Source organism: Mycobacterium sp. NPDC051804 (assembly GCF_044452905.1).
GTDB lineage: Bacteria > Actinomycetota > Actinomycetes > Mycobacteriales > Mycobacteriaceae > Mycobacterium.
The window spans coordinates 111,114-168,784 of sequence record NZ_JBITCD010000007.1 but is presented as its reverse complement, the minus strand read 5'-3'; the positions used below and the strand labels follow the sequence as shown (position 1 = coordinate 168,784).

Sequence of the window (57,671 nt, the reverse complement as noted above, 5' to 3'; positions counted from 1 at the left end):
GGGGCCGTACTCGGTTTGAATGCCTTCGAGACGGGTAAAGGCGCTGAGCGTCTGGTAGAGATCGGTGAGCAGCGGATCAAGAGCGTTGGCGTTTTCCAGCGAGTAGGCGTGGATGTCGTCCTGGAACGGCGATCCGTCGGCGTTGAGTAGATAGAGCTCGAACTCGACGCCGATCTTCGCGGTGTAGCCCAGCGATGCGAGCCGCGCCAACACTTTCCGAAGGACCGCACGCGGGTCGAGGAGCGACGGACTGCGGTCGTGGGCGACGATGTCGGAGATCACGTGACCCACCCGCGGCCGCCACGGCAATGGTCGGTAGGTCGTCAGATCGGGCACCGCGAACACATCGGGGTACCCACCGACCCAGTTCGTGAGATCGAGCGACTCGACGACCGTGCCCTCGGTGTTCCAACCCAAAGACGCTTCGCAGAAGGCAAACCCACTGCCGAGCGCGCGATTCAGGAATTGTGACGCAGGGATCCGCTTGCCCTGCGCATGGCCGAACGGATCAGCCCATGCCACCTCGATCTCGGCGAGCGAGCCATCACCGATGGCGTGGCGCAGTTCCCGCTCCCTCGCCGTGGTGGTGGCCTGCGGCGCCGGCGCGTCCACGGTGTATGTCATGACGTCACGGCGGTGTTGTCACGCACCCTCGTCCCGACGACGACGCCAACTACGAACGCCGCGACGAGAAGTCCGATGATGACCCAGGCCAGAATGCTGGAGCCGCCGACCAAGGTGCTGAGATTGGTGAGGATGAGCACCAGCGAGCCCAGCAGCCCGATCAGCCCGAGCGCGGGGGCGATGCGGACCCGCCACAGCGAATGACCGCGCCGGTCCTTGCCGAAGTACACGAGGACCGCGACGCTGGTCGCGATGAGCAGCACGATCACTCCGACGGTGGTGGCGCCCGCGAACCAGGTATAGAACTGCGCGGCCGGGTCGAGCTGGAAGACCACGGCGAGGATGACACTGATCGCGACGACACCCGAGATCCACAGCGACGCCTTGTGTGGCGAGCCGTGTTTGACATGTGGGTGGCTCAACGAGGCCGGCAGGACGTCGCGCTGCGACAGGGCGAAGAGGTAGCGCGAGGCGATCGTGTGGAAGGCGAGGATGCAGGCAAACAGGCTGGTGAAGTAGAGCACGGTGATGATGTCGGCGCCGACGATGCCGATGTAGCGCGACGCGGTGTCGCCGAGGAATGTGCCGCCGGAGTCGGTGGCGTGAGCCACCGCCGCGTCGTCTCCCCAACCGGAGATCAGCGCCCAGCTGGTCACCGCATAGAACACGCCGATCAGGATCAATGCGACGTAGGTGGCGCGCGGAATGGTCCGCTCGGGTGTGCGGGCCTCGTCGCGATAGATGGCTGTCGCTTCGAAGCCGACGTAACTGATGATCGCGAAAAGCAGTCCGATGCCCAGCGACCCGGACACGATGGCGCTGGGGTTGATGATCCCCGTCGACAGTCCGTGGTCGCCGCCGCGGGCGACGATGACGAGATCGAGGACGACGACGATCGCGATCTCAGCGCTCAGCAGTACCCCGAGCACCTTGCTCGACAGTTCGATGTTGCGGTAACCGAGGAACGTCACGACGGCGAAGGCGAGCGCCGCGAACAGCCACCACGGCAACGCCGGTCCGCCGAACAGTTCGACCACCGCGGTCCCCGCGGGTCCCAGCAGGCCGTAGACACCGGCTTCCAGCGCCACATAGCTGACTATCGCGACGAAGGCGATGCCGATACCCGCGGGGAGCCCCAGCGACTTTCGGACGTAAGAGAAGAACGCGCCGGCCTCCTCCACGAACGGGGTCATCGCCGTGAATCCGACCGCGAACAGCAGCAGAATGATGGTCGAGATGATGAATGTCGCCGGGAAGCCGGCTCCGTTGCCCGAGGCCAGGCCCAGCGGAACGACGCCACCGATCACACCAAGCGGTGCGGCGGCGGCCACCACCAGGAAGACGATGGATGCCACCCCGAGATTGCCGCGCAGCTGGCGTGCTGGTGCGGGTGGATCATCTCTCAGCGAATCGGGCGCGTCGATGATTTCGGACATGAGAAGGCCATCCTTCGATGGAAAGAGTCGATAGGTTGACTGGACGCTAGGGCGAGGCGGGTCGATTGACCACATCTGGAGTCATCGTGAGTCTTATAGACGGGGACGCGGGTACACGGCGCGACAGTTCGCACAAGGCTTGTCATCGGCGATGTAGGAAGGCTTGCGCGGGGCGCGCAAAGGAGACCATCGTCGTCCGCTATGACGACAACAACTACGACAACAACTAACGGCACTGAATCGATATCGCCCCAACGCATTTCGCGTCTACGCGTGCCGGAACTGGACGAGCTGCGGGAGGCGGAAGTCCGTAACTTCTTCGAAGGCCAGCAGCGCGACGAGGGACTCACCTCCAACTGGTTTCGTGCGCTGTCACTCAACGAGCAGGACTTGGCGCGGCTGAACGGCTACCTGCTGCCGTTGTTGGGTGTCGGTGGACGGGGCGGTCTGACGATCAGGGAGCGGGAAGTGATCGCCACGGTCGTGTCAGGCGAAAATCGCTGCGCCTATTGCCATACCAACCACGCCAACAAGCTGGGTAAGGTCGCTCGGGACTGGTCGTTCGGACAACGGGTGGCGATCGACCACCATCAGGTAGCCGAGCTCACCGACCGCGAACGTGCCCTAGCCGATCTCGCTGTCGCCGTGAACGGAGATCCGCAGTCCATTCGCGACGACGACATCCAACGGCTGCGGGAACTCGGCCTCGACGACCACGAGATTTTGGAGGGGATCTCGATCGCGGCCTTTATCGGGGCCACCAACCGCATCGGGATCGCGTTGTCGGTCCCGCCCAATCCCGAATACACGGGCGTGCCAAAGCGTCCGGAGGCGTCGGGGAGTGCCTTCTGAAGTACGCTCTAATTCTCCCGACATGTACACCAGGGTCGTGCAGCGGCCGCCGACCACAACCCTGGTGTACATGTCGCGAACGCTTTTGGTGGAGCGCGACTAGGCCGCCGCGGCCTTGACCGCGCGGCCCACCTCGGTGCGAATCGCCGTGTACTCGGGCGAGCGGCGTAGTTCGTCGGCGTCGATGCCCGTGCGGGGGAGGTCGACCGGAAGATCCAGCGCCACTTGCCCGGGTCGGCGCGTGAGCACCACGATCCGCGATCCCAAGAACGCGGCTTCGTCGGCGCTGTGGGTGACGAACACGGTGGTGCGGCCCGATTCGGCGCTGACCTGGCGGACGTCCTCCTGTAGCCGCTCCCGTGTGAGCGCGTCGAGCGCGGCGAACGGCTCGTCGAGCAGGAACAGCGGTGTCTCAGCGGCCAGCGCGCGGGCGATCGCGACGCGCTGTTGCTGGCCGCCGCTTATTTCCCAGATCTTGCGGTCGGCGGTACCTTCCAGGCCAACCCGGGAGAGCAGCTGGTCACGTCGATCGGATCGGCGTTCCCGTGGCACCTTCGCGTACTTGAGTGCGAGGTCTATGTTTCCGCCTACCGTGCGCCACGGGAACAGCCGCGGCTGCTGGAACACCACACCCGCCGTCACCCCGGGCGTCGGCGCAGTACCCGACACCTGCACCCGGCCTTCGCTGGGTGATTCGAAGCCGGCGAGTAGACGCAGCAGCGTGCTCTTGCCGCAGCCGGACGCACCGACCAAGACGAGGAACGACCCGGGATCGATGCTGAGATCGACGGGACCAAGCGCGGTGACCTCGCTGTTCCCCCTGCCGTAGCGATGGGACACCCCGGCGATCCGGATCGCCGCGTTGTTGTCCTGCTCGGCAATGCTTTTCAGCTCACTGACTGAGGACACCGGGCAGCCCCTTGGTGTAGATCGCATCCTGGAACGTCTGCAGTGGTGCCGCCGACGGAATCTGCTTCTGATCAGCCAGGAATTGCGACGCGCTCTGCAGGTTCACCGCGATGTTGCCCGGAGCGCCCTCGGCGCCAAGCCATTCCGGAGAGGCGACCTGTTCAGGCGTCAGGAACACACCCTGCTTGATCTGACCCTCGGTTGCTTCTGGTGACAGGCCGATCTCGGCGGCGACAGCCTTGGCGGCAGCGGCCGGATCGTCGCGGATCAACGTCAGGGCACGTGCTTCCTGCTGGCGCCAGGTGTCGACGACCTCCGGATGAGCCGTGGCGAACTCGTCGGAAACCACACCCAGATCCAATGTCGGCTTACCGTCCTTGGCCAGTTGACGGCTGGTGATGAGGTCCTTACCGCTCTTGCGCAGATCGTCCAGGGTCGGCAACCAGGTGTACGCCGCATCGATGTCGCCGCGATCCCATGCCGCCAGGATCGCCTGCGGCTGCAGGTCGACCAAACGAACATCGCTGGGGGACAGCCCATTCTGAGCCAGGGCGGCCAGCAGGCTGTAGTGGGCCGTCGAGGCGAATGGCGTGGCGACCCGCTTGCCCTTCAGCTGCGCGATCGTGTCGATACCCGTGCCGTTACGTGCAACCAGTGCCTCGTTGTCGCCGGCCACGTCGAGGACGAACGCGACCTTGTACGGAATGTTCAGCGGTGCCGACAACCCGCGGGCGACCGGGCTGGAGCCCAGCGCTCCGAAATCGAGTTCCTTCGCGATGAAAGCGGTGTTCACGTCGGCGCCGGAGTCGAACTTGATCCACTTGATGTTGTAGTCGGGCAGGGCTTCTTCCAGCCAACGGTTGTTCTTCACGACGAGATCGCCGCTGGGAAAAGTCTGGTATCCGATCCGAATGGTCGGCTTGCCGGCTTCCTGTCCAGGCTGGTCGACCGAGCAGCCGGCCAGTGCCATGGTGGCGACGGCCAGCGCGGCGATTACGGCCTTGAATTTCATATCTTTCCTCTCCAGGGGACAGCGCGCCGTTCGATGGCGCGAAGCAGACCGTCGATGACAAGTCCGGAGATGCCGATGGCGAAGATGCCGACGAGCACGACCGGCGTGTTGTTGTAATTGCTTGCGTCCTTGACCAATCCGCCGATACCGGGGATGCCGTTGAACAGTTCGGCCGCGACGACAGACGAGTACGCCATGCCGACCGCCAACCGGATGCCGGTGAACGTCTCCGGCAGTGCCGAGGGGACGACGACGTCGCGGATGACCTCGGTGCGCGACGCGCCCAGAGCTCGGGCGGCCTCCTGCAGACCCACCGGCGCCGCGACGACGGCGGCGGTGGTCGCGACGGCAGCGGGCGGCAACGCCGCCAGGGCGAGCAGCGTGATTTTCGGTGCTTCGTCGATGCCGAGCCAGATGACCAGAAGGAAGAAGTAGGCCAGCGGAGGAAGGGCACGCAGGAACGTCAGCCACGGTTCGAGCACGCTGCGCACCCAGCTGACGGACCCCATGACGAGGCCGAGGAGTACACCAAGCGACACGCCGATGACGACACCGACGAGCACCCGGCGCAGGGTCATGTAGAGGTGCTCCCACAGCAGGTAGCCCGCATATCCACGAACTCCGTCGTGCGTGGTGGAGACGTCGATGAAGGCCCGCCACACCGTGCTGGGGTACGGCACGAACGTCTGGTTCCATATTCCACTGGCGGCGACCAGCTGCCACACGATGAAGAAGACGACCACCGACAGCAGCGGGAGTGCCGCGCGGGTGAGCCTGCCGCGCCACTTACCCGCGGACGCGGCGGCGGCCGGCGAGTCGACCTTCGGCTCGTCGGGAGCGATATCTACAAACACCGACACTGTGAACGACTTTCTGTTGCTGAGACGAAACGGGATTGGATCAGCGACAGCAGGAGTCGTCAGACAGCGGCGCGGACATTGGAGTATTAGTACCGGCTCGAAAGCGGCCGAGGGATATCTACGCTCAGCGAGAGTTTATTGCCGCGTGGCGGCGGAAGCTGAGCCCAGATTCAACACGAGTGACTCGGCGGGTTCGCCGGCGCCGCGGTTGTAGGGGAGCTTCGACAGGACGGTGGCCATTGCGCAGGTATTGCTCAGGGCCGCATAGGTCAAGCCTCCGCCGATCGCGGCGGCGATCCACTTGGCCTTCGGCACAGCGACGCTGCCCACGACAGAGGTCAGCACGATCGATCCGGCGACCAGCCGTACCTGACGCTCGAGGTCCCAGCGTTGCTTGCCGCGATTTACGGTGTATCCGCGTTGTTCCCAGTCGAGAATCCCGTCCTGCAGCACGCGGGTGATGGTGCCCGCCGAACTCAGGATCTGCTGGGCCTGGGCAGAGCGTTGACCCGAGCGGCACACCAGGACGACGACATCACCATTCAGTTTTTCCACCACATCGGCTTGGTGCGAGCGCAGCACGTCCAACGGAAGATTGAATGAACCCGGTATGTGCGCGGATTCGAACTCGGCGGGAGTCCGAACGTCGACGATCCGCGCGGGTTCGGCGGAGTCGAGGAGATCGCGCAGGTCAGTCGAGCTGACGGTGTCGGTGTGCGCTGCAGTCATGGCGGTCGGCTACCCGGTGCAATGTCGTGACAGTGCATTTCGCTCGCCCTGAACCTAAATCTCTCGGGACCTCAGGCGAGCCCGAGTGCGATGGCCCCGAGGCTCTCCAACACCGCATCCGAGTTCGGCGGATGCAGAGTACCGGTCCGCACATCCCGGTAAAGACGTTCGAGCTCATGACGTTTCGACACCGACGACGCCCCGACGACCTGGACCGCTATGTCGACGATCTCGCGAGCCGTCGCGGTCGCGAACTCCTTCGCTGCCAGCGCCCGCCACGGTGGCAGGCCGCCCACTCCCTTGACGGTCGCGGATTCGATCAGCGCGACCGCCGCCTCGATTTTGATCTCGGCCTGCGCGATCTGCCGTTGCACGGCCGGCTTCTCGGCGTGGCTGACGACGTCCTGACGCAACGACGACCGCGTTTGGGCGCCCAGGATCGCGGTATCGAGCGCCCTGCGGGCGATTCCGACGTACACACTCGACAGCAACGGCAGGTACCAGCCCAGCAGGAGGCCGATGTAATCGGGATAGTTCGGGCCCACTGGATGAATCGCAACGGTCTTGTGAGGGTCTGCGCGTGCGTCGTCGAATACGGTGTCGTGACTGGCTGTTGCGCGCACACCGAGCGCATTCCAGGTTTCTTCGATACTGACACCGGCCGTCTCGCGATCGACGAAGGTGTGCACGATCAACGGGTTGTCCGGATCAGAATCGTCGCGGGCGTGGATCCCGATCTGATCCCACACCGGCGACAACGACGTGAAGGTTTTGCGACCGGTGATGCGGTACGACCCGTCGGACTGCGGAATCGCGTGAACCAGCGCGTCATCAAGGCCCACGTCGTTGCCCTGCTCGCCGTGTCCGGCGGCGAACACGTCGCCCGAGGCGATGTCCCGTATCAGCCACTCGAGATCACCGATACCGCGTGCCACGGCGTCTGCCGCCGACCCGGCCCAATAGAGATGCATGTTGAGGGCGAGGGCGCTCGCTGGCGCCCAGTAGGCGAGGTGACGTTGTTCGCGGGCCAGATCGGTGAGTGACAGCCCGACGCCGCCGAGCCGCTCCGGCAGTGGAGACTTGAGATATCCAGCGCCTAGGATTTCGGCGAAATCCTCAGCAAAGAAGGAATTCTCGGTGTCATACCGTGCGGCCCGGCTGTGGAATCGCTGGTAGTCCTCCGTGGTGAAGTAGCGACTCTGGAAGCCGTCCGCCAACGGGCTGGTGGGGCTGACCACGGTCGGCCGCGCGCTGGGTACATGTGTGACTACAGCCAAACCGGGCCCATGGTCGTTGGTGACGGTCATAGCTCCGATGATGCCGTCTTCTCGGCGGCACACCATGATTCGAGTCGCGCAGATTCTGAGTGCGATTTCGGTCGCGCCTGTCGGCGTCGCCCGCAACCAGTGCCGGCCCCCGGCGCGCCCGCGACTCCTGTGCGAAGGCAATGCATCGGTTTGGCGGCCGAGTCGAAGGTCGACCGCGATGAGTTCGGGTCCGCGCGCAACGTGCTGCTAGTCAGGCGCCGCCGCCTGGTAGACACCGACTGGCCAGATAAACTAGCTTGGTTATGCGCTTAATCAGACGGATCCGCGTAGCGGCGCATCGGAGCGCTCAGCGAAAGGATGAAGGACCTTGACTATCACGATTCCGGTCTACAACCCCTCGACCGAAGAGCAGATCGCGGAGGTCCCCGACGCCGACCAGGCGGTCGTCGACGCGGCGGTGGCCCGGGCGCGCGACACATTCGAATCCGGGGTGTGGCGCAAGCTGCCCGCGGCACAACGCGCGGACGTACTCTTCAAGGCCGCAGCCATCATCCGAGACCGCCTCGACGAGCTTGCCGCGATCGAGGCGCAAGACAACGGCATGAATCTGAACGGCGCCCGCCACATCATCGGCGTGGCGCTCGACGTATTGATGTACTACGCAGGCTGGGTCGGCAAGATCCACGGCGAGTCGAGCAATGTCGTATCCGAAGTTGTTGCCGGAAGCGGTGTTTACGACAATTACCACAACTTCACCCAGTTGGAGCCGGTCGGTGTGGTCGGTCTCATCATCCCGTGGAACGGCCCGTTCTTCGTGGCAATGCTGAAGACGGCTCCGGCGCTCGCGGCGGGTTGCAGCGCCGTTCTCAAGCCGGCTGAGGAGACACCGCTCACCGCGCTGAAGCTCGAGGAGATCTTCCGTGAAGCGGGTCTGCCCGACGGGGTTCTGAACGTCATCACCGGGTACGGCGAGACGGCCGGTGCAGCGCTCACCGCGCACCCAGATGTCGACAAGATCGCATTCACCGGGTCGACAGAGGTCGGCCGTCTGATCGTCAAGGCGGCCGCGGGCAACCTGAAGCGCGTGACGCTCGAGCTGGGTGGCAAATCGCCGCTCATCATGTTCGACGACGCCAACCTCGACAGGGCGATCGCGAGCGCTGGATTCGGCTTTCTCGCCGGCTCTGGACAGAACTGTTCCTGCACGTCCCGCATGTACGTCCAGCGTGGCATCTACGACCAGGTGGTCGACGGCCTCGCCGCGTTCGCCAAGATGCTGCCGATGGGCGGTAGCGATGAACCCACGTCGGTGATCGGGCCGCTGATCAGCGAGAAGCAGCGTCAGCGTGTGCACGGCATCGTGAGCGACGGCGTGGCCGCCGGCGCCGAGGTGATCACCGGCGGCAGGGTGCTGGACCGCAAGGGCTACTTCTACGAGGCGACCGTCGTCACCAACACCACGCCCGACATGCGGCTTATCAAAGAGGAAATCTTTGGACCGGTCGGCTGTGTGATTCCGTTCGATGAGGAAGAAGAGGCGCTGGCGGCCGCGAACGACACCGACTACGGCCTGGCCGCCACCGTCTGGACGGAGAACCTCGGTCGTGCCCACCGCGTCGCGAACGAACTACGGGCGGGGCAGGTTTGGGTGAACAGTGTGCTCGCAATGGATTCCGCGATGCCGATCTGTGGTCACAAGCAGTCGGGTTGGGGCGGCGAGCGTGGCCGCAAGGGCATTGAGGCCTACTTCAATACCAAGGCGGTGTACGTCAACCTCGGATGAGGTGGCCGGCCTCTGCTCAGGTCGAGGCGCGCACGATCAGCCGAGTGATGTCGGCCGGCTGCGGTGGTGGCAGCGACGGATAGTTCAGCTCGGCGAGCAGCGCCGCGGTTGCGACGTCGGCGACCGCGGTCGGGTTGAACTCGACCGTCGTCAGCGGCGGTGAGCTCAACGCACCGATGGGCGCCGCGTCGACCCCGATGACCGCCAGATCCGCGGGGCACGTCAGCCCGGCCTCGCGCACGCCGAACAGGATCAGGCACGCGACCTCGTCGCTCTGCGCGCAGACCGCGGTGACACCGTCGCGTACCCAGGAGGTGACCACCTCCGCGACGTTCTCGTGGGTGACATCGCCGACGCGGACGGGTGGCAACCCTCTCGCATCGGCCGCTGAGAGGACCCCGCCCAGCCAGTAGTCACCCAGGGCGCGCCAACGCTTGGCCCCCGCCCGGGCGAAGGCGATCGCTCGGTGGCCGCGCGCGACGAGATGGTCAATTCGCATCTCGCCCACCGATTCTGGGGGATTGTCCAGTGCGGGCAGCGTCCCGATCTCGATATGCGGTATGTTCGCCGACTTCATCGCCTTCACGACGCGGTCGGGTAGCGGGAACAGGCTCGTGACGGCGACGGGATCGATGTTTTCGATCGCGTCGACGATGTTGCTGTCGTCCTCGGTCTCGAAGATTTGGATCTGGAGCAGCCCCGCGCGTGCCAGATCGGCCGTCATCCGACTGCCCGCCTGCAACGGCATGTCACCTACGGCGATCCGCGGCACCACGTAGAGCACCGCACCGCTCCTGCCGCGCGCCAGGTTGCGCGCGGCCAGGTTGGGTCGGTAACCCAACTGCTGGGCGGCGCGGATCACGGCGTCGCGGGTCCGCTCGGAGATCCGGTGCCCCTCGACGTCGTTGAGGACGTAGCTCACGGTGGCCGTCGACACGCTCGCCAGACGCGCCACATCAGCGGTGGTGGGTCTGGGCACGCGCGCATCACCGCTTGCGTCACCCCGGGGACCGGCCATGCCACATCGTGGCACGTTCAGTCGCGGCCCACGCGCATAGCTGGTGTCAGAGCTGAGCCCAGACCGACTTCGTCTTCAGGTACGCGTCGATACCTTCTTGGCCGAATTCGTGACCCCAGCCCGACTGCCGGTAACCGCCGAACGGCACCGCGTGGTCGAACACCAACTGACAGTTGATCGTTACGGTGCCTGCCTGCAGACGCTTACCCAGCCGATGCGCGCGGCTGAGGTTGTTGGTCCACGCCGTGGCGGCCAGACCGTAGGTCGTGTCGTTGGCCATCGCGACGGCTTCGTCGTCGTCGTCGAACGGCAGGACGGTGACCACGGGCCCGAAGATCTCCTCCTGGTACAGGCGCATGTCCCGGTTGACGTTGGTCAGCACCGTCGGGTGCACGAAGTAGCCCTTGCGGTCGAGCCGGTGGCCGCCGGTGACCACCTCGGCGCCGTCGGACTTGCCCTCGTCGATGTAGCCCATGACCCGGGTCAGCTGCTTGGCGCTGATCAGCGGACCGCTCATGCAACCCTCTTCGTCGGGTCCGCCGAGCTTGACGAAGTTCGCCATGTTGGAGATGCCTTCGAGCACCTGGTCGTAGACCCCGCGCTGGACGAACACGCGCGAACCGCACACGCACCCCTGTCCGGAGTGCACGAAGATCCCCATCGACGCCATGAAGATGGCCTTCTCCAGGTCCGCATCGTCGTAGATCAGCACCGGCGACTTACCGCCGAGCTCGAGCATGACCTTCTTGAGGTTGCCCGCCGATGCCCGCACGATCTCCTTGCCAATCTCGGTCGAGCCGGTGAAAGCGACCTTCTCTACGTCGGGATGTGCGGTGATCGCCGCGCCCGCGGTGTGGCCGTACCCGGTCAGCAGGTTGACGACACCCTCGGGCACGCCGGCCTCGTGGATGAGCCGGTTGAGCAGGATCGCCGAAAGCGGCGTCTCCTCGGCCGGTTTGACGACCATGCTGCACCCCGCGGCCAGCGCAGGGGCGAGCTTCGCGCAGGCGTTGAAGATGGGTCCGTTCCACGGGAAGATCAGGCCCACAACGCCATACGGCTCCTTGAGCGTGTAGGTGTGCATGTCGACCCACGTGTCGGTGGCGATGCCCGCGGTCTTCACGTCGTACGCGTTGCCGCTGATCTTGGAACACCAGCCGGCGTAGTAGCGGAAGAACTCGGCGCAGTTGGGCAGGCCCAGCGTCGCCTGCATCAGCGGCATACCGGTGTTCAGCGAATCGAGCTGCGCGATCTCGTCGGCGTGCTCGTCGATGAGGTCGGCGATCTTCCACATGATCTTCGCCCGCGCGCGCCCGGGCAGTTCCGACCACACGCCCGCCTCGAAGGACGCTTTCGCGCGCGCGACGGCCTCGTTGACGGCCTCGGCGCCGCAGTCGGTGAACTCGACGATCGGCTCTTCGGTCACCGGGTTGATGACCGAGATCGTTTCTCCCGTTCCCGGCCGAGCGGTGAGTTCGTCCAGAACCGTCTGCAGCGTCATCGTTGACCTTTCTCGTCGCCCATGAGGAGCGTTTTCGCCCACCATGCTGAGCAACTGCTTAGCACGGTGGCGACGCGAGGGTCAAGGTAGGCACAAGCGGATTGGTTAAGCGTTTACCGTCAGGCGGCAGCGGAGACGACGTTCACCGCGTCGAAACGGTCCAGAACCGTCGCGGCGACCAGGTTGTGTGAGCCCAACGGCTCGGCCATCGGAATGGAGTGAGCTGCGGCGTAGGACGCCACTCGGTCGGTGATGACGCCGTGCGCCAGGAACCACGGGGCGATCACCAAATTCCGGGCGCCCTTGGCGCGCAGCCGGTCCGCGGCCTCGGCGACGTTCGGTCGTGGGCCCGCCGCGGACGCGACTTCGGCGCCCGCCCATCGGGTTCCGGCGCTCAGGACGCGCGCCACGTCCGCCGTCCGCGCGTTGGCCGCCTCGTTCGACGAGCCGACGGCCACCACGAGCACGCCGAGCCCGTCCTCTTCAGGGGACACCCCGATTTCCGACAGCCGCTGCCGCAGCACGGACAGCAGGGCGGGATCTTCGCCGAGCACTTCCGCCTGATCGACCCGCGCACCCGACTGCTCGATCATCTCGGGGATGTCGACCCGGGCGTGATAGGCGTCGGCCAGCAGGAACGGCACCACGACGCCGTCAGGAAGGCCGGTCAGCACGTCGCGCAGATTCGGGTCCGATTTGTCCAGGAACGCCGCACGGACGTCGAGCCACGGCCGCAACCGCCGGATGCGACCGGCCACGGCATGAGTCACCGCGGCCGAGCGCGGATCGACGCTGCCGTGGGCCGCCAATACAAGCGTCACGACGCGTGCAGCCCGCATTCCGTCTTGGTCTGGCCCGCCCAGCGGCCGCTGCGCGGATCCGCACCCTCGACGGGCTTTGCGGTGCACGGTGCGCAGCCGATCGAGGGATACCCCTCGAAGACCAGGGGATTGACGAGCACATCGTTGGCGTCGATGTAAGCCTGCATCTCGTCGTCGGACCACGCCGCGATCGGGTTGATCTTCACCAGTCCGAAAGCCTTGTCCCAGCTGATGAGTGGCGCGTTGGCGCGCGTCGGCGCCTCGACACGACGGATGCCGGTCACCCACGCTGAGTAACCGCGCAGCGCCTTGGACAGCGGCTCGACCTTGCGCATCCGGCAGCACTCGCTGGCCTCGCGGGCGAACAGGTCCTTGCCGAACAATTCGTCCTGCTTGGCGACGCTGTTCTCCGGCGTGACGTTCACCACGTTGATGTCGTAGACCGCCTCGACGGCGTCACGTGTGCCGATGGTCTCGACGAAGTGGTACCCGGTGTCGAGGAACAACACGTCGACGCCGGGGCGCATCTTCGCCGCCAGGTCGACCAGAACGGCGTCCTGCATGTTCGACGCGACGACATAATTGCCGCCGAAGTTCTCGTCGGTCCAGCGCAGCAGCTCGTTGGCGTTGGCACCCTCGAGTTCCGCGGCGCCACGCTCCGCCAACGCAATCAGGTCAACCTCGTTCAGAACGTCTGTCATCGCAAATCCGCCTCGTCTGCTCGTACGGCCCACGTAGCGAAACGCTCGCCGTCCTCGCGATGTTTCACGAAGTTGCGAACGACCCGTTCGATGTAGTCACCCAGCTCGCTGGACAGCACCTTGTGCTGACGCAACTTACGGCCGAAACCGCTGTCCAAGCCCAGACTTCCCCCTAGGTGGACCTGGAAACCCTCCTCGGGGCCGTCGCCGTCGTCGACCATCTGGCCCTTGAACCCGATATCGGCCACCTGGATCCGCGCGCACGAGTTCGGGCACCCGTTGATGTTGACGGTGATCGGCACGTCGAGCTGAGCGTTGATGTCTTCGAGCCGCTTCTCCAGCTCCGGAACCAGCACCTGTGAACGGCTGCGGGTCTCGGCGAAGCTCAACTTGCAGAACTCGATGCCGGTGCAGGCCATGAGGTTGCGGCGCCAGTGCGACGGCTGCGCGGGCAGTCCCAGCGCGTCCAGGCCGTCGCGCAGTTCGTCGAGCTTGTCGTCAGGAACGTCGAGGATGATCAGCTTCTGATACGGGGTGAACCGGATCCGGTCGCTGCCCGCGGCCTCGGCCAGATCGGCCACCTTCGTCAGGATGGTGCCGGAGACCCGGCCCGCGATCGGTGCGACGCCGACGGCGTTCAGCCCGTTCTTCAGCTTCTGCACGCCGACGTGGTCGATCGGGCGTGTGACCGGGATCGGTGCGGGCCCGTCGATCAGCGGCCGCTTCAGGTATTCGGTCTCGAGAACCTCGCGGAACTTTTCGACACCCCAGTCCTTGATCAGGAACTTCAGCCGCGCCTTGGCCCGCAGCCGGCGGTAGCCGTAGTCGCGGAAGACGCTGACCACGCCCTCCCAGACGTCGGGCACCTCGTCGATCGGTACCCAGGCGCCCACCCGCTGGCCCAGCATGGGGTTGGTGGACAGACCGCCGCCGACCCACAAATCGAAGCCTGGACCGTGTTCGGGGTGCTCGACGCCGATGAACGCCACGTCGTTGACCTCGTGGACAACGTCCTGCAGGCCCGAGATCGCGGTTTTGAACTTGCGCGGCAGGTTGGAGTACTCGGGCTTGTTGATGTAGCGCTTGACGATCTCCTGGATCGCGGGAGTTCCGTCGATCACCTCATCGAGCGACTCGCCGGCCAGCGGTGAACCGAGGACGACGCGTGGGCAGTCACCGCACGCCTCGGTCGTCTGGAGGCCGACCTCGTCGAGCCGCCGCCAGATCTCCGGCATGTTCTCGACCTCGATCCAGTGGTACTGGATGTTCTGCCGGTCGGAGATGTCGGCGGTGTCGCGCGCGAACTCGGTGGAGATGCCGCCGAGCGTGCGCAGTGAGGCCGCGGTCAGGGCGCCGCCGTCGCTGCGGACGCGCAGCATGAAGTACTCGTCTTCGAGCATGTCGGTGTTCTCGTCGCCGGTCCAGGTGCCGTCATACCCGGGCTTGCGCTGGGTGTACAGGCCCCACCAGCGGAAACGGCCGCGCAAGTCACCCTTGTCGATGCTGTCGAAGCCGCCCTTGGCGTAGATGTTCTCGATACGCGCCCGCACGTTGAGCGGGTTGTCGTCCTTCTTGGACTGTTCGTTCGGGTTGAGCGGCTCGCGGTATCCGAGCGCCCATTGACCCTCGCCCTTGGGGCGCTTGACGGGCTTGGGCTTTGATTCTGCTGTTGTCATGTGGTTGGGCTCCTTAGTGGAGCCGGATCGCGCATCTCACCGGTGGGCTGACCGGCGGCGCAGATCCGGCGGCCAGCTGTAAGTACAGGTGGGCAGGTCAGCGCGTCAGGGCAGACAACAACAGGTACAGACGCGCTTGAAGTCGACATGGCGCCGCACCACCAGCGATACGCGGTGGGGGAAGATGCGGGCGGACTTCACGATGCCAATTGTGCCACGGGCACCGACAAATGCCCTAACCGGGCCAGATTTGCGCTCACCGTGAGCAAAAGGCGGGATCTGGGAAACTGTCTGCATGACAGTCCGGACGGCAGGTGTGCGTGAGCTGCCAGATCTGGCGCTGACGCCGGGCCGCGCGTTCGGCATCTACGTGCACGTGCCGTTCTGCGCCGCGCGCTGCGGGTACTGCGACTTCAACACCTATACCCCCGCCGAACTGGGCGGGACGAACCCCGACAGCTGGCTGGTAGCCCTGCGCGCCGAGCTGGCCCTCGCGGCCGATCGGTTGGGATCCACGCCTGATGTCGACACCGTCTTCGTCGGGGGCGGCACGCCGTCGCTGCTCGGCGGTCCCGGTCTGGCCGCCGTACTGGACGCGATCCGCGCGCACTTCACGCTCGCCCCGGACGCCGAGGTCACCACCGAGGCGAACCCCGAATCGACGTCGCCGCAGTTGTTCGAGCACCTGCGCACGGCCGGCTTCACGCGGGTCTCGTTGGGCATGCAGTCGGTCGCTCCGCACGTGCTGGCGGTGCTGGATCGGGTGCACTCACCGGGCCGGGCTCTCGAAGCGGCGCGCGACGCCCGCGCCGCCGGCTTCGAGCACGTCAACCTCGACCTGATCTACGGCACACCGGGGGAGACCGACGACGACCTGCTGCGCTCGGTGGACGCCGCCGTCGAGGCGGAGGTCGACCACGTGTCCGCCTACGCGCTAGTCGTCGAGGACGGCACGGCGCTGGCACGCCGGGTTCGGCGCGGTGAGGTCCGCCAACCCGACAACGACGAGCTCGCGCACCGCTACGAGCTGATCGATGCGCGCCTGTCCGACGCGGGTATGGGTTGGTACGAGGTCTCCAACTGGTGCCTGCCCCGCGGCGAATGCCGGCACAACGTCGGCTACTGGGACGGTGGCGAATGGTGGGGCGCAGGCCCGGGTGCGCACGGTTACGTCGGCTCGACGCGGTGGTGGAATGTCAAGCACCCCAACGCTTATGCGCAGTCATTGGCCGACGGGATGTTGCCGGTGGCTGATTTCGAGCAACTGGATTCCGGCGCGCAGCACACCGAGGACGTCATGCTGCGGGTGCGGCTGCGCGACGGGCTGCCACTTGGCGTCTTGAACGACGCCGAACGAGACCGGGCCCAGACCGTCATCGACGACGGGCTGTTGACGCGCGACGGCGACCATTTGATCCTGACCGACCCGGGTCGCTTGTTGGCCGACGCGGTGGTCCGCACTCTGCTTGACTGAGATTGAACGATTCTGCGGTGGTGATCCGTTGTGTTGTGCGACGACGACGGAAAGCGAGGAATACGCGGGTGCATCGCATATGACCGATCCTGATCAGGCCGCGCTCCTGCGAGAGATCCACGACGCTCACAGTCACGACCTGCAGCGTTATGTACTGCGCCTGACGCGGGGCGACATGCCGTTCGCCGAAGACGTGGTGCAGGAGTCGCTGCTGCGGCTGTGGCGGAAACCCGACATTCTCACGCAGCCCAGCGAATCGGCGCGGGCGTGGCTGTTCACCGTCGCCCGCAATCTCGTGATCGACGACCGCCGCAGCGCCCGCTTCACGCGGGAGCTGCAGAGCGACAACCTTCCCGAGCGACCATCACTCGATGCGATCGGACCCGCCGTCGACAAGTGGGTACTGGCCGACGCGCTGAAGTCGCTGTCCAGTGATCATCGCAACGCGATTGTGCGCGCGTACTACCTCGGCCAGACCGTGGCCGATATCGCTCAGCAGGAACAGGTTCCCGAGGGAACTGTCAAATCCAGACTTCATTACGCGATGCGCGCGTTACGAATTGCGTTGCAGGAAAGGGGGGTTGGTCGTGACTGACAACAGACCCGACGACCTAGCCGAATGGGATGCGGCCTACGTCCTCGGTGCGCTGAATCCGGAGGACCGGCGCACCTACGAGAACTACCTGGCGACGAACCCAAAGCGAAACGCCGAGTTCGCCGAGCTGGCGGGGATGCCCGACATTCTTGATGTGCTCAGTCCCGAAGAGGCCTTGGCATTGACCGATCTGCCGGGCAGCCCGCCGGCCGAAGATCGCCCCGACAACGTCGCATCGCTGACCGCCGCGTCGGCGAAGCGGCGATCCCGACGGGCCGGCATCGCGGGCGTGGTCGCGGCCGCCGCGGCATTGGCGATCATCGGTGGTGTCGTGGGGGCGACGGTCTTCCCCCGCCCGACGGCGGTGCAGACCGTGGCGATGTCGCCGATGCAGCCTGGGTCTCGTCCCGGCCTCAATGCCCAGCTCGCCGTCACTGAGAAGAAGTGGGGCACCGAGCTGAACTGGGCCTGCGAGTACACCAAGGAGTGGTCGCGCGATGTCGAGAGCTACGACATCGTCGTGACGACGAAGAGCGGCGGACAGGTGGTCGTGGGTTCGTGGCGTCCGGCCGGTGACGAGGCCACCGGATTGTCGGCGGCGACGAGTATCCCGACGTCGGAAATACGCAGTGTCGACATCCGGGTGACCGGCACCGATGAACCGCTAGCAGTCACCACTCTTTGAACGCTCTCGCCGAAATTAGCGACCGCGCAAGCGCTTCGGAACGTGATCGGCGCCACGCTCGTGATCACCGCGTCGGCCCTGCGTAAAGACCAATTCCGACGCCTCGTATGCCAGGATAGCCACCATGCGGGGTTTGTTAGGCAAGGCTAGCCAGACTTCGAAGCGCCTGGGGCTTCGTTGACATGGCCGCCATCCCAGAGCCCATCGCAATCGTCGGCATCGGCTGCCGACTGGCAGGCAGCATCAACGACCCGGCGCAATTCTGGACGTTCCTGACCGAAGGTCGAAGTGACGTCCGAGAGGTGCCGGAGGAGCGCTGGGAGCCGTACCTGCGCCGGGACCCGCGCAACGCCGCGGTGCTCAAGGAGACCACGCGCTGGGGCACCTTCCTCGACGACCTGGCTGGATTCGACGCCGAGTTCTTCGGGGTGTCCCCGCGCGAAGCGGAACTGATGGATCCCCAGCAGCGACTGGCCCTCGAAGTGAGCTGGGAGGCGCTCGAACACGCGGGTGTGCAGCCGCGAACCCTGGCGGGCAGCGACACCGCTGTCCTCATGGGCGTCAACTCCGACGACTACGGCAAGCTGATCATGGAGGACCTGCCGGGCATCGAAGCCTGGACCGGGATCGGCACGTCCCTGTGCGGAATCGCCAACCGCGTGTCACATCTGCTCGACCTGCGAGGGCCGAGCGTCGCACTCGACGCCGCGTGCGCCGCGTCGCTGGTGGCGGTGCACCAGGCCTGCCAGATGCTGCGATCCGGTGAGACGTCGCTGGCCCTAGCCGGAGGTGTCAGCGCGCTGATCGGCCCGGGACTGACCCGGGTCCTCGACGAGGCTGGGGCCACGGCGCCCGACGGTCGCTGCAAGACGTTCGATGCCAGCGCCGACGGCTACGGGCGCGGCGAGGGCGCGGCCGTGGTCGTGCTCAAACGGCTTGCCGACGCGGTTCGCGACGGTGATCGGGTGCTGGCCCTCGTACGTGGCGGCGCGATCGCACAGGACGGCCGCACGGTCGGCATCATGTCGCCCAACGGCGACGCCCAGGCCGACATGTTCGCGCGGGCATGCGAATCGGCCGGTGTGCCACCCGCGAGCGTCGACTTCGTCGAGGCGCACGGAACCGGTACGCCGACAGGCGATCCCACGGAAGTCAGGGCGCTGGCGTCCGTCTACGGGGTCGATCGCCCCGCGGATGCGCTGTGCCGCATCGGATCGGTGAAGCCGAACGTCGGTCACCTCGAGGGTGGCGCGGGCGTGGTCGGCCTCGTCAAGGCGGCGCTGGCCCTGCACCACGAGGCCATCCCGCCGACTGCCGGCGTGAAAACTCTTACCCCCGCGGTTGATTGGGCGAGCAGCGGCCTACGGGTGCCGACGACGGTCGAACCGTGGGCACGCACCGTCGGCGTACCGCGCCGCGCCGCGGTGTGCAGCTACGGCTACGGCGGCACGATCGCGCACATTCTGTTGGAGGAAGCGCCCTTAACCGAGACCGCGCCCGCCGCTGAGATTTCCGCCGCGCCGACGGTCGTTCCGGTCTCTGCGCGCTCGTCGGCCCGACTGCGGGCCCAGGCGCGCGCGCTGGCCGACCACCTGCGTGCCGGCGACGACACACTCGATCGAGTCGCGGCCACGGCATGGACGCGCCGCACACACGAATCATCAAGGGCCGCAGTGGTGGCCGACGATATCGACGGTCTGGTGGCCGGGCTGGACTCTCTCGCTGGCGAGGACCCCGATCCGCTGGTCGTCACCGGCAGTGCGCTGGCAACCGAGGGCGCCGTCTGGGTGTTCTCCGGCCACGGATCGCACTGGGCCGGTATGGGGCAGCAGCTGCTCGACCGTGAACCTGCGTTCGGCGCGGTCATCGACGCGATCGATCCGGTGTTCCGCAAGGAGCTGGGATTCTGCGCGCGGAATGCTTTGCGCACCGGCGAGCTCGGCGGTACAGACCGGGTGCAGGCGTTGACATTTGCGATGCAGGTGGGCCTCGCCGCAGTGCTGCGCGAAAGGGGAGTGACCCCCGCGGCGGTGATCGGGCATTCGGTCGGCGAGGTCGCCGCGTGTGTGACGGCAGGTGTGTTCGACCTGACGGTGGGCGCCGCGGTGGCGTGCTACCGGGCGCGTGGATTCCAGTCGGTGATGGGCAGCGGCGCCATGGCGCTGGTTCGTCTGCCGTTTTCCGAAGCCGAGCGACGACTCGAGGAGCATCCCGATGTGGTGGCGGCGATCAGCGCGTCACCCGCATCGACCGTGGTGTCCGGCACCGTCAGCGCCGTCGAGCAGATCTGCCAGGTCTGGACCGACGACGGCGTGATGATCCGCCGGGTAAACACCGACGTGGCTTTTCACAGTCCGGTGATGGATGCGCTCACCGCCGAACTCGGCCGGCTCACCGGCCAGCTGCCGCCGTCCCGTCCCGCCGAAATACCTTTGTACACAACGGCACTGACCGACCCGCGGTCGACGGCGCCTCGCGACCAGAACTACTGGGTGGCCAACCTGCGTGATCGGGTGCGCTTCGCGGAGGCGGTGACGGCCGCGGCCGAGGACGGCCATCGCCTGTTCTTGGAAGTTTCCGCGCATCCAGTCGTCGCGCATTCGATCGTCGAGACCTTGACGCACGCGGGGATCGACGAGCACGCGGTCGTGCCGGTGCTGCGTCGCGACCGTCCGGAGTTGCAGTCGGTGGCCACGGCGGTCGGTGCGCTGTACTGCCACGGTGTCCCCGTGAGGCACGGTATCGGCGCCTCCGCGCCGTGGGCCGACTCGCTACCAGTCACGCAGTGGCAGCACCGCCGCTTCTGGCGCACGCCGACGCCGCCGCCCGGTGGCCGCGGAGTTCATGACGTCGACACCCACACCCTGCTCGGCGGGCGGATGGACGTGACCGGCGCGGTCCCATCCACCGTGTGGCAGACGCGGCTGGACATGGACAGTCGGCCGTACCCGGGCAACCACCCCGTGCAGAACACAGAAATCGTGCCTGCCGCAGTCATTTTGAACACTTTCCTTGGCGCGGTGGCCAACCTGAACACTCGCGCTGACCGGTCGGGAACCGATCTCGTGGATGTCCGATTGCGGACGCCCGTGGCGCCCAGCCGGGCCCGCGATGTGCAGGTGGTGCTGCAGGACCGCGGCCTGACCCTTTCGACGCGACTGGTTGACGACGACGATACGACCGACGACGGCGGGTGGCTGACCCACAGCAGCGCGGTCGCCGCGGCCGACGACGACATCGAGGACCTGCTCAGGCAGGTGCTCGACGAGTCCGCCGCGCAACAGCGGTGCACAGAGTCTCTTCCGGCGGACCATGTCGTGAAAACCCTGGCGACGCTGGGCGTGGCGGCGATGGGGTTCGGTTGGGAGATCGTCGACATGCGCCGCGGCGACGGCGAGCTGATCGCGCGGGTCGCCGCCGACGGCGAGCGGACCGAGCCCGCAACGTGGGCGTCGCTGCTCGATGCGGCGACGTCCGCGGCCTCCACCATCTTCGACGGACCACCGCGACTGCGGATGCCCGCCCGAATCGAGCGCGTGCAGGTGTACGGCCGTCCGCCCGCGGTGGCGGTGCTGCACGTGCGACGACGGCCCGGAACCACCACGACGGACGTGGTGATCGCTGAGGAGTCGGGCGCTGTGCACGTATCTCTGACCGGGATGTCGTTCGAGGAGCTCGAAAACCCTGCGGGTAGCGATCTCTCGCGGATGCTGCATCACGTCACGTGGCATTCGGTCCCGTGGGGACCGGACGACCGGCCATCCGCGGTGTTTGTCGTCGGCGGTGACGCCGACACCCGGCGCTTCGTCACCCGCGACCTCGCCGCCGCCGACGTACCGTACGCGGCATACGCCGAACCGGCCGAGATCGACACGGCTGCCACGGAACTGGATCGCGACGCCGTGGTGCTGGTGCTGCCACGCGCGCATGACACGCCGCAGAAGTCGGTCGAGGTCGTGATGCAGACGTTGCGGCACCTCCTGGATCGCGGTGCTAAGGCCCGCGTGTGGGTGCTCACCCAGCGGGTGCACGAAGGCGGCAATGTTGTGCACGCGCCGCTCTGGGGGCTGGCCAGAGTCGCTGCCGCCGAGCATCCCAAGATCTTCGGAGGGGTCCTCGACATCGGTGACGCGAACCTGCCTGTCGGCGCACTCGCATCGCTACGTGGTCATCCCGTCGTCGTGATCCGCGACGGCGAGGCCACGTCCGCGCGGTTGGCATTCGCCGGTCGGGGGACGGGTGCACCGATGCAGTGTTCGGCTGGCGGTACATACCTGATCACCGGCGGCACAGGCGTTCTCGGCCTGCGGATGGCGCAGCGGCTCGCCGACATCGGTGCTCGACGCATCGTCCTGCTGTCTCGCTCGGGCATGCTGGACCGCGCCGAGTGGCGGGATGCGGCGGAATCCGAGCTGATTCGCACCGTGGCCGCGCTCGAGGAGCGCGGCGTATCAGTCCACATCATGCCGCTCGACATCGCCGCGCACGACGCCGCTGAGACGCTACGCGTCGCTCTGCGGTACCTGCCGCCGGTACGGGGTGTCATCCACGCCGCAGGCGTGGAAGCCGGTGCGCTGCTGGTCAACACGAGCGCCGAAGATTTCGAAACGGCCATGCACCCCAAGGTCGACGGCACCTTGACGCTGCATGAGGTGTTTCCACCGGAGCAACTGGACTGGATGGTGCTGTTCTCGTCGTGCGGTTACCTCGCGGGCTTCCCCGGACAGGGTGCGTACGCGTGTGCGAACTCCTTCCTCGACGTCATGGCCCGTCACCGCCGTGGCCTCGGCGACCGCACCGTCAGCATCGCCTGGACCGCGTGGCGAGGCTTGGGCATGGGCTCGACGTCCGGTTTCGTCGCGGCTCAGCTCGACGCGCTGGGCATGGGTACCATCGGCGCTGACGAGGCGGTCCGAGCGCTCGACCTGGCGATGCGTGGCGACCAACCGAATGTCGTTGTGCTGCCTGTGCTCCCGGCGGCGACAGCGGTCCCAATGCTCGCCGACGTCGCGCCCGTGGAGGAGGACGAGTCGGCGCCGGCAGAGTCGGCGCTGGGCAGCTTCGTCGGAGACGACGGCGAGCCCGACCCGCAGCGGGTGGTCGAGTGTGTCGTCGCTGCCGTATCGGCGCAGATCGGACTGCCGGAGAACGACGTAAACGCCGGACTGCCGCTGGTCGAGATCGGCGTCGACTCGATCATGACCGTCGGGCTGTTGCGTCAGCTCGAGAAGCAGACCGGCTTGTCCCTGCCGCCGACGCTGCTGTGGGAGTACCCCACGGCCGCAGCGGTGTCGGAGCGAATCACCGAGCTGCTCGCCTCACCGGAGACCGCGCAGGAGTCCCGCGAGGTACCGGTCTCCTGACCATCGAGTGCGTCAGGACGACGCGAGCTGCGCGACGACCTTCTTTTTGTCGACCTTGCCGACCGCGGTCTTGGGCAGCGTCGACATCGGCGCGAGCACGTCGGGGCGCGAGTGCGAGGACACGCCCCGCTCGTCGAGGAACTGGTTCAATTCGGCGAGTGTGATTGCAGGACCGCTGAAGACGACTGCAGCGCAAATCTTTTCGCCCAGGTAGTCGTCGGGCAGGGCGACCGCGGCTGCGGTGTAGATCGCCGGATGTGCGAACAGGTGCTCTTCCAGATCGGATGCCGACACGGTCTCTCCGCCGCGGTGGATGACATCCTTGATGCGCCCGGTGACCTCGACGTAACCCGCTCTCGGGCCGTCGTCGAAGATCCGCACGCGATCCCCGGAGCGGTAGAAGCCGTCGGGGCTGAATGACCGAGCGTTCGCCTCGTCGGCACGGTAGTAGCCGTTGAGGGTGTATGGGCCGCGCACCAACAGCTCACCCTCTTCGCCCGGGGCGACCTCGGCGCCCGCCTCGTCGACGACGCGCATCTCGTCCAGTGGCGACATCGGTTTGCCCTGGGTGTTGACCACGACGTCGATGGGATCGCCGATGCGGGTGAAATTGAGCATTCCCTCTGCCATGCCGAAGATCTGGGACAGGCCGGGGGTCAACCCGTCAAGAATGTAGCGCGCCTCCTCGGGCGTCATCCGTGAGCCGCCCACCTGAACCGCGCGCAGCGACGTCGGCAGCACGGGTTCCCATTCACACGCTTGGGTCCACACCTTGGCGAGCGCGTTGACGAGGCCGGTGACGGTGATCTTGTGCTGGTCGATGAGGGCGAACGCCGATTCGGGGCTGGGGTCGGCGGTGAATACCGTCGTGGCGCCGACGGTCATGGAGCCCAGCAGGCCCGGGCAGCCGAGCGGAAAGTTGTGTCCCGCCGGTAGCGCGACCAGATACACGTCCTCGCCGGTCATTTCGTACGCCTGCGCACACGCCGTCGCGTTGTAGACGTAGTCGTCGTGGGTACGGGCGATCAGCTTGGGTAGACCTGTCGTGCCGCCCGAGACGAGCAGCAGTGCGGGCGTACTCGGGTCGACCGGCGCCCGCTCGCGCATCGGACCGTCGAAATCGGCGAGCTCCGACCATGATTGGAAGGGGCCGGGATCGCCGTCCACGAACACCCGACTCAGCCGCGGATTGTCGTTCACGAGAGCCTGCGCCAGATCCCGGTAGTCGAAACCGGCGACCCGGTCTGCGACGACGAGTCCGACCGCACCGCTCACGTCGGCGAAATGACTGAGCTCCGCGTAGCGGTGACCCGGCAGGCACATCACCGGGACAGCGCCCGCGCGCAGCAGGCCGAACAACGCGACGGCGAACTGCGCCGAGTTCGGCAGCTGCAGCATCACCCGGTCGCCGGCGGCGATACCGCGGTCGGCCAGAGCGGACGCGATGCGGTCGGCGCGCGTGTCCAGTTCGGCGAACGTGTAGGTCACGTCCGGGTCGATCACCGCGGCGCGGTCCGGCCACGTCGCGGCGGCGTCGCTGAGGATGGAGTCCAGGCTGCGGCCCGTCCAGTAACCGGCGCTGCGGTACTCCTGGGCACGGTCGGCCGGGAACGGCACAAAACCCGTCGTCAGGTCGCTCTGTTGGGGGTCTAAACCGGTGCTCATGAGTGGGTGTGACCCCTCCGGGTAGGCGTGTTCGGTGCCTCGAATATAAGGTAGCCTCGCCGGGTTAGTTAGGGCAGCCTGTACTAATTTGGAGGGACAGCGTGGGTGTTGCGGGTGGCGCGACAGAGAACAATGGTGCCGCCGTCCGCACCGTCCGTGAGGAAGTGGCCGAACTGCTCGGCGTGCCGGCCGACGAGGTAGACCCCGACGCCGACCTCATCGCCTCCGGTCTGGACTCGATCCGCATGATGTCGCTGTCGGGTCGCTGGCGTAAGCAGGGGATCCCGGTCAACTTCGCCGCGCTGGCGGAGAACCCGACGGTGGCGGCATGGTCGGCGCTGGTCGCACAGCACTCCGGCGGAGAGGAATCCGCCGCACCCGAATCGGTGGATCTTGGCGACGACGACGATGGTGTCTTCCCGTTGGCGCCCATGCAGCACGCGATGTGGCTGGGCCGCAACGACGATCAACAACTCGGTGGCGTCGCCGCACACCTCTATGTGGAATTCGACGGTGCCGACGTCGATCCGAACCGCCTGCGCGAGGCGGCAGCGAAACTGGTTGCGCGCCACCCGATGTTGCGGGTGGAGATCCTGCCCGACGGTACCCAGCGGATCGGTGAGCGCGGCCTTCCCGTCACGGTCTACGACCTGCGCGAGCTGGACGCCGACGCGGCCGAGGAGCGGCTGGAAACCATTCGGCAGCAGAAGTCGCATCAACTGCTGAACGGTGATGTGCTCGAGCTGAGCCTGTCGCTGCGCCCGGACGGGCGCACACGGTTGCACGTCGACATGGACATGAACGCCGCCGACGCGGTGAGCTATCGCAAGTTCATGGCCGATCTCGCGGTGTTCTACCGCGGCGGGGAACTGCCAGAACTGGGCTACACCTACCGCCGGTACCGGGCCGCGCTGGCGGCCGTCGATCCGGGACCTTCGGACGAGGACAAACAGTGGTGGGCCGAACGCATGCCCGAGCTGCCCGAATCGCCTGCGCTGCCGCTGGTTCCGCCCGCCGAACAGGCCGACCCTCAGAGCAGCGTCCGGCTCTGGCACATCTTTGACGTCGAGACGCGTGACGCGCTCTTCGCGGCCGCGCACCGGCGCGGCTTCACGCCTGCGATGGCCGTGGGGGCGTCGTACTCGAATGCGTTGGCGCGCTGGTCGAGTGGCTCGCGGTTCCTACTCAACCTGCCGATGTTCGGTAGGGAACCGTTCCACCCCGACGTTGAAAAATTGGTCGGCTGCTTCACCTCGTCGCTGATGCTCGACATCGACCTGACGCGCACCACCACACCGGCGGAGCGGACTCGCGCCGTGCAGGAAACGTTGCACAACACCGCTCGTCACTCGAGCTACTCCGGCCTGTCCGTGCTGCGCGACTTGGGGCGCCACCGCGGCAACCAGGTGCTCGCGCCGATCGTGTACACCAGCGCGCTCGGGCTCGGCGATCTGTTCGCCGGAGAGGTCACCGATCTGTTCGGCGCCCCGGTGTGGACGATTTCGCAGGGCCCGCAGGTGCTCATCGATGCGCAGGCGACGCCGCTGGCCACCGGTCTGATGATCAACTGGGACGTTCGCGTGGATGCCTTCCGTCCCGGTGTCGCCGACGCGATGTTCGCCTACCACCTGGCCGAGTTGACGAGGCTGGCCATGGATGACGCGGCATGGGACGCAACCGATCCGCCCGCCGTGCCCGAGGCGCAACGCGCCGTCCGTGCGGCGGTGAACAGCATGACGGCACCGCCGAGCGGTGAGACCATCCACGACGGGTTCTTCCGCAATGCGCTGGCCACACCCGACGCGCCGGCAGTGTTCAGCGACGACGGCGACCTGACCTACGGCGAGCTGCGTACCCGGGCGCTTGCGGTCGCGGAAGCGTTGCGCGGCAGCGGGGTTCGGCCCGGCGATTTGGTGGCGTTGATCGGTCCCAAGTGCGCCGAGCAGATCCCAGCGCTGCTCGGCATCCTGGCTGCCGGCGCGGCCTACCTACCGATCGGCGCCGACCAGCCCGCTGACCGGACCGCCCGGATCCTCGAATCCAGCGGTGTCGCGGCCCTGCTGTTGTGCGGAGGCGCCGATCCGGTCGAGACCACCGTGCCGGTCATCACCGCGTCGACGGCGATGCAGGGCTCCGCCGACGCGGAACCCACGCCGGTCGAACCGCACGACCTGGCCTACGTGCTGTTCACGTCGGGGTCGACGGGCGAGCCCAAGGGTGTAGAGCTAACCCACGACGCGGTGATGAATACCGTCGAATTCGTCAACGGTCGTTACAAACTCGGCCCGTCGGACCGGAGCCTGGCACTGGCCTCGCTCGAGGCCGACATGTCGGTGCTGGAGATCTTCGCGATTTTGCGGGCCGGGGGTGCCGTCGTCGTCGTGGACGAGGCGCAGCGTCGGGACCCCGACGTGTGGGCGAACCTGATCCAAAAGCATTCGGTGACGTTCCTGAACTGGATGCCCGGCTGGCTGGACATGCTGCTCAAGGTCGGCGGCAGGCGGATGGCGACCCTGCGCGTGGTGCTCCTCGGCGGCGACTGGGTGCGGCCCGAACTCATTCGGGGACTTCGTAAGTCAGCGCCGGCAGCGCGGGCGGCGGGCCTCGGCGGTGCGACCGAAACCGCCGTGCACGGCACGATTTGCGAGGTCGACGACCCGCCCGCACACTGGACATCGATTCCCTACGGCACGCCGTTCCCGAACAACGCATGCCGGGTGGCGGCAGCTGACGGTTCAGATTGCCCGGACTGGGTGCCGGGCGAGTTGTGGTTCTCGGGACGAGGCATCGCCCGCGGCTATCGCGGGCGGCCGGATCTGACGGCCGAGAAGTTCGTCGAACACGACGGCCGAACCTGGTATCGGACAGGCGATCTCGTCCGCTATCAACCGGACGGAACCCTGGAGTTCGTCGGCCGCATCGACCATCGGATCAAGATAAGTGGCTACCGCATCGAACTCGGTGAGGTCGAAGCGGCGCTCAAGCGCATACCGCACATCGACGCGGCGGTGGCCGCCGTCATCCCGGGCGAACCTGATGTGCTGGCGGCGCTGGTGCGCACCGATGACCCAGGCCTGGATTCGCATGCCGTCGCGGCCGCGTTGACCGAGCTCGTTCCCGCGCACATGATTCCGAAGATCATCGTGGTCAGTGACCGGATCCCGTTCACCGTGAACGGCAAGCTCGACCGTAAAGCCGCCGCCCGGCTCTTGGCTGAAGCCGAACTGCCCGCCGCTGACATCTATCGGCCAGCATCCACACCGCTGGAAGCCGCGATCGTGGCTATCGTCGGCGATGTTCTGAACGTGCCCGGCGACAAGATCGGCGTCGATGACGACTTCTTCTCCCTCGGTGGCGATTCCGTGCTGGCCACCCAGGTGGTCGCCCGGGTTCGGGATTGGCTTGACACGCCCACGGTGCTTGTCACCGATATGTTCGCGGCGCGATGTGTGGCCAAATTTTCCGAGCGACTCGTCGGTCGTGAACCGGACGGCGATCGACTCAACATGGTCGCCGAGGTGTACCTGGAGGTCACCGGGATGGACAGCGCCGCAGTGATGTCCGAACTGGCGGGCGGGTAGTTCACCGCGACGAGTGGCCACTTATCGGACGCTTTCAGCGCAAAGTGTCCAATAAGTGGCCACTCGGCCCGCGGTTACTTGAGCGCGGCGGCCAGTCGACGCCACTGCTCGCGGGGGAACTCCCTGGGATCGGCGGTCAGCACTTGCACGCAGACGTGGTCGGCGCCCGCGGACAGATGCTCGTTCACCCGGCCAAGCACGGTCTCCTCGTCGCCCCACGCGATGATCGCGTCGAACAGCCGGTCGCTGACCGACGTCACATCCTCCTGGGTGAAGCCGGAGCGCAGGAGGTTGTTGGCGTAGTTCGGCAGGGCCAGATACGAACGCAGCCAATCGGTTCCAAGCGAGCGCGCCTCGTCCCTGTCCTCAGTCAGTAGCACCGTTTGCTCGGGAAGCAGCAGCGGGCCCTCGCCGAGATGCTCGCGGGCATAGCGCGTGTGATCCGGCGTCACCAGATATGGATGCGCGCCACGGGACCGCGTCGCGGATAGTTCGAGCATCTTCGGGCCGAGCGCGGCGAGCACCCGGTTGGCCACCGGTACCGGGTTATCGGTCGCATCGATGGCATCGAGGTACGCGCGCGTCGCAGCGAGCGGCTTCTTGTATAGGCCCGGTTCTTTGGAGTCGATGAGCGGAGCGTGGCTCACTCCGATGCCCAGCAGGAAGCGTTCACCGTGTTTGGCGGTCAGCTCGGCATACGCCGTCGCCACATCCGCGGGCTCATGCATCCACAGGTTCAGGATTCCGGTGGCGATCACGACGCTCTTGGTCGCCCCCAGCAGCTGGCTCACCGAATCGAGCACCGGTCCGCCGACATCGGGGATCCACAGCGCGGTGAATCCGAGCTCCTCAAGATCGGCCGCGGCCTCGGCGGCCTCCCCGGCGTCGCCGTAGCGCAACTGTGAACTCCACACTCCGACACCGGCCAGATCCATGCGCTATTCCTTTCCGGGGCAACTAGCCACTCACGCTACCGTCGGCGCCCGGCAGAAGACTTCTGGGCCCCCGGACCTATGTGCACCACGTCTGCCCAGCTGGCGGGCCGTCCGGACATACGCGCACGTGGGCTAGCTCACCTGCTCACACCCCGGATGTATGGGTGTTCGACAACCTCAATTAGGGTAACCTCACAAACTTAGGACAGCCTGCGCTAATTCATCCTGGGAGGGGTTTTGTGCGTTATCGCTGCGATGCCGCAGGCCGCTCACAGGCTCACTCAGAAAGACCTACGGAACCCCCGCCGAGACCATCGCCGACCTGCCGATGATTGACGAACAGAGCCAACTGACCTTCCAGCCCTGGATCAAGCGGTCCCTGGGACGGGCAAGCGACGGCGCGACCGTCGTATTTCCCCACGCCGGTGGCGCCGCCGCGGCATACCGAAGCTTCGCCGCGGCGCTGGCCACCGAGGGCGCCGACGTCTACGTCGTGCAGTACCCACAGCGAGCGGACCGGCTGACCCACCCCGCCCCCGAAACCGTCGAGGAGCTGGCCGCACAGCTGTTCGACGCCGGCGACTGGGCCCAACTCGGACCGCTGAAACTGTTCGGCCATTGCATGGGCGCGGTGATCGCCTTCGAGTTCGCGCGCGTCGCCGAAGCCAAGGGTGCGGACCTGAGCAGCCTCTGGGTGTCGGCGAGCCAGGCGCCGTTCACGATCGCAACGTCGCCGCGCCTTCCCACCGCCGACGCCGAGGTGATCGCGAACATGGTCGACCTCGGCGGCACCGATGAGCGGCTGCTCGCCGACGAAGACTTCGTCGATCTGCTCGTTCGGGCTGTGCGCGCGGATTATCTGGCATTCAACCGCTACGCGTGTGGGAGCGACGTTCAACTGCGCGCCGACATCCACACCATCGGCGGCCGTGGGGACCACCGGATAAGCGAGGAGATGCTGCGTCAGTGGACGACCCACGCCGGCGGAGCTTTCACGCTGTCGCTCTTCGATGGCGGGCACTTCTACATCAACGACCACATCGACGCTGTCGCGGAGTTGGTCAATGAGGTCTGACGATGCGGACCCCATCGTCATCTCCGGGATGGCGATCGAGGCGCCTGGCGGCATCGATACCGCCGACGCCTACTGGTCGTTGCTGTCCGAGCGACGCGAAGGGCTGATCCCCTTCCCGCGGGACCGCGGCTGGTCGGTCGGCAAGGTTCTCGACGGATCACACCGCGACGGGTTCAAGCCGATTCACGATCTCGGCGGATTCCTCTCCGGTGGGGCGACTTTCGACGCCGAATTCTTCGGTATCTCGCCGCGCGAGGCCGTTGCGATGGACCCGCAGCAGCGGGTCGCTTTGCGCGTCGCGTGGCGTGCGCTCGAGAACACCGGAATCAACCCCGACGACCTCGCCGGTCACGATGTGGGCTGCTATGTCGGGGCATCGACGATGGGCTACGGCCCCGATCTTGCCGAATTCACCAACCTCACAGGCCATTTGATGGCCGGTACCGCCCTGGGTCCGGTTTCCGGGCGGATCGCCTACACGCTCGGCCTGACCGGGCCGGCGATGACCATCGACACCTCATGCTCCTCGACGCTGAGTGCAATTCACCTCGGCGCACAGGCGATTCGGTCTGGGGACTGCGACATGGTGCTCGCCGGTGGGGTCTGCGTGATGGGCTCACCGGGTTTCTTCGTCGAGTTCTCCAAACAGCATGCGCTCTCCGACGACGGCCACTGCCGTCCCTACAGCGCGCACGCGAGCGGCACCGTATGGGCCGAGGGTGCGGCGATGTTCGTGTTGCAGCGACGTTCCGGGGCAGTGCGCGACGGCCACCACATACTCGGCGAGTTGCGAGCGACGTGCCTGAACCAGGACGGCCGCTCCGTCGGTCTGACGGCACCAAGCGGCGAGGCGCAGGCGCGGCTTTTCCAACGTGCGCTCGACCAGGCCGGCGTGCGTCCCGAAGACGTCGGCATGGTCGAAGGTCACGGCACCGCAACCCGACTCGGCGACCGCACTGAACTCATCTCACTGGCACAGACATACGGCGCCACCGAACCGGGCCGCGGCGCCCTACTGGGATCGGTGAAGTCGAACATCGGCCACACCCAGGCGGCGGCGGGCGGGCTCGGCCTGGCCAAGGTGCTCATCGCCGCCGCGCGCGCCGCCGTGCCTGCGAGCCTCCATACGGACGAGGCGAGCCGTGAAATCGATTGGCAAAAACAGGGTTTACGCCTGGCCACCGAACTCACACCATGGCCCGCGACGGACGGTCATCGTCTGGCCGCGGTGACGGCGTTCGGAATGAGCGGTACCAACGCGCACGTGATCGTCTCCATGCCGGAGGCCGCCTGATGCCCGCCAACGGATTTCCCGACGGGCGCTTGCCTGTAGTGCTCACCGCACACGCCGAGGAACTTCTTGCCGCCGACGCGGAAGCGATCATGCGGTACCTGCACCGCAGCACCGACGTGTCGGCGGTTGCAGGCACGTTGTTGCGGACGCGGAGGCTGCGTAGGCATCGAGCCGTCGTGCGCGCGGGGAGCATCGCCGAATTGACCGAAGGCTTGCAGGCCATCAGCGCAGGAACCGAACACCCGATGGTGGCAAGATCATCGGAAACAGGCACCGGGAAAACAGCTTTCGTGTTCCCCGGACAGGGCAACCAATGGCCGTCGATGGGCACCGACGCTTACGATCGATCGCCGGTGTACCGCGCGCACGCCGATGAATGTGCAAAGGCCTTCGTCGCCGCCGGCCAACCGTCGCCGTTGACGTACCTGACCGCGCAGGCCGATGACGGTGACTGGTCGCAAGTCGAGATCCAGGGAGCACAATTCATTCACGCCGTGGCATTGGCGCATGTCTGGCAATCCTGCGGCGTGGTGCCCGATATCACGGTGGGTCACAGTCTGGGAGAAGTCGCAGCGGCCTACATCGCCGGACGTACGGCGCTTGCAGATGCGGTCACTGTCGTCGTCGCGCGCGCGAGGGCGGTCGATCGCCTGCACGGCGACTACCGCATGGCGGCGCTGGGGATTTCGGTCGAGGACGCCGAGCGACTGCTCACCACCGTCGACGGCTGGCTCGAGGTGTCGGCGGTCAATTCGCAATCGGCGGTCGTGGTTTCGGGTCAGCTGGACGCCGTCACGGCGCTGGTGGCCGCCGCGTCGACTCAGGGTCTGTTTGCCCGCGAACTCGACGTGAACTATCCAGGCCACACCAGCGCGCTGGAAGCGCTGCACGACGATCTGTCGGCACTGTTGCCGAGCGGTCAGTTCAACGACGCACCAGTGCAATTCATCGGATCGGCGACCGGCGAAGCCGTACCGGCGGGGACCGGTTACGCCCACTACTGGTATCGCAATCTGCGCGATACTGTGCGTTTCGACCGCGCCATCGACGCCGCACGCAGACACGGCGCCACCCGGTTCGTCGAACTGTCGGCGCACGCATCGCTGTTGTTCGCGCTGGAAGATCTGACCGGCGACGGGCCTGAGCCTTCGCTCATCGTCGGATCGGGACGACGCGACGAACCTCTCGTCGACACCCTGTCGGCCGGCATCGCCGTCGTTGGGGTCACCGGCCCGGCTTTCGGTTGGGCCGATTTGGTCGACAAGAACATTCCCGTGCTGCAGGGCTTTCCCAACGCGCCGATGCGTGACGTTCACGTGTGGGCCGAGCCCCAACCGCTTGCGCCGGTGTTCGGGTTGACCGTCTCGAGCGAGAAGTGGGAACAGAGAACCGAATCCGCCAAGGCAGGCGGGATAAAGCGCATCGCGGTCGTCGACCTCGCGGGTCCCGGAAGTGCGCTCTCGGCGCAACTGAGGACCGCCATCGAGCGGCATGGCGACGCGGAACCGGCCGAACCGGGTGAGGCCGATTTGATTCTCGCGATCGCCCCGCTGCTCGACCATCCCGATGCCGAGGTGGCCGCACAACAGATCGGCCGACTGGTGGGTGGCGGCCTCTTCGACTACGCCGACGCCGGGGGAGCGAACGGTTGCGACGTGTGCCTGGTGACTGTCGGCGGCGAACACGTACGGCTCGACGAACCCGTGGCGCTTCCGGCGCAGGCCGCTTTGGCGGCGATGCAGCGCAGCATCGGATTCGAGCATCCCGATCATGCCTTCCGCCATCTCGATCTGCCGTCTTGGGAGATCGACGACGCCACCGCGTCGGCCGTCATCGACGCCGCACGCAGCCATGTGCACGAAGGAGCGGTCCGCGACGGTGCTTCCGGCCCCGTCGTTTTCGTTCGCACACTGCCCGAGCCGGACGCTCCCGCTCAGGACTGGAAGCTCGATGACGGGCTCCTCGACAACATCGTCATCACCGGCGGAAGTGGGGCCGTCGGCCTTCACTTCGCGCGCTACCTCGCCGAGCACGGCGCCCGTCGCATCGTCCTGCTGAGCCGAGCGGGTGTCGACGCGGCGACCGTGGCGGAACTGGCGGGCGTCGCCAGCTTCCGCGGCATCGAGATCGTCGGCCCGCCGTGCGATCTACGCTCCGCCGAACAGGTGTCGACCGTCGCGCGTGAGCATGGCGGCGATGGTGCGTCGCTCCTGATTCACGCGGCGGGTGCCGCGACCTTCGACGACGTGAAGGGTGTCTCCGCGGAGGCGTTCGCCGATACGGTGGCCGCCAAGATCGGCGGCTTCGCGCGCATCACCGACCTGTGGCCGCTGCGTCCGGACACGCGGATTCTGGTGTGCTCGTCGGTGTCCGGGGTGTGGGGCGGTCGCGGCCACGCCGCATACTCGGCCGCCAACCGGATGCTCGACGTGATGGCCGGTCAGCTTCGCGCCAAGGGTCAGCACTGCGTCGCGCTGCGATACGGACTGTGGCGGACCGACCCCGGCCGCGGCAGCGGTATCACCGAACGTGCCGGCGTCAGCGCGATCGAACGCTCCGGCCTGCTGCCGATGACACCGGCATCCGCGGTTGCCGCCAGCCTGCGGGATTACGTCGCCGATCCGCTGATCATGACCGCCGACACCGACCGCCTGCGGAAATTCCTCGACAGCCAGACCGCCAGGGAAACCGCTGCGGTGGCGGCATCAGACATCACCCCCAACGGCGACGGCCCGGCCCGGGTCATCGCCGAAGTTGCCGCGGTGCTCAGCATCGACGCGGCGACGATCGACCAACAGACATCCCTGCTCGACCTCGGCTTGGATTCACTGCTCGCCCTCGACCTGCGCAAGCGGCTCAAGCGGGCAACCGGCGGATCGGTGCCGTTGGGCACCCTGCTCGGCGGCATCACCAGCGCCGAACTCATCGCCGCACTCGACACCCGATCAGACAAGGTGGAAACGACGCGTGACTGACATCGCCGATATCCGCGAACAACTCGATGAGCGACGGCTGGAGCTGTTGCGGCGCAGGCTCTCCGAGAAGGGCCTGAGGTCGGGCGAGCCGACGGCAGGCGATCCGGCCGACGCCGCGCTTTCCGACGGACAGCGTCGCATGTGGTTCGTTCAGATGGCCGATCCCACCGGGGCGATCCTCAATATCTGCCTGTCCTACCGCATCACCGGCGCACTGGACGTCTCGCGGCTACGCGACAGTGTGAACGCCGTCGCTGCGCGTCACGCGCTGCTGCGCACCACGTACAGCGCCGACGCCGACGGTGAGCCGCAGCCGACCGTCCACGACGATCTGACGCCAGGCTGGTCGGCTCATGACCTGTCCGAGTTGTCCGAAAACTCCCGCAGGTTGCGGCTGGAAGTTTTGGCGCAGCGGGAGTTCAGCGCAGCGTTTGACCTGAGTTCCGATTCGCCGCTGCGCCTTACGGTTGTGCGCACCGGTTCCGACGAATACGTCATGCTGCTCGTCGCGCATCACATCGCGTGGGACGACGGCTGCTGGGACGTGTTCTTCGCCGACCTCACCCGCGCGTACAGCGGTGAGCAGCTCGCCGCACCCACCCCGATTCCGGCGCCGGTCTCCGGTTCCGTCGACGGCGACCTCGACTACTGGCGCACCGTGATGGCCAACCCGCCAGAACCGCTGGAACTGCCGGGGCCCAACGGATCTGCGATCCCGACGAGCTACCGGTCGCAGCGCACCACTCTGCGACTACCCGACGCGACCGTCGATCGCGTGACCGCCGTGGCGAAGGAGTCCGGCGCGACCCCGTACATGGTGCTGCTGGCCGCGTTCGGTGTGGTGATCCACCGCTACACCCATTCCGACGATTTCCTCGTCGCCGCGCCGGTTCTCAACAGGACCGCCGACCTCGATGGCGTCATCGGCTACTACGGCAACACTGTCGCGATGCGCCTGCGCCCGCGGCGGAGCCAGACGTTCCGCGAGGCGATTACCGACGCCCGCGACACGGCAGTCGGTGCCTTCGCTCATCAGCGGGTCAACCTCGACCGGGTGGTCGCCGAGATCAATCCCGATCGCCGGCACGGTGTGGAGCGCATGACGCGCGTCAGCTTCGGAGCGCGCGGTGCCGACGGCCACGGCTTCAATCCAGCCGGAATCACCTGCGAGCGTGCGGAGTTACGAAGCCAGTTCACCCAGCTGCCGTTGGGGTTCATGGTCGAGTTCGACGGTTCGGGCATCGAGGTCGAAGCCGAATACCTGGTCGAGGTGCTCGACGCCGGGCTGGCACGACAGCTGCTGGAGCACTACGTGGTGCTGCTCGACAGTGCGCTGGCGAGCCCCGAGTCGCCGATCAGCGATCTCGACCTGATGGGGCCCGCCTACGCCGATTGGCTGCAGAAGGTCTCCGCCGGAGAGGAATTCAACACTCCAGCAACGACATTGGCAGAGTTGGTCGAGGCGCAGGTTGACCGTAGCCCCGATGCGACGGCCGTGGTGTATGAGGGGCGCCACTACACCTACCGCGAGATCAATGAGTCGGCGAACCGGTTCGCGCATTGGCTGATCGAACAGGGGATCGGTACCGAAGACCGCGTCGCGGTACTGCTCGACCGTTCTCCCGAGTTGGTGATCACCGCGCTCGGGCTGATCAAGGCCGGGGCGGTGTACCTGCCGGTCGACCCTACCTATCCAGAGGACCGGCTGAATTTCATCCTGTCCGACTCCGACCCGAAACTCGTCCTGCGCGGAGCCGTCGACGGGCTGGACGGCTACCCGGTGACGAACCCGACCGACGCCGAACGGGTGCGTCCGCTCGGACCGGAGAGCACCGCCTATCTGATCTACACATCGGGCTCCACCGGCCTGCCCAAGGGCGTGCCCGTTGTGCACCGGCCCGTCGCCGAGTACTTCGTCTGGTTCAAGGGCGACTACGGGATCGACGAGAACGAACGACTGCTGCAGGTCGCCTCACCGGGCTTCGACGTGTCGATGGGGGAGATCTTCGGCATGCTGGCATGCGGTGGGCGGCTGGTCATTCCGCGCCCCGACGGTCTGAGCGATGTCGGCTATCTCACCGACCTGCTACACGACGAGGGCATCACGTCGATGCACTTTGTGCCGTCGTTGCTCGGACTGTTCCTTTCGTTGCCCGGGGTGAACCAGTGGCGCACTCTGCAGCGGGTTCCGATTGGCGGCGAGGCGCTGCCCGGTGAGCTCGCCGACAAATTCCTCGGTACGTTCGACGCGCTGCTGCACAACTTCTACGGACCCACCGAGACGGTGATCAACGCGAGCCGCTACAAGGTGCAGGGCAAGCAGGGCACCCGGATCGTGCCGATCGGCACGCCGAAGATCAACACCCAGATGCACCTGCTCGACGACGCGCTGCAGCCCGTCCCGGCCGGTGTCATCGGCGAGATCTACATCGGCGGAACGCATGTCGCGCAGGGTTATCACCGCAGGCCGGGGCTGACCGCCGAGCGCTTCGTCGCCGACCCGTTCACAACGGGCGGCAGGCTCTACCGGTCGGGCGACCTCGCGCGCCGCAACGCCGACGGCGACATCGAGTTCGTCGGCAGGGCCGACGAGCAGGTGAAGATCCGTGGCTTCCGCATCGAACTCGGAGAGGTCGCCGCCGCGATCTCCGTCGACCCCAGCGTGGGTCAGGCGGTCGTCGTGGTCAGCGAGCTGCCGAACCTGGGCAAGAGCCTCGTCGGGTACCTCACGCCGGCCGACTCACCTTCCGGGGCTGCCGAGGACGTCGACATCGAACGCATTCGCGCCCGCGTGGCCGCGGCGCTGCCCGAGTACATGACGCCCGCGGCGTACGTGGTGATCGACGAGATCCCGATCACCGCGCACGGCAAGATCGACCGGGCCGCGCTCCCAGAACCCGACGTCGACTCTTGGGTAGGGGCCGAATATCGCGAACCCGCCGAGGGCACCGAGCGGCGCGTCGCCGGCCTGTACGCCGACCTGCTGGGCCGCGACCGGATCGGCGCCGACGATTCGTTCTTCGACCTCGGTGGTCACTCGCTGCTCGCCACGAAACTCGTTGCGGCGGTGCGATCGCAATGCAACGTGGACATCGGTGTGCGTGAGGTCTTCGAGCTCGGCACAGTCGCGAAGCTGGCCGAGCGCATCGACTCGACATCCGCGTCGGACTCGCAGCGTCCGCGGCTGGTGGCCGTTCCGCACGACGGACCGCTGCAGATGTCGGCGTCGCAGCTGCGGATGTGGTTCCAGTACCGCATCGACGGGCCCAACCCGGTCAACAACATCCCGTTCGCGGCGCGGCTCACCGGGCCGTGCGACGCCGACGCCTTCGTGGACGCGGTACGCGACGTCGTCGCCCGGCACGAGGTCCTGCGGACCACCTACCGCGAAATCGACGGTGTGCCTTATCAGATCGTTAACGACGCAGGCGCCGAACCGATCTCGGTGCGACGCGCCCGCGGTGAGGACGAGGCATGGCTGGACGCCGAACTCGGCAACGAGCGGCGACACATCTTCGATCTCGAGGGTGCGCTGCCCGTCCGCGCGGCCGTGCTGTCGACACCCGAGGCACACGTGGTGTCGCTTGTGGTCCATCACATCGCGGCGGACCACTGGTCGGCCATGGTGCTGTTCAACGACCTACTCGCGGCGTACCGGTCCCGGGTGGCCGGCGAGGCGCCGTCGTTCGCGCCGCTGAACGTGCAGTACGCGGACTACGCGGCATGGCAAGCCGCACTGTTGGCGGACACCGACGGACCCGTTGTGGCACAACGCGACTACTGGCGCGGACGACTCGAGGGCCTGCCCGAGGATCCGGGGCTGACGCCCGACCTGGAACGTCCGCCGGTGCTCAGCGGTGAGGGAGATGCCGTTGAGTTCAGCATCGACGGTGAGATCCGCACGAAGCTCGCCGAGTTCAGTCAGCAGCTGGGCGTCACCGAGTTCATGCTGCTGCAGCTGGCCGTCGCCGTCGCGCTGCACAAAGCCGGTGAGGGCAACGACATCCCGCTGGGCACCCCGGTGGCCGGCCGCACCGAGGCCGAGCTCGATCAACTGGTCGGGTTCTTCATCAACATCGTCGTATTGCGCAACGATCTGACGGGCAACCCGACGCTGCGCGAACTGCTCGGGCAGGCCCGAGACACCGCGCTGGGCGCCTACGCCCACCAGGATCTGCCGTTCGATCAGGTGGTCGACGCTGTCCGGCCGGCCCGTTCGCTGTCGCGCAACCCACTTTTCGGTGTTGTCGTGCACGTGCGTGAAGCCCTACCCGAAGGGCAGGTCGTGGAGTCGTCGGCCGACGGTGACACCGTGTTCACCGCGCTCGAGCCGCCGTTCGATGTCGCGCACGCCGACCTGTCGGTCAACTTCTTCGCCTCTGCGCAAACTGGCTCAGCCGGCGGCGACGACGGTTACCGCGGGCACGTCATCTATCGCACCGACCTGTACCGGCGCACGACCGCGCAGCGGCTGGTCCGCTGGCTCGGCCGGGTGCTCGCCGCATTCGCCGACGATCCGGATCAACGGCTGCGCGACATTCAGGTCGCCGATCGTGAAGAACGGCAACGGGTGTACGGGTTCAGCGCCGCCGCCGGGATCAGCGTGCTTGACCAATGGCGGGATCCGGTGGCGGTCGGTGTGATCGGTGACGTCTACGACCATCACGACGACGAGCAGGGCGCACACCTGCGGCCGACCGGTAAGCGGGCCCGCTGGTCCGACACCGGTGAGATCGAGTACATCGAAGCCACCACGCCGTTGACGCCGACCGGTCCGTCAGGTCCGGCAGGGCCATTCGAACCCGCCCGCACCGACACCGAACGTGCGCTCGCCGCGATGCTGACCGAGGTGCTCGAGCTTTCCGAGGTCGGTCGCAACGACGACTTCTTCAGCCTCGGTGGCGACAGCATTCTCGCCGTGCAGGTGGCGGCCAGGGCGCGCGACGCGGGGCTGGCGCTGACCGCGCGAATGGTGTTCGAGTATCCGGCGATTCACGAGCTGGCGGCCGCCGTCGACGAAAAGGGCAGTGCGCCCGAAACCGCCGATGTCCGCCACGAGCCGATGGCTGCCTCAGGGCTGTCGGCGGACGAACTGGCGGCGGTGACATCGATGTTCAATTCCTCACGCGATGGTGCGCAGTGACCCGAACCCACACCAAGACCGATGCCGAGGTGGCCGTCGAAGATGTGATGGCACTCAGCCCGCTGCAGCAGGGGCTGTTTTCCTTGGCGCAGCTGAGTAGCGGGGACGGTGGCTTGGCTGGCGGGGAAGACCCGTACGTGATCGCGATGTCCGCCGACATCTTCGGCGAGCTGGACTCGGACTTGTTGCGTACTTGCGCCGCACAGCTGCTGGCTCGGCATCCGAACCTGCGTGCCAGCTTCTTCCGCGGTGATCTGAGCCGTCCGGTGCAGGTCATCCCGTCCCGTGTCGACATTCCGTGGCGCACGATCACCGCGACCGCCGACGAGGTCGAGGCGCTGGACACCGATGAACGGCTGCGCCCGTTCGACCTCGAAAGAGGACCAGCGATCAGATTCGTGCTCATCGAGGTGCCCGAGTCACATTGGCGTTTCGTGGTGGTAGCGCACCACATCATCATCGACGGATGGTCGCTGCCGCTGTTCATCGGCGAGTTGATCAGCATGTACAGCGCGGGCGGGGACGCCGGGGTCCTCCCCCCGCCGCCGCGGCTGTACCGCGATTACATCGGCTGGCTCGCCGCGCGTGACCAGGACGCCAGCCGCACGTTGTGGCGCGAACACCTTGGCGGCACAGACGGTCCCACGCTCCTGTCGCCGACGCTGTCCGCAGGCGAGCTCGAGGTCGGGCCGGCCCGCCGCACCGAGCTGAAGCTCGACATCGACGCCACTGCCGCCCTGGCCGACGCGGCACGGTCGCGCGGCGTCACCGTGAACACCGTGGTGCAAATGGCCTGGGCAACACTGCTATCCGCGTTCACGGATCGCAGCGACGTGGTGTTCGGCGTGACGGTGTCAGGTCGCCCCAGCGAGCTGACTGGCGTCGAGACCATGGTCGGTTTGTTCATCAATACCGTGCCGCTGCGGGTGCGGCTGGATCCGTCGGCGGGGGCGGGCAGGCAATGTATTGCGCTGCAACGCGAGGCGGCGAAGCTTCGCGACCACAGTTACCTGCCGCACGCTGAGCTACGAGCGCTGGGAGGGATCGGCGAGTTGTTCGACACCCTGCTGGTGTACGAGAACTTCCCGCCCGGCGGATTGGTCGGCGGCGGGGAGTTCACGGCCAACGGCGCCATTTTCCGGCCTGCGGCACTGGAAAGCCTCTCGCACTTTCCTGTCACCGTCGCCGCACACATGGTCGACGATCAGCTGACGGTCATGGTCGAGGTGGTCGACGGGGCGCTCGGCTCGATGGCGCCCGACAGCCTGTGTGAACGACTGCTCAACACCGTCCAACTCTTGATCACCAAGTGGGACAGCCCGCTTCGCGACATCAACGTCCTGCTGGACGGCGAGGAACCGCGCACCGAGATCGACGAGGCGCCCGAACCCGCCGAAACCGGGGTGCACACCAGGTTCACGGAAGTCGCCTACACGCGGCTGGCGTCGCCGGCACTGAGCTGGTCCGGTGGCGAACTGACCTACCGCGAACTCGACGAGGCCGCCGATCAGGTGGCGGCCCTGCTGGTCGGCCGTGGGGTTCGCGTCGAAGACCCGGTGGCCATCAATCTTTCGCGCGGCCCGCAGTACGTGATCGCGATGCTGGGTGTGCTGAAGGCCGGGGCAGCCATCGTCCCGCTCGATCCCGCGATGCCTGCCGACCGGATCACCGACATCCTCGCGCAGTGCGGTGCGACGGTGATCGTCGACGATCAGCTCATGTCTGCCGCCGCGGCCGAGGTGGCCGACGGATTCGAGTGCGTCCCAGCGCATCCCGGCCAGGCTGCCTACGTCGTCTTCACCTCGGGCACCACGGGCCGACCAAAGGGCGTCATCGGCACCCATCAGGCGCTGCTCGCATACGCCGAGGATCATGCCCAGCACATCCTGCGGCCCGCGGCCGCCCGGTTGAGCCATCCGCTGCGCGTCGCGCACGCCTGGTCGTTCACGTTTGACGCAGCATGGCAGCCGTTGGCGGCGTTGCTCGATGGACATTCGGTGCACATCATCTCCGACGAAGTCCAACGGGACGCCGAGTCGTTGGTCGAAATCATCGCGCGGTACGGAATCGACCTGATCGACACCACGCCGTCGATGTTCGCCCAGCTGCACGCAGTCGGACTGCTGACCACGGTTCCGCTCGGCGTACTCGCGCTGGGCGGCGAGGCCATCGGTATTCCCGCGTGGAACCTCATCCGCGATGAATGCGCCCGCACCGGTATGACGGCGTACAACTGTTACGGGCCAACAGAATCCACCGTCGAGGCGGTGGTCGCTCCAATCGCCGAACATCCGGAGCCGACGATCGGCGGGCCCACGTCGGCGACCCGCGCCTACGTTCTCGATTCGTGGCTGCGGCCCGCGCCCGACGGCGTGCCCGGCGAGCTCTACCTGTCCGGTCGCCAGTTGACCCGCGGCTATCTCGCCAGGCCGGCGGAGACCGCAAGCCGGTTCGTCGCCGACCCGTTCGTTCCAGCCGAGCGGATGTACCGGACCGGTGACGTGGTGCGGCGGCAGCCCGACGGTGCGCTTCAGTTCCTCGGCCGTTCCGACGCCCAGGTGAAGATCCGCGGGTTCCGCGTCGAGCCCGCCGAGATCTCGGCGGTGCTCCACACGCATCCTGCCGTGCGTCACGCCCACGTCGCGGTTCGGCAGCGTGCCCGCGGTGGTCCGCGGTTGATCGCGTACGTGGCCGCCGGACCGGCGCCGGACCTCGCCGAGCTGCGGGGCATGCTGTCAAAGCGGTTGCCGCGCTACATGGTTCCGCAGAGCATCGTCGTCGTCGACCAGATGCCGCTGACGTCGCACGGCAAGGTCGACGAGACCGCGCTGGCCGCGCTCCCCGTCGACGACGGTCCATCGGCGGGACCGGAAACCGAAACCGAAGCCGCACTGGTCGCTGTGCTCACCGAGTTGCTCGACGGTGTCGAAATCGATGTCACCGCAGAGTTCCTCCAGCTCGGCCTCGACAGCATCGTCGCGCTCTCGGTCGTGCAGGGCGCCCGCAGGCGCGGTATTCCGTTGCGGGCGCGGCTGATGCTCGAGTGCGCAACCATCCGCGAACTCGCGGCGGCGATCGACAACGAGTCCGTCACCGTCGACCGCCACGGCGATGAGGGGAGCGGGCCGATACCGGTGCTGCCCAATGTGCATTGGCTCTACGAGCACGGCCAACCGCGGCGGCTGGCGCAGACCGAGACGGTCCGGTTGCCCGACGGGATCACCCGCTCGGATCTGGACCGGATGCTCAAGGCCGTTGTCGACGGGCACGAAGCCCTGCGCAGCCGCCTGGACATCGACACCATGACACTTGTCGAGCATGAGCCCGCGGACTTCCTCACCGAGGTATCGGTCGAGGGCGACATGGCCGACGCGGTCGCCGAACATTCCGCATATGCGGTGGAACGGCTGGACCCGCAACGAGGATCGATGCTGTCCGCGGTTTGGCTGCGGGAGTCGGACGGTCCGGGTGTGCTCATGTTGGTCGCCCACGTACTCGCTATGGACCCCGCGTCGTGGCGGATCGTGCTGGGTGAACTCGACGCGTCGTGGCACACCATCAAATCGGGTGTGGACCCGCTGCACGCAACAGAGCACACCAGTTACCGGCGGTGGTCGCGGCTGCTTGCCCAGCGCGCGGCCGAATTGGACACCTGCGACTACTGGGCGGCCCAGCTCGAGGGTGCGGATCCGGTGCTCGGTACCCGTCGCCTCCAGCCGGAGTCCGACCGGATCGGCGACGTCGTCGTCACCATGTCGCTCACAGATCCCGAGGTGTCCGCGCGCGTGCTCAGCGGCGCCGAACCGGCCCAGAACATCCTGGCGGCCGCGGCCGCAAGGACCATCGACCGGTGGCGAGAGCACCGGGGTCAGCAGCAGGCGCCGCCGTTGCTCGCGCTGGAAACGCACGGCCGCGCGGACGGAATCATGGACGACGCCGACACTTCGGACACTGTCGGCCTGCTCACCGCCATCTATCCGCTGCGGATGGATGCGCCGGGCGCGATCGACGCGGTGCCGGGTGACGGTATCGACTTCGGATTGTTGCGCTACCTGCGTCCGGATACCGCGCAGCGACTGAGGGCGTATGCCGAACCGCAGGTGCTGCTCAACTTCCTCGGCCGGGTGCACGTCGCTACCGGCGGCGAGCTGAGCCCGGATCGTGCACTGCTGGCCGGGGTTTCACCGCGACCGGAGCCCGATCTCGCCGTGCGGCATGAGTTGACCATCCTGGCGGCGGTGATCGGCGAGGCCGACAATCCGGTGCTGGGCACACAATGGCGCACGCTGCCGGACATCCTGTCCGCCGATGACGTCGCCACCCTGCAGTCGATGTGGCAGGACTCGCTACGAGAGGTTGCACCATGAGGCCCACCCTCGCCGTCGTCGGCGCAGGAGCCAAGGCCGTCGCCGTCGCCGCCAAGGCCGCCGAGCTGCACAACATGGGCGTCGAGGTGCCGAAAGTCGTTGCGGTGGAACGGACCGGCGTCGCCGCCAACTGGCAGGCGGAAGGTGGCTGGACCGACGGTCAGCACCGACTGGGCACCAGCCCCGAGAAGGACGTCGGTTTCCCGTACCGCTCTTCTCTGGTGCCGCGCCGCAACGCCGAACTGGACGAACGCATGACACGGCACAGCTGGCAGGCATATCTGATCGCCACCGGCCAGTTCGCCGAATGGGTGGACCGCGGCAGGCCCGCGCCCACACATCGCAAGTGGAGCCAGTATCTGCGGTGGGTGGCGGGCAACTGCGAGATGAACATCGTCACCGGTGAAGTCACCGGCATTTCGGTCGACAGCACGGCCTCGACTCCGCGGTGGGCGCTGCACACGTCCGAGAAGGCGGTGCTCGCGGACGGCGTGATGATCACCGGTCCGGGGCAACCCGAGCGGTCGATACTTCCGGGCAACCCACGGGTGCTCTCCATCGCGCAGTTCTGGCATCGGACGGCGGGCAGCGAGCTGATCACCGCCGAACGGGTAGCCGTCATCGGAGGCGGGGAGACCGCCGCCTCGATGCTCAATGAGCTTTTCCGGCATAGGGTTTCGACAATCACCGTCATCTCGCCGGGGGTGACACTGTTCACCCGCGGCGAGGGTTTCTTCGAGAACAAGCTGTTCTCCGACCCCACCGGCTGGACCAGTCTGACGATGGGTGAGCGCCGCGACGCGCTGGCGCGCACGGACCGCGGAGTGTTCTCCGCGCGGGTGCAGGATGCGCTGCTGTCCGACGACCGGATCCGCCACCTGCGGGGCCGCGTCGCACACGCGGTGGCGCGGGACAGCCGAATCCGCCTGACGCTGAGTACGAATCAGGGCGGCGAGAATCTCGAAACCGTGCACGGCTTCGATCTGGTCATCGACGGATCGGGCGCCGACGCGCTGTGGTTCGTACCGCTGCTGGGTCAGGACGCGCTGGATCTGCTCGAACTCAGCCTCGGCGGACTGCTGACGGGCGACTCGCTGCAGGAGTTCATCGGCGATGATCTGGCGCTCACCGGCGTTACGCCCAAGCTGTTCCTACCCGGCCTATCCGGGCTCACCCAGGGGCCGGGTTTCCCCAACTTGTCCTGCCTGGGACTGCTGTCCGACCGCATACTCGGTGCCGACTACGGGTCATCGGGACGTTCACTGGACCTTTCAAGGGAGAGAAGCGATGAGCACGAACCCATTCGATGACGACAACGGCACCTTCTATGTGCTGATCAACGATGAAGAGCAGCACAGCTTGTGGCCGACCTTGGTCGATGTGCCCGCCGGCTGGCGGGTGGTGTTCGGCGATAGCACACGCGCCGACTGTCTCGCCTACATCGAAGAACAGTGGGCCGACGTGCGTCCGCGCAGCCTGCGCGAACGCATCGAGATGCGCTAGGCGTCCGCGGCGATCCGCCAGCCCGCACTCTGCTGCTGCTGTCGCCAGAACTCGGCGAAGCGACCGCCACGCTGGTTGAGCTCATCGATGGTGCCCTGCTCGACGATTCGCCCGGAGTCGACGAACAACACCCGATCGGCGTTGCGGATCGCTCCCGGCCGGTGCGCGATGATGACGCGGGTACGGCCGCGAGGGTCGTCTCTGATGGCGTCGGTAATGGATGTTTCGTTCTCGGTGTCCAGGGCGCTGGTCGCTTCGTCGATCAGCAGGACCCCAGCCGGTTTGACGAGTGCGCGCGCGATGCTGACTCGCTGACGTTCGCCACCGGACAGCGCGGCGCCCGCCTCGCCCACTCGCGCAGACTCACCGTCAGGCAGGCGCGAGATGATCTCGTCGACCCGTGCCAGTGCCATGGCACGTCGGACGTCGTCGTCGCCCGCGTCGGGATGCCCGGCGCGGACGTTGTCCTGGATCGGGCCGTCGAACAGATACGGATGCTGAAACACCATGCTCACCAGCGCCTGGCGCGTCGCAGCATCGAGATCGCCGATGTCGGTTCCGTCGACGAGGATTTCGCCGGACGCAGGTGTGTGCAGACCCGCGATGAGCGAGAGGATGGTGCTCTTACCCGAACCCGACGGGCCGACGATCGCTGTCGTCGTTCCCGATTCGAGTACGAAATTGAGCTCGGCGAGGATGTCGCCCGTGTCCTCGACACCGTCATACCGGAAGCTCACATCACGGAATTCGATTCGTGGAGCGCCCTTTCCGGCGGCGGCAACCCCGTTCGCGGTGGACGTACTGGGGGCATCGATGATGCTGCGCAGCCGGTTGAGGACGCCGCGCGAGTTCTCGACGGCTCCGGACAGGTCCGCGAGCACGTTGAAGGGCTCCAGGAACCGCACCGTGACGATCAGCAGCGCGACGGCCTCCGGTGCGCCGATCTGACCCCGCACCGCCAGCGTCGCGATCGTGCCCGCCAACACGATGAGCGCGATCTGGCTTGCCGCGCTGAATAGCAGCTGTCCGGGAATTTGGAACAGCAGCAGCCGCATCGTGGCGCCTTGTGCTGTTGACACGGCCTCGCCGGTCTGGCTGCGCGCAGCCGTCGCCCGGCGGCTGGCCCGCAGCGCCTGCTGCGTCCGCGCGAATTCGAGGATGCGTTCGGTGAGCGCGCTGTGCGCGCGACCGTCGGCCGCATCGGCGGCCCGCACGATCCGTTGGCTGGCCACCAGTGCACCCAGCATCAGGGGCAGTGCGATGGCCGCGGCCACGCCCAATTGCCATGAGACGAAGAACAATCCGACCGTGATCGCCGCAGGCAGCAGTATCGCACCGAGAAACGGTGTGAGCAGGTTCGCGACGAAGGACACCAGATCCGGTGCGCTGGCCGCGATCGCCTGCCGTGCCATTGCGGTGTTGTCCGTGGTGAACCAGCCGAGGGGGACATCGGTGAGCCGGTCGGCCATCCGGTGCTGGGTGTCATTGGCCAACACGAAGCCGATGCGATAACCGATGCGCGCCTGGATCATGTCGATGATCCACCCGCCGACGGTGGCGGCGGTGAGCGCCCCCAGCCACGTCAGCGCATCCGCAGGCGTCGAGCTGAACAAGGCGGCGAGCAGCGGCACCAACAGCAGCGCGCAGGCGGCGCGCAGGATCACCGAAACAAACGTCAGCACTGCATAACCGGTGAGTGCCCCGCGGTATTCGGCGGGGACCAGACGAATCAGATTGCCGATCATCGGGTGGCCTCTCCGGTGAGCACTTCCTGGGGTGTTCCGGTCTCGCCCCGGCTGTCCCACAACTGCCGGTATCTGCCGTCGGCGGTGAGCAACTCGGTGTGGGTCCCGATCTCGGCGATACGTCCGTGGTCGAGGACGACAATCTGGTCGGCTTCGGTGATGGTGTGCAGCCGATGAGCGATCACGAGCACCGTCCGATTGTGAATGAGTCGACCCAATGCCTGCTGCACAAGGTATTCCGACTCGGGGTCGGCGAACGCGGTCGCCTCGTCCAGGATCAGGATCGGGGTGTCGGCGAGCAACGCCCTGGCGATGGTGAGGCGTTGACGCTCGCCTCCGGACAGCTGGCTGCTGGCGCCGAGCGCTGTCTGGTATCCATTGGGCAGCCGCATGATCCGGTCGTGGATCTGTGCGTCCGTCGCCGCCGCCTGGACCTCTGCGTCGCTCGCGTCGGGCCGGGCGAGTGCGATGTTGTCCCGGACCGTGCCCTGGATGAGTTGGACATCCTGGAACACGAAGCCGACCTGGGTGTACAGCTCGTCGGCCTCCAGCGTCCGCACATCGCGTCCGTCGATGCTGATGGAACCGGCGTCGACATCGTGGAAGCGCGCGAGTAGCGATGCCAGCGTTGACTTTCCGGAACCCGATGAACCCACCAGCGCGGTCACGGTCCCGGGTCGCAGGGCCAGCGAGACGTCGTGGATCACCGGAACTCCGGGGCGGTAGCCGAAGGTTACGTTGTCGAAGTTGACGGTTCCTGCTGCGGCAGGGGCGCTCACGGCTGCGGCGGGTGAGGTGTCGAGTTCGACCTCGTCGAGCGTGACGGCGATGCGACGCGCGGCCTGCATACCCTCGCGCAGACCGGCGAATCCGAAGGCCATTCCGAGCAGCCGGGAGCCGAACGTCGTTCCGAGGATCAGGAACGGCAGCAGGGTCAACGGCTCCATTGCCCCTGACACGACGAATAGTGTCCCCGCGAAAGCGATGAGCCACAGGAACGTTGACGGGCGAGTGGTCAGGTCCATGAACGTCTTCTTGCCGATGAACGGCCGCTGCCAGACGTTGATGAAGTCGATGTACTCGTCCAGGCGCCGTCGGAATGACGACCCCGCCGCGCCTCCGAAGACCCGGATCACCGGTTGCCCTTCGAGGTAGGCCGCGGCCTCACTGTTCATCCGTTCGGCCCACCGGGACGCCTCGGTGATCTTCGGGCCGCTCTGATAGACCATCGTCCACGTCGTGAGGATGTACACCAGAATCGGCAACAGCAGGACCAACGCCAACCGCCAGTCGACGACGAACAGGTACACCAGCACCGCGATCGGCGCGACGACGGCGGCGACGGCATCCGACACCGCATGGGTGACGAGGTAGTGCAACGACAGGGTGTCGTCTTGGATCAATTTCTTGACCGCACCGGATCCGCGTTGGGTGAACCATCCAAGCGGTACCCGGGCGAGCTTGTCGAGCAATCGTCGGCGCACAGTCGCGTTGAAGAGCATGTCGACGACGTGCAGCCACAACAGCAGTGCGGCGCTGAGTGCGGTGCCCGTTCCGAGCAGCACCACAAAGACGATCAACGTGCTGCGTAGCGCCGGCTCGCCGGCGCCCGCCAGCAGCTGCCTGGCCAGCTCGACGAGAACGATGAAGGGGGCCAGCTGAATCAGCGTGATCAGCGTTTCGAGAATGCCGGTCGCGATCAGCTGCGGCTTCACCGGCGCCAGCAGGTCCTTGGCGGCCTGGGAACGCCACCGCCCCTTCGGGGCGGCGCTCTGGGACTCGGAAGAAGCCGGCGATTCGACTACCGCGCTGGCAGATTCGGCGCTCGCGCCGGTGGCAGACTCGGCGCTCGCGCCGGTGGCAGACTCGCCGCTCGTGCCGGTGGCAGATTCGGCAGGCTTGTCGTCGCTGTCGCGGCGGCTGCCCATCTCGCGTCCCTGCGTCCAGTACGCCTGCGCCTGCAGGTCGGACTTCGGGAAGCCGAACACGTCGCGCATCCGCTTGCGTAGGTGCTTGAGCGATCCGGCCTCGGGGCCTGCCCATGCCGCCCAGTTCGACCAGTCGCGATCCTCGATGGCCGCGGCCAGCGCGAGCTCGTCGGTCCTGTCTACCCAGTGCAGCGTTCGACGGGGATGCTTGTTGATCGGGATGAGTTCGTCGTCGGGGGAGTGCCGTTCGAGGTATACCTCGACGTCCACGTCGGACGGGAGTGCGGCGAGGATCGAGTTGATTGCGGGTATTGATGCCGAGTCGCCGATGAGCAGATAGCCGGCGGGCAATTCGTCGGGGACCGCGAAACCCTTGGAACCCAACGCCACAACCGGAAGCGTCATCCCCGGTTCGGCCTTGGCCGCCCAGTGACTCGCCGGCCCGGACGGCTCATGCAGGACCATGTCCACCGCGAATCTGCCGGTTTCCGGCTCGGTCCACACGAGCGTGTAGATGCGCTGGAACTCGCTGTCGCTGCCCTCGGGGTCGGGAAACCAGAAGCGCAGGAACGCCGTTGGTTCGACGACGACGTCCTGGAAGATCGTCGGTGAGGACATGGTGATCCGGACGAAGTGCGGCGCTACCCGCGTGACCTCGACGACCGTGGCCTCGTGGTCACGCCCCCCAAAGCTTCGCAGCAGGGCTCCCTGCAGGCCTCTTCCCATGTCCAAAGTCCTCTACTCGGCGAATGTCCGATCACGACAAGTCCCCGCCGTGCTCTCCCCGAGCACAAGTGGGCGGGGAACCTGCAGCTAGTTAGCCTAGCCTAACCTGCGGCACCCTCGGGCGGTCCCGCGCGGGGAGGTTTGTTCTACCCCGCCGGGAGACCTCGGCTGATCTACCGTTGTGACCGTGACCACCAGCCGGCGCGCGCTCAGCGTTGCCGCCATGCTGTGGATTTCGGGGGCGGTCATCTTCGTCGGCTTCGAGGCGATCGCAGCGTCCGCGATCCCGTCCTACAGCTACATCGGGAAGTACATCAGTGTGCTGGGCGTTCCGGAATGGTCGCCCCGCGCGACGCTGATGAACTGGGGCTTCTATCTGCAGGGTGCGCTGTTTCTCGCCGGGGCGCTGGTCGCCGTGCGCGCCATCGGCGGACGACTGAAGGGCGTGGTGTTCTTGCTGCTGACGGCCGCAAACGCCGCCGGTAATCTCCTCGTCGGCTTCGTGCATGGCTTCTCACCGTTGTGGAACGACGGCTACGAATGGCTGCACGGGCTTGGCGCGTTTCTGGCGATCGGCGGGGGCAATGCGGCCATCGTCGTGGGTTCGATCGTGGTCGGTCGTGTGTCGGCCCGCTGGTACCGGCCGGTCGGGGTGATGCTTGGTGTGGCGGGCTTGGTGCTCGCTGCGATGCTGTACACGTACGCGAGATGGGCGGCCGACTTTTCGCATATCGGCCTCGTTGAGCGGGCGTGTGTGTACACGATCATCACCTGGCAGATCGTCACCGGCATAGTCCTGTCGGCCCGACCCCGCATCGACGTTGCGGTGCCGCGCGCGGAAGGAGTGGGTTGATGGCCGAGACGACGCGCGTGGTGCTGGCTGATGATGACGTGCTGCTGCGGGCGGGTTTGGCCAGCCTGCTCGAAGGGTCCGGGTTCGAAGTCGTGGGCCAGGCCGGCGACGGCGAGCAGTTACTCAACCTGGTCCGCGCGATGGCGCCCGACCTCGTGGTGACCGACATCCGGATGCCACCCACGAACACCAGCGAGGGCCTGGACGCCGCCCGGCAAATCCGGCAGGAACTGCCGGACACCGCGATCATGGTGTTGTCCGCGCACGTCGCCGTGGACGATGCGATGGACCTGCTGGCAGCAGGCGACCGTACCGGCTACCTACTGAAGACCCGCATTACCGATGTCGCCGATTTCATCGACTCGCTGGAACGCGTCGCGCGCGGCGCGTCGGTGGTCGACCCGGCGCTGGTGCGCGAACTCGTGTCGGCACGTAAGCGGAACGATCCGCTCAGCGTACTGAGCGAGCGCGAGAGCGAGGTCCTGGCGTTGATGGCCGAGGGCCGATCCAATGCCGGTATCGCGCATCGTATCTGGGTCACCGAGGGCACCGTCGAAAAGCACATCCGCAGCATCATGAACAAGCTGAGCCTGCCCGAGACGGGTGAGGATCATCGCCGCGTGCTCGCGGTGCTCGCCTTCCTCGACGCCCGCTAGATCTCGACCGCACCCTATGGGGGTTAGCGGTAAAGACAGCGCACCCCGGTGAGTTCGATTCTGGTGAGATGACGGAACGACTTGATGCCCTGATCCTCGGTAGCGGCAACGGTGGGATGTATCTGGCCTGGCACCTTGCTCAGTCGGGACAGCGCACGGCGGTGGTGGAGCGGCGCTGGATCGGCGGTTCGTGCCCGAACATCAACTGCCTGCCGACCAAGAACGAGATCTCGGGCGCTAAGGTCGCCGATCTCACGCGTCACGCCGACGTATTCGGTATCGGCACGGGTGCCGTCACCGTCGACATGGAACGGGTGAGGCAGCGCAAGCGCGACATGGTCGACCACATGATTGACGGCACCCGCAAGCAGTACGAGAACACCGGCGCCGAACTCGTCATGGGCAGCGGCCGCTTCGTGGCGCCGCGAACCCTCGAGGTGCAACTCAACGACGGCGGTGTGCGCACCCTGAGCGCAGACCGGGTGTTCTTGAACCTCGGTACACACGCAGCGCTTCCCGTCGTTCCCGGACTCGCCGAAGCGCAACCGATGACGAACATCGAGTTGCTCGAAACGGACTATTTGCCAGCCCATCTCATCGTCCTGGGCGGCGGATATGTCGGACTCGAACTCGGCCAGGCCTACCGCAGGTTCGGTAGCCGCGTCACCATCGTCCAGCACGGCGCGCAGATCGCTGCCGCCGAGGACTCCGACGTCGCCGATGAACTGCGGCGCCTGCTGACCGACGAGGGTGTCGACGTGATCGAGTCGGCCGACACGGTCTCGGTGCACGGTCGTTCCGGCAGCGAGGTGACCGTCGTGGTCCGCACGCCGTCGGGCGAGCGGCGCATCGCGGGGACTGACCTGCTGATCGCCACCGGGCGGGTACCGAACACCGCGGACATCGGGCTGGAGGCGGCCGGAGTGACCGTCGACGATCACGGATTCCTCGACGTCAACGAACGGTTGGAGACGACCGCACCCGGTGTCTGGGGGATCGGCGAATGTTGTTCAGGCCACGAGCAATTCACCCATGTGTCGTTCGACGACTACCGCATCATCCGGGACAACCTGGCCGGCGGACAACGTAGGTCCGACGACCGGCTCATCCCGCGATGCATGTTCACCGATCCGCAGCTGGCCCGCGTGGGGCTGACCGAACGTGAGGCGCAGCGCGATGGCATCGACGTGCGGGTCGCGCGGCTGCCCATCAGCGCCGTGCTTCGCACCCAGACCACCGGTGAGACAAGAGGATTCATGAAGGCCCTGGTCGGTGTCGACGATCGCGTACTGGGCTTCACGATGGTTGGCCCAGAAGCCGGCGAGGTGATGGCGGTCGTGCAGATGGCGATGATCGCCGGCTTGCCGTATCAGGTGCTGCGCGACGCCGTGCTGGCGCATCCGACGATGGCGGAGGGACTCGGCACACTGTTCACGGGCGTGCCGGAATCTGCGGTCGCCTAGATCGAGACCTGCTCGGCTATCGGGATGTCCATGTCGAACACGCGCGCATGCAGCACGATCCGGTTCCGCAGCGCCGAACGAACGGCGCGGTGTAGTCCGTCTTCCAGATAGACGTCACCGTTCCACTTCACGGCGTGCGGGAAGAGGTCGCCGTAGAACGTCGAATCCTCCGACAGCAACCGATCGAGAGCCAGCACGGTCGTGGTCATGACGAGTTCGTCGAGCCGGATTTGCCGGGGCGGAATCTGCGCCCACTGCCGATGCGACAGCCCGTGATCGGGGTACGGCCTTCCGTCGAGAACGCCTTTGAAGATCACCGGAGCCGCCCCGGCGGCGACATGTGGCTCAGGAGCCGCCCCGGCGGCGACATGTGGCTCAGGAGCCGCCCCGGCGGCGACTTTTGGCTCCGCGCAGCCGTCCCCCGCGTCGTCCCCCGAGGCAAACGCATCACTTGCCGAGGCTATCGCAAACAGCTAGTTCGCAACGCTTACGTCCGCTGGTGGTCTATCGCCGCTGATGATGGCCGTAAAATGAATCAACCGGGTACGAGAGGCAGGTGAATGCATGGGGAGCGCCGAAGATCGTCGGTTCGAGGTGCTGCGCGCGATCGTCGCCGACTTCGTGTCCACCAAGGAGCCGATCGGTTCGAAATCGCTCGTCGAACGCCACAATCTGGGGGTCTCCAGCGCGACCGTCCGAAACGATATGGCGGTTCTGGAGGCCGAGGGCTACATCGCCCAGCCGCACACCAGCTCGGGTCGGGTGCCCACCGAGAAGGGCTACCGCGAGTTCGTCGACCGTTTGGCGGACGTCAAACCGCTGTCGGCGGCCGAACGGAGCGCGATCCTCGGATTCCTCGAATCCGGTGTCGACCTCGACGACGTGCTGCGCCGTGCGGTGCGACTCCTCGCGCAGTTGACCCGCCAGGTCGCGATCGTGCAGTACCCGACACTGTCGACATCCTCGGTGCGCCACCTCGAGGTGGTCGCGCTGACACCGGCACGCCTGCTGCTGGTCGTCATCACCGACTCCGGCCGCGTCGACCAGCGCATCGTCGAACTGGGCGACCCGCTTGACGAGCACGATGTCGCCAAGCTGCGCGATGTGCTTGCTCAGGCGCTGGAAGGTAAGCCGCTGGCCGCCGCATCGATCGCGGTCGCCGATCTGGCTTCTCAGCTCAACGGCAGCGGTGGGCTGGCTGACGCGGTCGGGCGCTCGGCCACGATGCTGGTGGAGACGCTTGTCGAGCACAGCGAGGAACGGTTGGTGCTCGGCGGCACGGCCAACCTCACCCGCAATACCGCCGACTTCGGCGGGTCGCTTCGGTCGGTGCTCGAAGCGCTCGAGGAGCAGGTCGTGGTGTTGCGGCTACTCGCGGCGCAGCAGGAGGCCGGCAAGATCACCGTGCGGATCGGCCACGAAACCGAGGCCGAGGCGATGGCCGGAACTTCGGTGATTACCACTGCATACGGAAGTTCGGGCAAGGTGTACGGCGGGATGGGTGTGCTTGGACCCACGAGAATGGACTATCCCGGAACTATCGCCAATGTCGCCGCGGTTGCTCTCTATATCGGGGAAGTCTTGGGTAGCCGGTAGGACCGGCAGAATCAGCAGGAAAGGTCAGGCAAGGTCAGCGTGGCACGCGACTATTACGGGCTGCTCGGCGTGAGCAGAAACGCGAGTGATGCGGAGATCAAACGCGCTTACCGCAAACTGGCCCGGGAACTGCATCCGGACGTCAACCCCGACGAGGACGCGCAGGCGCGGTTCAAGGAAATCAGCGCAGCCTATGAGGTGCTCAGCGATCCGGAGAAGCGCCGCATCGTCGACCTCGGTGGCGATCCGCTGGAATCGGCCGGCGGAAACGGAGGCGGGTTCTCCGGTGGTTTTGGGGGCCTCGGCGACGTGTTCGAGGCGTTCTTCGGCGGCGGAGGAACCTCCCGCGGCCCGATCGGCCGTGTGCGGCCGGGTTCGGACTCGCTGCTACGGATGCGGCTCGAGCTTGCGGAGTGCGCGACGGGCGTGACCAAGCAGGTCACCGTCGACACCGCTGTGCTGTGCGACCTGTGTCAGGGCAAGGGGACCCACGGCAACTCCAAGCCCGTCACGTGCGACACCTGCCACGGGCACGGTGAGGTGCAGACCGTGCAGCGTTCGCTGCTCGGCCAGGTGATGACGTCACGGCCCTGCCCGGTATGTGGTGGCGTCGGGGAGGTCATCCCGGACCCATGTCATCGCTGCGGCGGTGACGGCCGCGTGCGCGCACGGCGCGAGATCAGCGTCAAGATCCCCGCGGGCGTCGGTGACGGTATGCGTGTCCGGCTTGCGGCACAAGGTGAGGTCGGGCCCGGCGGCGGGCCGGCCGGCGACCTGTACGTCGAGGTGCACGAGAAGGCCCACGACATCTTCGTCCGCGACGGCGACGATCTGCACTGCACCATTTCGGTACCGATGGTCGACGCGGCGCTGGGCACCACAGTCACCGTCGATGCGATCCTCGACGGCCCGACCGAGATCACCGTCGCCGCCGGAACCCAACCCGCTCAGGTCACCACGTTGCGTGGGCACGGCATGCCGCACCTGCGGTCCGGGGTACGCGGAGATCTGCACGCCCATATCGATGTGGTGGTGCCGTCGCGGCTCGATCATGAGGACATCGAGCTGTTGCGCAAAGTGAAGGAGAAGCGCGTGCGCGACAAGGCGGAAGTGCGTACAGCGCAGGCGAATTCTTCGGGGGGCGGGCTCTTCAGTCGGCTGCGCGAAACGTTCACCGGTCGCTGAGAGACCGTGACCGAAGCGCTCTTCTACGTCGAGGCGCTGCCCGGAGAAGGTGAGCTCACCGTCGTCGACGGAGATGAAGGCTTCCACGCGGCCAATGTCCGGCGCATCCGGCCCGGCGAGAAACTCGACCTGAGCGACGGCGCAGGCGGCGTGGCCCACTGTGTCATCGAAGACGTCGGCAAAGGCACACTGACAGCTCGCGTGCTGGACCGTCGAACCGTCGCGGCACCCGCGCCACACATCACCGTCGTCCAGGCGCTGCCGAAGTCCGACCGCTCCGAGTTGGCCATCGAGCTGGCCACCGAGGCAGGCGCCGACTCGTTCGTCGCCTGGCAGTCGTCGCGCTGCGTGGCGCGCTGGGACGGGCAGGCCCGCGTCGACAAGGGGCTGCGTCGGTGGCGGGCCGTCGCCAAGTCGGCCGCGCGACAATCGCGGCGGCCGTACATCCCCGAGGTCAGCGGCGTGGTGTCGACGAAAGAGCTGGTTGAGCGGGTGCGCGATGTCGAATCCACGCCGGTTCTCGTCCTGCACGAGTCCGCGACGCAACCGATCACCGAGGTGCCCCTGGCCGACACGGAGGCGCTTCTTCTTCTTGTCGGCCCCGAAGGCGGCATCGACGACGACGAACTCGCCGCACTCTCCGGGGCGGGTGCGACGGCGGTGCGACTGGGACCCACGGTGCTGCGCACCTCGACGGCCGCGGCGGTCGCGCTGGGGGCTCTCGGCGTGCTCACCGAGCGGTGGTCAGCCGGTTAACCATTGGGTTGCATCGGTACCCGGCGGTAAACTGGGTACTCCCAGGCAAAACAAGCAGGCCAGACCAGAAAGCAGGCAGAAAACCGCACGTGACGCCCAGCGAAACGAACGCTGACTCCGACGCGACCGTTCGCAGCAGCATCGATGTTCCGCCCGACCTCGTCGTGGGCCTGCTTGGATCCGCCGACGAGAACCTGCGCGCACTCGAACGCATCCTTGCTGCCGATATCCATGTCCGCGGCAATGCCCTGACCCTGTCCGGCGAGCCCGCCGACGTGGCACTGGCTGAGCGGGTGATTTCCGAGCTCGTGGCGATCGTCAACAGCGGGCAGCGGCTCACCACCGATGCCGTCAAGCACAGCGTCGCCATGCTCACCGGAACCGGCAACGAGTCACCGGCGGAGGTGCTGACCCTCGACATTCTGTCGCGGCGCGGCAAGACCATCCGCCCGAAGACGTTGAACCAGAAGCGCTACGTCGACGCCATCGATGCGCACACCATCGTCTTCGGCATCGGCCCCGCGGGCACCGGCAAGACATACCTGGCAATGGCCAAGGCCGTCAACGCATTACAGTCCAAACAGGTCACCAGGATCATCCTCACCCGCCCCGCGGTGGAAGCCGGCGAGCGCCTCGGGTTCCTGCCCGGCACGCTGAGCGAGAAGATCGATCCGTATTTGCGGCCGCTGTACGACGCGCTGCACGACATGATGGATCCCGAGTCGATTCCAAAGCTGATGAGCGCGGGCATCATTGAGGTCGCGCCACTGGCGTATATGCGTGGACGTACTTTGAGCGACGCGTTCATCATTCTCGACGAGGCGCAGAACACCACCAGCGAGCAGATGAAGATGTTCCTGACCCGTCTCGGGTTCGGTTCGAAAATCGTTGTCACCGGCGACATCACACAGGTCGATC

The 57,671-nt window shown here is 66.6% G+C and carries 39 protein-coding genes (2 of these 39 cut by a window edge); 21 read left to right on the top strand and 18 right to left on the bottom strand.

The genetic code is table 11. The features are described 5' to 3' along the window. Nucleotides 1–624, bottom strand: partial view of a glutamine synthetase family protein gene (locus ACIA48_RS26715; RefSeq protein WP_396738772.1) — the start only. Its footprint begins 729 nt before the window's first position; only the first 624 of its 1,353 coding nucleotides appear in the window; the start codon lies at nucleotides 622–624; the stop codon falls past the left edge of the window. After that, on the bottom strand, nucleotides 621–2,060 hold the full coding sequence (locus ACIA48_RS26710; protein WP_396738770.1) for an APC family permease: 1,440 nt from the start codon (nucleotides 2,058–2,060) through the stop codon (nucleotides 621–623). The genes ACIA48_RS26715 and ACIA48_RS26710 overlap by 4 nt, the downstream gene beginning before the upstream one ends. A 201-nt stretch (nucleotides 2,061–2,261) precedes the next feature. Here ACIA48_RS26710 and ACIA48_RS26705 point away from each other — a divergent pair, with 201 nt between their 5' ends. Continuing rightward, entirely contained in the window at nucleotides 2,262–2,912 is a 651-nt protein-coding gene (locus ACIA48_RS26705) for a peroxidase-related enzyme (protein WP_396738768.1), read from the top strand. A 99-nt stretch (nucleotides 2,913–3,011) separates the two neighbouring features. Here ACIA48_RS26705 and ACIA48_RS26700 read toward each other — a convergent pair whose 3' ends face one another. The 5 genes from ACIA48_RS26700 to ACIA48_RS26680 all read right to left on the bottom strand — a co-directional run bounded on the left by ACIA48_RS26700 (nucleotide 3,012) and on the right by ACIA48_RS26680 (nucleotide 7,729). Continuing rightward, complete coding sequence (locus tag ACIA48_RS26700; RefSeq protein ID WP_396738766.1) at nucleotides 3,012–3,821, bottom strand: ABC transporter ATP-binding protein; 810 nt, start codon at nucleotides 3,819–3,821, stop codon at nucleotides 3,012–3,014. After that, nucleotides 3,805–4,833: a glycine betaine ABC transporter substrate-binding protein gene (locus ACIA48_RS26695; RefSeq protein WP_396738764.1), complete on the bottom strand. Its 1,029-nt coding sequence runs from the start codon at nucleotides 4,831–4,833 to the stop codon at nucleotides 3,805–3,807. Before ACIA48_RS26695 ends, ACIA48_RS26700 begins: the two co-directional genes overlap by 17 nt. Then, nucleotides 4,830–5,693 (bottom strand): ABC transporter permease, encoded by an 864-nt coding sequence (locus tag ACIA48_RS26690; protein WP_396738762.1) that lies wholly within the window; start codon nucleotides 5,691–5,693, stop codon nucleotides 4,830–4,832. The genes ACIA48_RS26695 and ACIA48_RS26690 overlap by 4 nt, the downstream gene beginning before the upstream one ends. A gap of 135 nt (nucleotides 5,694–5,828) precedes the next feature. After that, complete coding sequence (locus tag ACIA48_RS26685; RefSeq protein WP_396738760.1) at nucleotides 5,829–6,422, bottom strand: rhodanese-like domain-containing protein; 594 nt, start codon at nucleotides 6,420–6,422, stop codon at nucleotides 5,829–5,831. 71 nt (nucleotides 6,423–6,493) lie between these two features. Next, complete coding sequence (locus tag ACIA48_RS26680; RefSeq protein WP_396738758.1) at nucleotides 6,494–7,729, bottom strand: acyl-CoA dehydrogenase family protein; 1,236 nt, start codon at nucleotides 7,727–7,729, stop codon at nucleotides 6,494–6,496. Nucleotides 7,730–8,057: 328 nt separating this feature from the next. On the opposite strand from ACIA48_RS26680, the gene ACIA48_RS26675 reads away from it, so the two are divergent. Continuing rightward, complete coding sequence (locus ACIA48_RS26675; RefSeq protein WP_396738756.1) at nucleotides 8,058–9,473, top strand: aldehyde dehydrogenase family protein; 1,416 nt, start codon at nucleotides 8,058–8,060, stop codon at nucleotides 9,471–9,473. 16 nt (nucleotides 9,474–9,489) lie between these two features. On the opposite strand, the gene ACIA48_RS26670 is transcribed toward ACIA48_RS26675, so the two are convergent. From ACIA48_RS26670 to ACIA48_RS26645, 6 genes are all read right to left on the bottom strand, one after another. After that, nucleotides 9,490–10,491, bottom strand: a complete 1,002-nt coding sequence (locus tag ACIA48_RS26670; RefSeq protein WP_396738754.1) for a LacI family DNA-binding transcriptional regulator — start codon at nucleotides 10,489–10,491, stop codon at nucleotides 9,490–9,492. Nucleotides 10,492–10,537: 46 nt separating this feature from the next. Next, nucleotides 10,538–11,992, bottom strand: a complete 1,455-nt coding sequence (locus tag ACIA48_RS26665) for an aldehyde dehydrogenase family protein (RefSeq protein ID WP_396738753.1) — start codon at nucleotides 11,990–11,992, stop codon at nucleotides 10,538–10,540. A 119-nt stretch (nucleotides 11,993–12,111) separates the two neighbouring features. Then, complete coding sequence (locus ACIA48_RS26660; RefSeq protein ID WP_396738751.1) at nucleotides 12,112–12,831, bottom strand: sirohydrochlorin chelatase; 720 nt, start codon at nucleotides 12,829–12,831, stop codon at nucleotides 12,112–12,114. After that, nucleotides 12,810–13,514, bottom strand: coding sequence for a phosphoadenylyl-sulfate reductase (locus ACIA48_RS26655; RefSeq protein WP_396738749.1), 705 nt, complete (start codon nucleotides 13,512–13,514; stop codon nucleotides 12,810–12,812). Before ACIA48_RS26655 ends, ACIA48_RS26660 begins: the two co-directional genes overlap by 22 nt. Continuing rightward, on the bottom strand, nucleotides 13,511–15,190 hold the full coding sequence (locus ACIA48_RS26650; RefSeq protein WP_396738747.1) for a nitrite/sulfite reductase: 1,680 nt from the start codon (nucleotides 15,188–15,190) through the stop codon (nucleotides 13,511–13,513). The genes ACIA48_RS26655 and ACIA48_RS26650 overlap by 4 nt, the downstream gene beginning before the upstream one ends. 105 nt (nucleotides 15,191–15,295) lie before the next feature. After that, complete coding sequence (locus tag ACIA48_RS26645; protein ID WP_396738745.1) at nucleotides 15,296–15,487, bottom strand: Ms4527A family Cys-rich leader peptide; 192 nt, start codon at nucleotides 15,485–15,487, stop codon at nucleotides 15,296–15,298. Here ACIA48_RS26645 and hemW point away from each other — a divergent pair. The 4 genes from hemW (at nucleotide 15,486) to ACIA48_RS26625 (ending at nucleotide 23,307) form a co-directional block, all read left to right on the top strand. After that, a complete protein-coding gene (hemW, locus tag ACIA48_RS26640; RefSeq protein ID WP_396738743.1) occupies nucleotides 15,486–16,664 on the top strand; it encodes a radical SAM family heme chaperone HemW in 1,179 nt (392 codons plus the stop codon). The genes ACIA48_RS26645 and hemW overlap by 2 nt on opposite strands. 79 nt (nucleotides 16,665–16,743) lie before the next feature. Then, nucleotides 16,744–17,259: a sigma-70 family RNA polymerase sigma factor gene (locus ACIA48_RS26635; RefSeq protein WP_396738742.1), complete on the top strand. Its 516-nt coding sequence runs from the start codon at nucleotides 16,744–16,746 to the stop codon at nucleotides 17,257–17,259. Next, nucleotides 17,252–17,944, top strand: a complete 693-nt coding sequence (locus tag ACIA48_RS26630; RefSeq protein WP_396738740.1) for a hypothetical protein — start codon at nucleotides 17,252–17,254, stop codon at nucleotides 17,942–17,944. The genes ACIA48_RS26635 and ACIA48_RS26630 overlap by 8 nt, the downstream gene beginning before the upstream one ends. A gap of 182 nt (nucleotides 17,945–18,126) precedes the next feature. After that, nucleotides 18,127–23,307: an SDR family NAD(P)-dependent oxidoreductase gene (locus ACIA48_RS26625; protein WP_396738738.1), complete on the top strand. Its 5,181-nt coding sequence runs from the start codon at nucleotides 18,127–18,129 to the stop codon at nucleotides 23,305–23,307. Nucleotides 23,308–23,319: 12 nt separating this feature from the next. On the opposite strand, the gene ACIA48_RS26620 is transcribed toward ACIA48_RS26625, so the two are convergent. Beyond that, complete coding sequence (locus ACIA48_RS26620) at nucleotides 23,320–24,972, bottom strand: (2,3-dihydroxybenzoyl)adenylate synthase (RefSeq protein ID WP_396738737.1); 1,653 nt, start codon at nucleotides 24,970–24,972, stop codon at nucleotides 23,320–23,322. Nucleotides 24,973–25,073: 101 nt separating this feature from the next. Between ACIA48_RS26620 and ACIA48_RS26615 the strand changes: the two genes are divergently transcribed. After that, nucleotides 25,074–28,553, top strand: coding sequence for an amino acid adenylation domain-containing protein (locus ACIA48_RS26615; protein ID WP_396738735.1), 3,480 nt, complete (start codon nucleotides 25,074–25,076; stop codon nucleotides 28,551–28,553). 74 nt (nucleotides 28,554–28,627) lie between these two features. Here the strand turns inward: ACIA48_RS26615 and ACIA48_RS26610 are convergent, their stop codons facing one another. Next, entirely contained in the window at nucleotides 28,628–29,488 is an 861-nt protein-coding gene (locus ACIA48_RS26610; RefSeq protein WP_396738733.1) for an LLM class F420-dependent oxidoreductase, read from the bottom strand. Nucleotides 29,489–29,816: 328 nt separating this feature from the next. On the opposite strand from ACIA48_RS26610, the gene ACIA48_RS26605 reads away from it, so the two are divergent. The 7 genes from ACIA48_RS26605 to ACIA48_RS26575 are packed head-to-tail and all read left to right on the top strand — an operon-like array spanning nucleotide 29,817 to nucleotide 45,845. Next, complete coding sequence (locus ACIA48_RS26605) at nucleotides 29,817–30,563, top strand: thioesterase II family protein (RefSeq protein WP_396738731.1); 747 nt, start codon at nucleotides 29,817–29,819, stop codon at nucleotides 30,561–30,563. Continuing rightward, a complete protein-coding gene (locus ACIA48_RS26600; protein WP_396738730.1) occupies nucleotides 30,553–31,857 on the top strand; it encodes a polyketide synthase in 1,305 nt (434 codons plus the stop codon). Before ACIA48_RS26605 ends, ACIA48_RS26600 begins: the two co-directional genes overlap by 11 nt. Next, the gene (gene mbtD, locus ACIA48_RS26595; protein ID WP_396738728.1) at nucleotides 31,857–34,832 is read left to right on the top strand and encodes a mycobactin polyketide synthase MbtD; all 2,976 of its coding nucleotides are present in this window, start codon (nucleotides 31,857–31,859) and stop codon (nucleotides 34,830–34,832) included. The genes ACIA48_RS26600 and mbtD overlap by 1 nt, the downstream gene beginning before the upstream one ends. Beyond that, the gene (locus ACIA48_RS26590; RefSeq protein ID WP_396738726.1) at nucleotides 34,825–39,975 is read left to right on the top strand and encodes an amino acid adenylation domain-containing protein; all 5,151 of its coding nucleotides are present in this window, start codon (nucleotides 34,825–34,827) and stop codon (nucleotides 39,973–39,975) included. The genes mbtD and ACIA48_RS26590 overlap by 8 nt, the downstream gene beginning before the upstream one ends. Nucleotides 39,976–40,022: 47 nt before the next feature. Continuing rightward, nucleotides 40,023–44,342 carry an amino acid adenylation domain-containing protein gene (locus ACIA48_RS26585; protein WP_396739501.1) on the top strand — a complete coding sequence of 1,440 codons (4,320 nt, stop codon included), beginning with the start codon at nucleotides 40,023–40,025 and terminating at the stop codon, nucleotides 44,340–44,342. Further along, complete coding sequence (gene mbtG, locus ACIA48_RS26580) at nucleotides 44,339–45,652, top strand: NADPH-dependent L-lysine N(6)-monooxygenase MbtG (RefSeq protein ID WP_396738724.1); 1,314 nt, start codon at nucleotides 44,339–44,341, stop codon at nucleotides 45,650–45,652. The genes ACIA48_RS26585 and mbtG overlap by 4 nt, the downstream gene beginning before the upstream one ends. Continuing rightward, nucleotides 45,630–45,845, top strand: coding sequence for an MbtH family protein (locus ACIA48_RS26575; protein ID WP_396738722.1), 216 nt, complete (start codon nucleotides 45,630–45,632; stop codon nucleotides 45,843–45,845). The genes mbtG and ACIA48_RS26575 overlap by 23 nt, the downstream gene beginning before the upstream one ends. On the opposite strand, the gene ACIA48_RS26570 is transcribed toward ACIA48_RS26575, so the two are convergent. Together ACIA48_RS26570 and ACIA48_RS26565 are read right to left on the bottom strand one after the other, a co-directional pair. After that, nucleotides 45,842–47,590, bottom strand: a complete 1,749-nt coding sequence (locus ACIA48_RS26570) for an ABC transporter ATP-binding protein (RefSeq protein WP_396738720.1) — start codon at nucleotides 47,588–47,590, stop codon at nucleotides 45,842–45,844. The genes ACIA48_RS26575 and ACIA48_RS26570 overlap by 4 nt on opposite strands. After that, the gene (locus ACIA48_RS26565; protein ID WP_396738718.1) at nucleotides 47,587–50,244 is read right to left on the bottom strand and encodes an ABC transporter ATP-binding protein/permease; all 2,658 of its coding nucleotides are present in this window, start codon (nucleotides 50,242–50,244) and stop codon (nucleotides 47,587–47,589) included. Before ACIA48_RS26565 ends, ACIA48_RS26570 begins: the two co-directional genes overlap by 4 nt. 187 nt (nucleotides 50,245–50,431) lie before the next feature. Between ACIA48_RS26565 and ACIA48_RS26560 the strand changes: the two genes are divergently transcribed. The 3 genes from ACIA48_RS26560 (at nucleotide 50,432) to ACIA48_RS26550 (ending at nucleotide 53,216) form a co-directional block, all read left to right on the top strand. Then, nucleotides 50,432–51,097 (top strand): DUF998 domain-containing protein, encoded by a 666-nt coding sequence (locus ACIA48_RS26560; RefSeq protein WP_396738716.1) that lies wholly within the window; start codon nucleotides 50,432–50,434, stop codon nucleotides 51,095–51,097. Further along, the gene (locus tag ACIA48_RS26555; RefSeq protein ID WP_396738714.1) at nucleotides 51,097–51,753 is read left to right on the top strand and encodes a response regulator; all 657 of its coding nucleotides are present in this window, start codon (nucleotides 51,097–51,099) and stop codon (nucleotides 51,751–51,753) included. The genes ACIA48_RS26560 and ACIA48_RS26555 overlap by 1 nt, the downstream gene beginning before the upstream one ends. Before the next feature lie 68 nt (nucleotides 51,754–51,821). Further along, the gene (locus ACIA48_RS26550) at nucleotides 51,822–53,216 is read left to right on the top strand and encodes an FAD-dependent oxidoreductase (RefSeq protein ID WP_396738712.1); all 1,395 of its coding nucleotides are present in this window, start codon (nucleotides 51,822–51,824) and stop codon (nucleotides 53,214–53,216) included. Here ACIA48_RS26550 and ACIA48_RS26545 read toward each other — a convergent pair. Continuing rightward, nucleotides 53,213–53,533, bottom strand: a complete 321-nt coding sequence (locus ACIA48_RS26545) for a type II toxin-antitoxin system VapB family antitoxin (RefSeq protein ID WP_396738710.1) — start codon at nucleotides 53,531–53,533, stop codon at nucleotides 53,213–53,215. The two genes, ACIA48_RS26550 and ACIA48_RS26545, sit on opposite strands and share 4 nt — an antisense overlap. Before the next feature lie 247 nt (nucleotides 53,534–53,780). On the opposite strand from ACIA48_RS26545, the gene hrcA reads away from it, so the two are divergent. The 4 genes from hrcA to ACIA48_RS26525 all read left to right on the top strand — a co-directional run. After that, nucleotides 53,781–54,812, top strand: a complete 1,032-nt coding sequence (gene hrcA / locus ACIA48_RS26540) for a heat-inducible transcriptional repressor HrcA (RefSeq protein ID WP_396738708.1) — start codon at nucleotides 53,781–53,783, stop codon at nucleotides 54,810–54,812. Nucleotides 54,813–54,851: 39 nt separating this feature from the next. Then, nucleotides 54,852–55,997 (top strand): molecular chaperone DnaJ, encoded by a 1,146-nt coding sequence (gene dnaJ / locus ACIA48_RS26535; RefSeq protein WP_396738706.1) that lies wholly within the window; start codon nucleotides 54,852–54,854, stop codon nucleotides 55,995–55,997. 6 nt (nucleotides 55,998–56,003) lie between these two features. Then, nucleotides 56,004–56,753, top strand: a complete 750-nt coding sequence (locus tag ACIA48_RS26530; protein ID WP_396738704.1) for a 16S rRNA (uracil(1498)-N(3))-methyltransferase — start codon at nucleotides 56,004–56,006, stop codon at nucleotides 56,751–56,753. An 89-nt stretch (nucleotides 56,754–56,842) separates the two neighbouring features. Beyond that, nucleotides 56,843–57,671: the 5' portion of a PhoH family protein gene (locus ACIA48_RS26525; protein ID WP_396738703.1), read on the top strand. It continues 206 nt past the right edge of the window; 829 of the gene's 1,035 nt are visible here — the first part of the coding sequence; it begins with the start codon at nucleotides 56,843–56,845; the stop codon falls past the right edge of the window.

Coding starts and splice junctions, on each gene's coding strand:
- ACIA48_RS26710 (WP_396738770.1), bottom strand. CDS start 2,060: ATGTCCGAAATCATCGACGCGCCCGATTCGCTGAGAGATGATCCACCC.
- ACIA48_RS26705 (WP_396738768.1), top strand. CDS start 2,262: ATGACGACAACAACTACGACAACAACTAACGGCACTGAATCGATATCG.
- ACIA48_RS26695 (WP_396738764.1), bottom strand. CDS start 4,833: ATGAAATTCAAGGCCGTAATCGCCGCGCTGGCCGTCGCCACCATGGCA.
- ACIA48_RS26685 (WP_396738760.1), bottom strand. CDS start 6,422: ATGACTGCAGCGCACACCGACACCGTCAGCTCGACTGACCTGCGCGAT.
- ACIA48_RS26680 (WP_396738758.1), bottom strand. CDS start 7,729: ATGACCGTCACCAACGACCATGGGCCCGGTTTGGCTGTAGTCACACAT.
- ACIA48_RS26670 (WP_396738754.1), bottom strand. CDS start 10,491: ATGGCCGGTCCCCGGGGTGACGCAAGCGGTGATGCGCGCGTGCCCAGA.
- ACIA48_RS26665 (WP_396738753.1), bottom strand. CDS start 11,992: ATGACGCTGCAGACGGTTCTGGACGAACTCACCGCTCGGCCGGGAACG.
- ACIA48_RS26660 (WP_396738751.1), bottom strand. CDS start 12,831: ATGCGGGCTGCACGCGTCGTGACGCTTGTATTGGCGGCCCACGGCAGC.
- ACIA48_RS26655 (WP_396738749.1), bottom strand. CDS start 13,514: ATGACAGACGTTCTGAACGAGGTTGACCTGATTGCGTTGGCGGAGCGT.
- ACIA48_RS26650 (WP_396738747.1), bottom strand. CDS start 15,190: ATGACAACAGCAGAATCAAAGCCCAAGCCCGTCAAGCGCCCCAAGGGC.
- hemW (WP_396738743.1), top strand. CDS start 15,486: ATGACAGTCCGGACGGCAGGTGTGCGTGAGCTGCCAGATCTGGCGCTG.
- ACIA48_RS26645 (WP_396738745.1), bottom strand. CDS start 15,487: ATGCAGACAGTTTCCCAGATCCCGCCTTTTGCTCACGGTGAGCGCAAA.
- ACIA48_RS26635 (WP_396738742.1), top strand. CDS start 16,744: ATGACCGATCCTGATCAGGCCGCGCTCCTGCGAGAGATCCACGACGCT.
- ACIA48_RS26625 (WP_396738738.1), top strand. CDS start 18,127: ATGGCCGCCATCCCAGAGCCCATCGCAATCGTCGGCATCGGCTGCCGA.
- ACIA48_RS26620 (WP_396738737.1), bottom strand. CDS start 24,972: ATGAGCACCGGTTTAGACCCCCAACAGAGCGACCTGACGACGGGTTTT.
- ACIA48_RS26610 (WP_396738733.1), bottom strand. CDS start 29,488: ATGGATCTGGCCGGTGTCGGAGTGTGGAGTTCACAGTTGCGCTACGGC.
- ACIA48_RS26605 (WP_396738731.1), top strand. CDS start 29,817: ATGATTGACGAACAGAGCCAACTGACCTTCCAGCCCTGGATCAAGCGG.
- ACIA48_RS26600 (WP_396738730.1), top strand. CDS start 30,553: ATGAGGTCTGACGATGCGGACCCCATCGTCATCTCCGGGATGGCGATC.
- mbtD (WP_396738728.1), top strand. CDS start 31,857: ATGCCCGCCAACGGATTTCCCGACGGGCGCTTGCCTGTAGTGCTCACC.
- ACIA48_RS26585 (WP_396739501.1), top strand. CDS start 40,023: ATGGCACTCAGCCCGCTGCAGCAGGGGCTGTTTTCCTTGGCGCAGCTG.
- mbtG (WP_396738724.1), top strand. CDS start 44,339: ATGAGGCCCACCCTCGCCGTCGTCGGCGCAGGAGCCAAGGCCGTCGCC.
- ACIA48_RS26575 (WP_396738722.1), top strand. CDS start 45,630: ATGAGCACGAACCCATTCGATGACGACAACGGCACCTTCTATGTGCTG.
- ACIA48_RS26570 (WP_396738720.1), bottom strand. CDS start 47,590: ATGATCGGCAATCTGATTCGTCTGGTCCCCGCCGAATACCGCGGGGCA.
- ACIA48_RS26565 (WP_396738718.1), bottom strand. CDS start 50,244: ATGGGAAGAGGCCTGCAGGGAGCCCTGCTGCGAAGCTTTGGGGGGCGT.
- ACIA48_RS26555 (WP_396738714.1), top strand. CDS start 51,097: ATGGCCGAGACGACGCGCGTGGTGCTGGCTGATGATGACGTGCTGCTG.
- ACIA48_RS26550 (WP_396738712.1), top strand. CDS start 51,822: ATGACGGAACGACTTGATGCCCTGATCCTCGGTAGCGGCAACGGTGGG.
- hrcA (WP_396738708.1), top strand. CDS start 53,781: ATGGGGAGCGCCGAAGATCGTCGGTTCGAGGTGCTGCGCGCGATCGTC.